General features: G+C 71.4%; 36 protein-coding genes and 3 pseudogenes. 22 read left to right on the top strand and 17 right to left on the bottom strand.

The window, feature by feature from the left end:
• From E1J50_RS11675 to E1J50_RS11690, 4 genes and pseudogenes are all read right to left on the bottom strand, one after another.
• Positions 1-872 (bottom strand): annotated as a pseudogene (locus E1J50_RS11675) (hypothetical protein); the annotation flags it as partial.
• Between the two features lie 194 nt (positions 873-1,066).
• Positions 1,067-1,780, bottom strand: a complete 714-nt coding sequence (locus tag E1J50_RS11680) for a uroporphyrinogen-III synthase (protein WP_132253725.1) — start codon at positions 1,778-1,780, stop codon at positions 1,067-1,069.
• A gap of 6 nt (positions 1,781-1,786) precedes the next feature.
• Entirely contained in the window at positions 1,787-2,671 is an 885-nt protein-coding gene (locus E1J50_RS11685) for an aldose 1-epimerase family protein (protein ID WP_132253727.1), read from the bottom strand.
• A gap of 82 nt (positions 2,672-2,753) precedes the next feature.
• Entirely contained in the window at positions 2,754-3,074 is a 321-nt protein-coding gene (locus tag E1J50_RS11690; RefSeq protein ID WP_245516539.1) for a hypothetical protein, read from the bottom strand.
• A 138-nt stretch (positions 3,075-3,212) separates the two neighbouring features.
• Between E1J50_RS11690 and E1J50_RS11695 the strand changes: the two genes are divergently transcribed.
• From E1J50_RS11695 to E1J50_RS11720, 6 genes are all read left to right on the top strand, one after another.
• Entirely contained in the window at positions 3,213-3,593 is a 381-nt protein-coding gene (locus tag E1J50_RS11695) for a hypothetical protein (protein ID WP_132253729.1), read from the top strand.
• 133 nt (positions 3,594-3,726) lie between these two features.
• Positions 3,727-5,112, top strand: coding sequence for an efflux RND transporter periplasmic adaptor subunit (locus E1J50_RS11700; protein ID WP_132253731.1), 1,386 nt, complete (start codon positions 3,727-3,729; stop codon positions 5,110-5,112).
• Between the two features lie 11 nt (positions 5,113-5,123).
• Positions 5,124-8,345, top strand: coding sequence for an efflux RND transporter permease subunit (locus E1J50_RS11705; protein ID WP_132253733.1), 3,222 nt, complete (start codon positions 5,124-5,126; stop codon positions 8,343-8,345).
• Positions 8,346-8,397: 52 nt separating this feature from the next.
• Positions 8,398-8,610: a dodecin gene (locus E1J50_RS11710; protein ID WP_132253735.1), complete on the top strand. Its 213-nt coding sequence runs from the start codon at positions 8,398-8,400 to the stop codon at positions 8,608-8,610.
• 293 nt (positions 8,611-8,903) lie between these two features.
• Positions 8,904-10,589 (top strand): methyl-accepting chemotaxis protein, encoded by a 1,686-nt coding sequence (locus tag E1J50_RS11715; RefSeq protein WP_132253737.1) that lies wholly within the window; start codon positions 8,904-8,906, stop codon positions 10,587-10,589.
• Between the two features lie 260 nt (positions 10,590-10,849).
• Complete coding sequence (locus tag E1J50_RS11720) at positions 10,850-11,068, top strand: hypothetical protein (RefSeq protein WP_132253740.1); 219 nt, start codon at positions 10,850-10,852, stop codon at positions 11,066-11,068.
• A gap of 9 nt (positions 11,069-11,077) precedes the next feature.
• Here the strand turns inward: E1J50_RS11720 and E1J50_RS11725 are convergent, their stop codons facing one another.
• Positions 11,078-12,025, bottom strand: coding sequence for an alginate O-acetyltransferase AlgX-related protein (locus tag E1J50_RS11725; RefSeq protein ID WP_132253742.1), 948 nt, complete (start codon positions 12,023-12,025; stop codon positions 11,078-11,080).
• A 95-nt stretch (positions 12,026-12,120) separates the two neighbouring features.
• Here E1J50_RS11725 and E1J50_RS11730 point away from each other — a divergent pair, with 95 nt between their 5' ends.
• The 5 genes from E1J50_RS11730 to E1J50_RS11750 all read left to right on the top strand — a co-directional run bounded on the left by E1J50_RS11730 (position 12,121) and on the right by E1J50_RS11750 (position 17,764).
• Positions 12,121-13,215: an SPL family radical SAM protein gene (locus E1J50_RS11730; RefSeq protein WP_132253744.1), complete on the top strand. Its 1,095-nt coding sequence runs from the start codon at positions 12,121-12,123 to the stop codon at positions 13,213-13,215.
• 64 nt (positions 13,216-13,279) lie between these two features.
• Positions 13,280-13,810 (top strand): 2'-5' RNA ligase family protein, encoded by a 531-nt coding sequence (locus E1J50_RS11735; protein ID WP_132253747.1) that lies wholly within the window; start codon positions 13,280-13,282, stop codon positions 13,808-13,810.
• Between the two features lie 82 nt (positions 13,811-13,892).
• Positions 13,893-14,603, top strand: a complete 711-nt coding sequence (locus E1J50_RS11740; RefSeq protein ID WP_132253796.1) for a phosphatase PAP2 family protein — start codon at positions 13,893-13,895, stop codon at positions 14,601-14,603.
• 123 nt (positions 14,604-14,726) lie between these two features.
• Complete coding sequence (locus tag E1J50_RS11745) at positions 14,727-16,046, top strand: Gfo/Idh/MocA family protein (RefSeq protein ID WP_132253749.1); 1,320 nt, start codon at positions 14,727-14,729, stop codon at positions 16,044-16,046.
• A gap of 95 nt (positions 16,047-16,141) precedes the next feature.
• Positions 16,142-17,764, top strand: a complete 1,623-nt coding sequence (locus E1J50_RS11750) for an ABC-F family ATP-binding cassette domain-containing protein (protein ID WP_132253751.1) — start codon at positions 16,142-16,144, stop codon at positions 17,762-17,764.
• A gap of 36 nt (positions 17,765-17,800) precedes the next feature.
• Here the strand turns inward: E1J50_RS11750 and E1J50_RS11755 are convergent, their stop codons facing one another.
• Entirely contained in the window at positions 17,801-18,790 is a 990-nt protein-coding gene (locus E1J50_RS11755) for a GlxA family transcriptional regulator (RefSeq protein WP_132253753.1), read from the bottom strand.
• Between the two features lie 56 nt (positions 18,791-18,846).
• Here E1J50_RS11755 and E1J50_RS11760 point away from each other — a divergent pair, with 56 nt between their 5' ends.
• On the top strand, positions 18,847-19,566 hold the full coding sequence (locus E1J50_RS11760) for a DJ-1/PfpI family protein (protein WP_132253756.1): 720 nt from the start codon (positions 18,847-18,849) through the stop codon (positions 19,564-19,566).
• 25 nt (positions 19,567-19,591) lie between these two features.
• On the opposite strand, the gene E1J50_RS11765 is transcribed toward E1J50_RS11760, so the two are convergent.
• The 3 genes from E1J50_RS11765 to E1J50_RS11775 form a co-directional block, all read right to left on the bottom strand.
• Positions 19,592-20,992 carry a sensor histidine kinase gene (locus E1J50_RS11765; RefSeq protein WP_132253758.1) on the bottom strand — a complete coding sequence of 467 codons (1,401 nt, stop codon included), beginning with the start codon at positions 20,990-20,992 and terminating at the stop codon, positions 19,592-19,594.
• Positions 20,993-21,086: 94 nt separating this feature from the next.
• Positions 21,087-21,500 carry a response regulator gene (locus E1J50_RS11770; protein WP_165937841.1) on the bottom strand — a complete coding sequence of 138 codons (414 nt, stop codon included), beginning with the start codon at positions 21,498-21,500 and terminating at the stop codon, positions 21,087-21,089.
• 250 nt (positions 21,501-21,750) lie between these two features.
• Complete coding sequence (locus E1J50_RS11775) at positions 21,751-23,157, bottom strand: TAXI family TRAP transporter solute-binding subunit (protein WP_207919191.1); 1,407 nt, start codon at positions 23,155-23,157, stop codon at positions 21,751-21,753.
• Between the two features lie 152 nt (positions 23,158-23,309).
• Here E1J50_RS11775 and E1J50_RS11780 point away from each other — a divergent pair, with 152 nt between their 5' ends.
• The 6 genes from E1J50_RS11780 (at position 23,310) to E1J50_RS28055 (ending at position 28,250) form a co-directional block, all read left to right on the top strand.
• Positions 23,310-23,864 carry a RecX family transcriptional regulator gene (locus E1J50_RS11780; RefSeq protein ID WP_132253765.1) on the top strand — a complete coding sequence of 185 codons (555 nt, stop codon included), beginning with the start codon at positions 23,310-23,312 and terminating at the stop codon, positions 23,862-23,864.
• A 108-nt stretch (positions 23,865-23,972) separates the two neighbouring features.
• The gene (locus E1J50_RS11785) at positions 23,973-24,404 is read left to right on the top strand and encodes an OsmC family protein (protein WP_132253767.1); all 432 of its coding nucleotides are present in this window, start codon (positions 23,973-23,975) and stop codon (positions 24,402-24,404) included.
• A 208-nt stretch (positions 24,405-24,612) separates the two neighbouring features.
• Complete coding sequence (locus E1J50_RS11790; RefSeq protein WP_132253769.1) at positions 24,613-25,824, top strand: putative DNA modification/repair radical SAM protein; 1,212 nt, start codon at positions 24,613-24,615, stop codon at positions 25,822-25,824.
• Between the two features lie 97 nt (positions 25,825-25,921).
• Positions 25,922-27,370, top strand: coding sequence for a UdgX family uracil-DNA binding protein (locus E1J50_RS11795; RefSeq protein WP_245516543.1), 1,449 nt, complete (start codon positions 25,922-25,924; stop codon positions 27,368-27,370).
• 48 nt (positions 27,371-27,418) lie between these two features.
• On the top strand, positions 27,419-27,715 hold the full coding sequence (locus E1J50_RS11800; RefSeq protein WP_132253773.1) for a nucleotidyltransferase family protein: 297 nt from the start codon (positions 27,419-27,421) through the stop codon (positions 27,713-27,715).
• Positions 27,705-28,250 carry a DUF2283 domain-containing protein gene (locus tag E1J50_RS28055; RefSeq protein WP_245516540.1) on the top strand — a complete coding sequence of 182 codons (546 nt, stop codon included), beginning with the start codon at positions 27,705-27,707 and terminating at the stop codon, positions 28,248-28,250. Before E1J50_RS11800 ends, E1J50_RS28055 begins: the two co-directional genes overlap by 11 nt.
• A gap of 19 nt (positions 28,251-28,269) precedes the next feature.
• Here E1J50_RS28055 and E1J50_RS11815 read toward each other — a convergent pair whose 3' ends face one another.
• Positions 28,270-30,093 carry a monovalent cation:proton antiporter-2 (CPA2) family protein gene (locus E1J50_RS11815; RefSeq protein WP_132253775.1) on the bottom strand — a complete coding sequence of 608 codons (1,824 nt, stop codon included), beginning with the start codon at positions 30,091-30,093 and terminating at the stop codon, positions 28,270-28,272.
• Between the two features lie 376 nt (positions 30,094-30,469).
• On the opposite strand from E1J50_RS11815, the gene E1J50_RS11820 reads away from it, so the two are divergent.
• Both E1J50_RS11820 and polA read left to right on the top strand, forming a co-directional pair.
• Positions 30,470-31,630, top strand: coding sequence for a YihY/virulence factor BrkB family protein (locus tag E1J50_RS11820; RefSeq protein ID WP_132253777.1), 1,161 nt, complete (start codon positions 30,470-30,472; stop codon positions 31,628-31,630).
• A 71-nt stretch (positions 31,631-31,701) separates the two neighbouring features.
• The gene (polA, locus tag E1J50_RS11825; RefSeq protein ID WP_132253779.1) at positions 31,702-34,812 is read left to right on the top strand and encodes a DNA polymerase I; all 3,111 of its coding nucleotides are present in this window, start codon (positions 31,702-31,704) and stop codon (positions 34,810-34,812) included.
• Between the two features lie 108 nt (positions 34,813-34,920).
• On the opposite strand, the gene E1J50_RS11830 is transcribed toward polA, so the two are convergent.
• Positions 34,921-37,014, bottom strand: a complete 2,094-nt coding sequence (locus tag E1J50_RS11830; protein ID WP_132253781.1) for a methyl-accepting chemotaxis protein — start codon at positions 37,012-37,014, stop codon at positions 34,921-34,923.
• 249 nt (positions 37,015-37,263) lie between these two features.
• Here E1J50_RS11830 and E1J50_RS11835 point away from each other — a divergent pair.
• Positions 37,264-37,611 (top strand): annotated as a pseudogene (locus E1J50_RS11835) (DNA polymerase); the annotation flags it as partial.
• A 274-nt stretch (positions 37,612-37,885) separates the two neighbouring features.
• Here E1J50_RS11835 and E1J50_RS11840 read toward each other — a convergent pair.
• The 6 genes and pseudogenes from E1J50_RS11840 to E1J50_RS28060 form a co-directional block, all read right to left on the bottom strand.
• Positions 37,886-38,170 carry a DUF6894 family protein gene (locus E1J50_RS11840; RefSeq protein WP_132253785.1) on the bottom strand — a complete coding sequence of 95 codons (285 nt, stop codon included), beginning with the start codon at positions 38,168-38,170 and terminating at the stop codon, positions 37,886-37,888.
• A gap of 117 nt (positions 38,171-38,287) precedes the next feature.
• Positions 38,288-39,274: a glycosyl hydrolase family 18 protein gene (locus tag E1J50_RS11845; protein WP_132253787.1), complete on the bottom strand. Its 987-nt coding sequence runs from the start codon at positions 39,272-39,274 to the stop codon at positions 38,288-38,290.
• Positions 39,271-40,626, bottom strand: a complete 1,356-nt coding sequence (locus tag E1J50_RS11850) for a polysaccharide biosynthesis/export family protein (RefSeq protein WP_132253789.1) — start codon at positions 40,624-40,626, stop codon at positions 39,271-39,273. The genes E1J50_RS11845 and E1J50_RS11850 overlap by 4 nt, the downstream gene beginning before the upstream one ends.
• A gap of 25 nt (positions 40,627-40,651) precedes the next feature.
• Entirely contained in the window at positions 40,652-44,023 is a 3,372-nt protein-coding gene (locus E1J50_RS11855) for a polysaccharide deacetylase family protein (protein ID WP_132253791.1), read from the bottom strand.
• Positions 44,024-44,747: 724 nt separating this feature from the next.
• Positions 44,748-44,969 carry a site-specific integrase gene (locus E1J50_RS27810; RefSeq protein WP_245516542.1) on the bottom strand — a complete coding sequence of 74 codons (222 nt, stop codon included), beginning with the start codon at positions 44,967-44,969 and terminating at the stop codon, positions 44,748-44,750.
• A gap of 795 nt (positions 44,970-45,764) precedes the next feature.
• Positions 45,765-46,049, bottom strand: a pseudogene (locus E1J50_RS28060) (IS481 family transposase); the annotation flags it as partial.
• A gap of 476 nt (positions 46,050-46,525) precedes the next feature.
• Here E1J50_RS28060 and E1J50_RS28330 point away from each other — a divergent pair.
• A partial coding sequence (locus tag E1J50_RS28330; protein WP_281024560.1) for a Calx-beta domain-containing protein occupies positions 46,526-48,853 on the top strand: 2,328 nt, incomplete at its 3' end.

Below are 48,853 nucleotides of genomic sequence, written 5' to 3' on the forward strand. Positions count from 1 at the left end.
GGGCCGGACGCGGGCCTGTCGGGGGCGGGCTTCGCGGCGGCGGCCGCGCCGGCTCCCGCCGCGGCGGCGCCCGGGGCGGGCTTGGCGGGCTCCGGATCGGGCACGCGCTTCGCCTTCAGGTCGAGGATCGGCCCGTCCGTGACCTTCTCGCCGGGCTTTCCGCCCGGCGGGGTGCTGCCCGCGAAGCCCGAGCGCGGCGGCTCGGCCTTGTTGGGCTCGGTCTTGTTGGGTTCGGTTTTGCCGGGTTCGAGCTTGCCGGCTTCGAGCTTGCCGGGCTCGGGTTTGACGGCGTCCGGCTTCGCGGGGCCGGGGATCGGCGCCCCGGCCATCGCCGCGCCGGCCGCCGTCGCGCCGGCCTTGGCGGGCTCGGATCTGCCGGGCTCGGATCTGCCGGGCTCGGTCTTGCCGGGCTCAATCCTGCCGGGCTCGAGCTTGCCCGCTTCCGCCTTCGCCGGCTCGGCCTTGCCGGGTTCCGGCTTCGACGCGGCCGGGGAGGCGGCCGTGCCCGGGCCGGCCGCGGCGGGCTTCGCCGGCTCGGTGCCGGGCGTTGCCGGCTTCGCGCCCGGAATGACGGGGCCGGAGCGGGTCGGGTCGGGCGTCCCGGCGGCGGGCTTCGGGGCATCGCCAGGCCGGCCTGCGGGGAGGGGGCCCGTGCCCGAGGCCTTGGCGGGCTCGAATTTCGACGCGCCGGGCTTCGGCGCGTCCGCCTTCACGGCGGGGCCGCTGCCGGGCTTGCCCGGCTCGGGGGCGCCGCCCCTGGCGGCATCCCTGAGACCGTCCTTGGGGCCATCCTTGGCACCTTGCGCGGATCCCGGGTTCGGTCCCGAAGACCCGGTGCCGGGACGGTTGGCGTCGCTCGAGGGTGGTTTCACGGCCCTTCTTCTCCCTTCTCGACGGTCCGCGCCGCCCCGGGCAACGAGGCAGCGGACGCAGGCGCGCCGCCGCTCGGACCGGGACGGGCATGACGGTGCGCCGCGCCGCTGCGGCCCTCTTCCCGGGGCCGCGATATCGGTCCCTCCTAGCACCGCGAGCCTCGCCGGGGCGAGACCCGTTGCCGGGACGGACGTCAGAACCTGTCCGCGAGCCCGGCGAGGAGGTCCTCCTCCCGGGGTCGCATGGCGACGAAATGGGCCGCGATCCCCCGCGCTTCCAGGGGCGCGGCCACGTCGTCCGACAGGCAGTAATGCCTGAGCCTGCCGAAAGCTCCGCCGTGACCGGCGGCTGCCGCCCGTTCGTACGCCACCTCCGCGCTGCGCCGCGAGTAGTGGAGGGCCGCGTCGAGCCGCCCGGCGGCGAGGGCCTGCGCCGCCGCCTCGGGCAGCCCCGCCACGGCTTCCGCGGCGTAGGCGACGAGGAGTGCGACCTCGTAGCCCGCGGCTGCGAGCGAGGCGGCGGGCTCGGCCTTGCGGTCCTCCCCGGCCGCGAGGAGGAGGCGGCAGCCCGGGGCGAACCGTGCGCGGACCCGGCCGGCCAGCGCCGCGCCGTCCCCTTCCGCCTCCTCGACCGGCCCGAGCCCGGCCGCGCGCGCCGCCTCCGCCGTGCGCGCGCCGACCGCCAGGACGGGGATGGCGCGCAGGCCCTCCATGCCGGGCGTGCGACCCAGCGCCTCGGCTCCGTTCGCACTCGTGAGCAGGATCGCGTCCGGCCGGCCGGGCGGCAGCGGCGCGCCGGTCGGCCGAACCGCGAGGACGGGCGCCACCAGGGGCTCGTGCCCGAGTTCCGCGAGGCGGCGGCCCGTGCGCGAGGCCCCGGGCTCGGGGCGCGACACCCAGATCCGCATCGGCGCTCAGCTCAAACCTTCGAGATCGAGGCGCACGGCGTGGCGCGCGCTCGCGCCCGGCGGCAGGCTGCGCTGGGAATCGCGCTCCGCAAGGGTGCCCGCGAAGCCCGCCCAATCGGCGTGCCCTGTCCAGCATTCGAGGGAGAGGAAGGGGGCGGTCGGCTTCGTCCAGACCGCGAGATGCGGGAAATCCTCCACCGCCATGCGGATCGCCGCGCCCTCCGGCCCGGCGAAGCGGAGCCAGCGGCTCCGCGCGTTGCGAAACACCAGGGCCTCGGTGAAGAGCGCCGGGTCGAGGGGCAGGAGGCGCCCGTCGAGGGGCACCTCGCGCTCCTCGCGCACGAGCAGGCCGCCCGCGCCCACCTCCGGCACGCGCGGCGTCTCCGCCGCCTCGAATTCCACCGCGTAGCCGCCGCCCGCCGCGCGGGTGCCGCCGGCGAAGGGCCAGGGGAAGGCCGGGTGGAAGCCGACCGCGTAGGGCAGCGCCGTCCCGCCGGGATTCCCGACCGTGACCGTGAAGTCGAGCCCCGCCGGCCGGATCCGGGCCGTGATGTCGAGGCGGAAGGCGAAGGGGTAATGCGCCCGGGTCTCGTCCCCATCCGTCAGGCGCAGCGTCACGGAATCGTCGCGGCGTTCGACGACGGCGAAGGTCAGGTCGCGGGCGAAGCCGTGCTGCGCCATCGGATAGGTGTTTCCCCCCGCCCGGATGAGCCCGCCCGCGGAGGCGCCGACCACGGGGAAGAGCCAGGGTGCGTGCCGGTTCCAGTGCTCGGGATCGCCGCTCCACAGGTATTCGCGGCCGCCGGCCCGCCAGGAGACGGGCTCCGCGCCCGTCAGGGCGATGCGCGCCGTGCTGCCGTCCGAGGCGCGGAGTTCGACGACGTCGCTCATGTCTCACACCCCGTTCCGGCCCGTCCCGCGGGCAGGACAGGTCTCGCAGGGGCGGGACGCGGGCACAAGCGCGGCGCCCCGCTCAGTCGAGCTGCCGCAAGCTGTCGAGATCGACCGGGCCGCCCTCGGCCTCGAGGCGGAGGCGGCCCGCCTCCTGCTGCGAGACGCCGCCGATCCGGTGCTCACCGCTGTCGTAGGTGGCGATGCGCCCGTCCCGCTCGACGAGGAGGCGCCTTGCCTCGGGGAAGACGGCGTAGCGCATCCCGTCCTGGCTGCCGCTGGAGGCGGGCGCGCCGAGATCCTGCGGCCACCACGCCCCGCCGCCGGAGGCGGGATTCATCGGCTCCAAGGGTTTCATCGGCTCCAAGGGCTTCATGGGTTCGAGCGGCTTCATCGGTTCCATCGGGTCCATCATCCGGCTCCTGGCTGTCCGGATGAGACGCGGAGCGCGGCGCTTGGTTGCCGCGTCTTCGCGTGCGCTTCCCGCGAGGCCGGGTCCTGCGCTAGGAAGGGCACGGATCAGCAGGAATCGGCAGAGCCCGTGAGGCCGGCACCCACGCGCACCCCCTCGGCAGGCGCCCGCGTCGCGGTCGGCGCCCGCTGGCGGCTGGCGCGCTGCCTCCTCGCCCTGCTGGCGATCCTCGCGCTGGCCGTGCCGGCCTCCGAGGGCCGCGCCGAGGCCGGCGCCCATCACGCGCTCGCCGAGCATCTCAGCCTCGACCTGGCGGAGCCGGGCTCCGACGCGCATCCCGACGGGGCGCTCGCCCATCATTGCGCCCATTGCGCCTGCCATCAGGCCGTGACGGCATCGCCGGCCGAGCCCGCCTCGTGCGCCGCCGCGGCCGAGATCCGCTTCCCCGCCCGCGCCGAGACCGGCCCCGCCCGGCCCGCATCCCCGCCCCGCCGGCCGCCCCGCGCCTGAATCCCGAGGCGGCCCGGTCGCCGCCAACGACGCGCGCGGGAAAAGCCCAGCGGCGTCGCCGATGCCTGTCCGCGCCCCGCGGTGATCCGCCGGGCCCTGCCGCGCCACGCGGCGTCACGGGATTGTCACAGCCATGTTTCGCATTCTCGCGGTTCCGGCCGCCCTCGCCGCGGGCGTCGCGGCGGGCCTTGCCGCGCCCGCCTTCTCGCCCGCGCTCCGAAGCGCGGCGGAGCCCCTCCTCGCGCGCCTGGCTGCCGCCACGGTCGCCGAGCGGCAGGCCGGGCACGATCACGGGGACCGGGATCACGCCGGTCACGATCATCCCGGTCGCGACCATGCCGATCACGACCATGCCGATCACGACCCTGCCGGCCACGATCACGCGGCTGGGCGGGAGGAGGGTGTCGTGACCCTGAGCGCGTCGCAGATCGAGGCCGCCGGCATCCGCGTGGTGGCGGCCCGTCCCGGCACCCTCGCGCGCAGCCTCGCCGTGCCAGGCATCGTCGTGCCCGACGGGGAGCGCGTGGCGCGGGTCGCCGCCAAGGTGATCGGCACGGTGGCCGAATTGCGCAAGCGCCTCGGCGAGTCCGTCGAGGCGGGCGAGGTCGTGGCCGTGCTCGACAGCCGCGAGGTGGCGGAGGCGAAGAACGACTACATCGCCGCCCTCGTCGGGCAGGACCTGCAGGAAACCCTGTTCGAGCGCGACCACGCCCTCTGGGACAAGAAGATCTCGGCCGAGCAGCAATTCCTGCGCGCCCGCACCGGCCTCGTCGAGGCCCGGCTCAAGGTCGATCTCGCCCGCCAGAAGCTCTCGGCCCTCGGCGTGCCCGAGTCCGAGGTCGCCGCGCTCGCCGACAACCCGGTCGCGGCGAAGCCCGGGCCGGGCGAGGACGAGCACACGGTGGGCCTGCGGCGTGCGCCCCGCCTCGGCCTGCAGCGCTACGAATTGCGCGCGCCGATCGGCGGTCAGGTCATCGAGCGCCGGGTCGATCTCGGCGCGCCGGTCAACGACGAGGGCCAGGAGAAGGAGATCTACACGATCGCCGATCTCTCCCGCGTCTGGGTCGAGCTCGCGGTGCCGGTGGCCGATCTCGGCGGCATCCGGCCCGGGCAGGCGGTTTCGCTGATGCGCGGGGACGAGCCCGCTACCCCGGGCCGCATCGTCTTCGTGAGCCCGATCCTCGATCGCGAGACCCGCGCCGCCAAGGTCGTCGCCTCGGTGGAGAACCCGGATCTGGCCTGGCGCCCGGGCGCCTTCGCCAGCGTGCGCATCGCGCTCCCGGGCGAGCCGGCCCCGATCCTCGTGCCGAAGGCGGCGTTGCAGACCGTCGAGGGCGAGACGGTGGTGTTCGTCGCCCGCGCCGGGGGCTTCGCGAAGCGCCCCGTCACGCTCGGGCGCGGGGACGGGCAGGCTGTCGCCCTGGTGTCGGGCGTGGCGGAGGGCGAGGAGGTCGCCGCCGAGAACAGCTTCGTGCTGAAGGCCGAGCTCGGCAAGGCCGAGGCCGAGCACGGCCACTGAGGAGGCGCGCCATGATCGACCGCATCGTCGCGGGCGCCATCGCCCATCGCTGGCTCGTGCTGCTCGCTTCCCTGGGGCTCGCCGCCCTCGGTCTCGCCGCGGCCGCGAGGCTTCCCATCGACGCCGTGCCCGACATCACCAACAACCAGGTGCAGGTGAACGCGCTGGCGCCCCAGCTCTCGCCCGCCGACATCGAGGCGCAGATCACCTACCCGCTGGAGACGGCGCTCGCCGGTATCCGGGGATTGGAGGTCACCCGCTCGCTCTCGCGCAACGGCTTTGCCCAGGTCACCGCGATCTTCAGCGAGGCGACGGACGTCTACTTCGCCCGCCAGCAGGTGAGCGAGCGCCTCGCCGAGGCCAAGGAGCGGATGCCGCCGGGCACCGAGCTGCGCCTCGGGCCGATCGCGACGGGCCTCGGCGAGGTGACGATGTGGAGCCTCGCCTTCGCCCTCCCGCACCGGACGGCCGAGCCCGGCCGGCCCGGCTTCCGGGCGGATGGCAGCTACCTGACGCCGGAGGGCGAGGTGCTGGCGCCGGGCTTCCAGCAGGCCGCCTATCTCCGCACGGTCCAGGACTGGATCGTGGCGCCCCAGCTCCGCACCGTGCCGGGCGTCGCCGGGATCGATTCCATCGGCGGCTACCGCAAGGAATACCGGGTCGAGCCGGACCCGGCCAAGCTGGTGGGCCTCGGCCTCTCCTTCGCCGACCTCGCGGCGGCGATCTCGGGCAACAACCAGAACCGGGGCGCGGCGACGATCGAGCGCAACGGCGAGGGCCTCGTGGTGCGCGCGAACGGGCGCGTCGAGAGCCCGGAGGAGATCGGCCGCATCGTCGTGGCGACCCGCAACGGCGTGCCCGTGCGCGTCTCGGACGTGGCGCGGGTCGGGATCGGGCGGGAGATCCGCACCGGCTCGGCGAGCGCCGACGGGGCGGAGGCCGTGATCGGCACCGCGCTCATGCGCATCGGCGAGAACAGCCGCACCGTGGCGGCCGCCGTCGACGCGCGGCTCGAGGAGATCGCCCGCACCCTGCCGCCCGGAGTCGCACTGCGCACGGTGCTCGACCGCTCCGTGCTCGTCGACGCCACCATCCGCACCGTGGCGACGAACCTCGCCGAGGGCGCGCTCCTCGTGGTGGCGGTGCTGTTCCTGCTGCTCGGCAACGTCCGGGCGGCCCTGATCGCGGCGCTCGTGATCCCGATCGCCATGCTGATGACCGTCATCGGCATGGTCGAGACCCGGGTCAGCGCCAACCTGATGAGCCTCGGCGCCCTCGATTTCGGCCTCATCGTCGACGGTGCCGTGATCATCACCGAGAACGCGCTACGCCGCCTCGCCGAGGCGCAGCGCGCGCTCGGGCGCCCCTTGCGCGAGGCGGAGCGCGTCGAGGCCGTGCGGCTCTCCGCAGAGGAGATGATCCGCCCGACCGTCTACGGGCAGGCGATCATCATCCTCGTCTACGTGCCGCTCCTCACCTTCACGGGGGTCGAGGGGAAGATGTTCGCGCCGATGGCCCTGACGGTGATCCTCGCCCTCGTCTCGGCCTTCGCCCTCTCCCTCACCTTCGTGCCGGCGCTGATCGCGATCCTGATCCGGGGGCCGGTCGCGGAGGGCGAGAACCGGCCCGTGCGGGTGCTTGCGGCCCTCTACCGGCCGCTCCTCGGGGCGGCCCTGCGCCGTCCCGTCCCGGTGGTCGCGGCGGCCGGGCTCCTCGTCGCCGGCAGCCTCGTCCTGGCCGGTCGGCTGGGCCAGGAATTCATGCCCCAGCTCGACGAGGGCAACATCGCGCTCCACGCGATGCGCATCCCCTCCACCGCCCTCGGCCAGTCCCAGGCCATGCAGATCGGCGTCGAGAGGGCGGTCTCCGGCCAGCCCGAGGTCGCCTTCGTCTTCTCGAAGACGGGCACCGCCGAGATCGCCTCCGACCCGATGCCGCCCAACGTCTCGGACACCTTCGTGATGCTGAAGCCCCGCGCCGAGTGGCCTGACCCGAGCCTGCCGAAGGCGGAGCTCGTCGCCCGGATCGAGACGGCGGTCGAGGCCCTGCCCGGCAACGCCTACGAGTTCACGCAGCCGATCCAGATGCGCTTCAACGAGCTTCTGGCCGGCACCCGCGGCGACCTCGCCGTGAAGGTGTTCGGCGAGCGCTTCGAGGCGATGCTGCCGGTGGCGAACCGCGTCGCGGCCGCGCTGCGCGCCACGCGCGGCGCCGAGGACGTGAAGGTCGAGCAGGCGGTCGGGCTGCCGGTGCTCGACATCCGGATCGACAAGGGGGAGATCGCGCGGCTCGGCCTCAGCCACCGGGCGGTGCAGGACGTGATCGGGGCGGCGATCGGCGGCCACGAGGCCGGCACGCTGTTCGAGGGGGACCGGCGCTTCCCCATCGTGGTGCGCCTCGCCGAGGATCCGCGCGCCGACCTCGACGTGCTGAAGGCGCTGCCCGTGCCGCTGCCGCGGGGGGAGCGCGCGGCCACGGTGCCCCTGCGCCAGGTCGCGGATTTCGCGGTGACGGAGGGGCCGAACCAGATCTCCCGCGAGAACGGCAAGCGGCGGGTCGTCGTCACGGCGAACGTGCGCGGGCGCGACATCGCCTCCGTCGTGGCCGAGGCGCAGGCGCGCGTCGCGGGCGTGGCGCTGCCGGCCGGGTCCTGGATCGCCTGGGGCGGCCAGTTCGAGAACCTCGCGGGCGTGCGCCAGCGGCTCGCGCTCGTCGTGCCCGCCTGCTTCGTCCTGATCCTCGTCTTCCTCTACGGGGCGCTGGGATCGTTCCGCGACGCGATCCTCGTGTTCAGCGCCGTGCCGCTCGCGCTGACGGGCGGCCTCGCGGCGCTCTGGCTCCGGGGCATGCCGCTCTCGGTGCCGGCGGCGGTGGGCTTCATCGCGCTCTCGGGAATCGCGGTGCTGAACGGCCTCGTGATGCTCACCCGCGTGCGCCAGGAGCGGGAGGCGGGCCTCCCGCTCGCGGCCGCGATCCGCGAGGGCGCGCTCGCGCGGCTGCGGCCCGTGGTGATGACCGCCCTCGTGGCCTCCCTCGGCTTCCTGCCGATGGCGCTCGCGACGGGCACGGGGGCCGAGGTGCAGCGCCCGCTCGCCACCGTCGTCGTCGGCGGCCTGATCAGCGCCACGCTGCTCACCCTCCTCGTGCTGCCGGCCCTGTACCGGCTGTTCGGGGCGGCCGACCGGGCCGAGGCGCCCGCCTGGGTCGCCGGGGCGGAGGAGGGGCGGGCTTGAGCCGGCCCGGCTTCGGGCACACATTGCCCGCTCCCCGCAGGAGGAGGCTCGGATGTCGGAGCACGTCTACAAGGTGGTCGAACTCGTCGGCTCCTCGACGGTATCGATCGAGGACGCGATCCAGGGCGCCATCGAGCGCGCGAGCCGGACGGTGCGGAACCTCCGCTGGTTCGAGGTGCTCGAGACGCGCGGCCAAGTCGCCGACGGCAAGGTCCAGCACTATCAGGTGACGCTGAAGGTCGGCTTCACCATGGAGGACGCCTGAGCGCGGCGGCCGCTACGGACGTCTCCAGGGAGCGGAATGGGGCGGTTAGCCCGCTGGCGCGGCCAGGCTCCCTGCCTCGGGATGTGCCGGGCCTGAACGAGGCGGGTCGCGGTCGCGCGGATCGCCCATGAAGATCCGCGCGCCTTGATCTTGCGCGGTGTCGCGGAATGGTCCGGCGCCCGGCATCGTTGCTCGCGCAACCTTCAATTGCAAAATCGTTCCAAGATTAACTCTCGCTTATCAGTCCTCGTCGCATTCAAAATACGTCTCTTGAGAATGCGCGGTCCTCCCCTATGCGTCTGTCCTTGAAAGTCGTCCTGATCGGCTCCATCGGCCTGCTCGGCTTGGCCGCGGCCGGGCAGGGCGCCGTCAACGTCGCCAAGCTCTCCTCGATCCGGCAGGACGTGCACGAGGTCGCGGTCAACTGGCTGCCCTCGGTCACCGCGATCCAGGAGATCAGCACGGGGACCCGCGAGATCCGCGTGAAGATCTACCGCTACGTCGTGGCCTCCGAGACGCCGCAGGCGCTCGCCGAGAACGGCAAGGCCCTCGACGACAGCCACCGCAGCCTCGACGCCCTGCGGCGCACCTACGAGCCGCTGATCTCCTCGCCCGAGGAGCGCGCGTTCTACGACGCGTTCCAGGCGAGCTGGAAGCGCTACATCGATCAGGAGACCCAGGCGCGCGGCCTGATGGATGCCGGCCGCAAGGCGGAGGCGCTCGCCCTGGTGACGAGTTCCGAGATGGCCCGCCTCAACAAGGACGCGATGCAGGCGCTCGCCCGCAGCGTTGATCTCAACAAGAAGGGCGCGGCCGAGAACAGCGCCGCCGCCGTTCAGGCGATCGGCTCGGCGACGGTCGCGGCCTACGTGGCGACGGCCCTGTCCCTCGTCGTCGGCCTCGCCGCGGCCCTGTTCAGCCTGCTCGGCATCGCCCGGCCGATCGAGCGGATGACGGCGGCGATGAGCCGTCTGGCGGGGGGCGACGCCGCCGCCGAGGTTCCGGCCAAGGGGCGGCGCGACGAGATCGGCGACATGGCCGCGGCCGTGCAGGTCTTCAAGGACAACCTGATCCGCACACGGCAGCTCGAGGAGGAGACGGCGCTCGCCCGCGCCGGCGCCGAGGCGCAGCGCAAGGCGGCGATGCGGGAGATGGCGGACGGCTTCGAGCGCGCGGTGAGCGGCATCGTCGGCACCGTGACCGCCGCCGCGACCGAGTTGCAGGCCACCGCCCAGACCATGACGGCGACCGCCTCGGAGACCGCGGGCCAGTCGGGCACCGTGGCGGTCGCCGCCGAGGAGGCCGCCTCCAACGTCAACACCGTCGCGGCGGCGGCGGAGGAACTCGGCTCCTCGGTCTCCGAGATCGGCCGGCAGGTCTCGGGCTCGGCCCATCTCGCCCAGCTCGCCGCCAGCGAGGCGGGCCAGACGAGCGCCCTGGTGCAGGAACTCAGCGCGGCCGCCACCCGCATCGGCGACGTCGTGGCGATGATCTCGACGATCGCGGGCCAGACCAACCTGCTCGCGCTCAACGCGACGATCGAGGCGGCGCGCGCCGGCGAGGCGGGCCGGGGCTTCGCGGTCGTGGCGGCCGAGGTGAAGGAGCTCGCCAACCAGACCGCGCGGGCGACCGAGGAGATCTCGGGCCAGATCGCCCGCATCCAGGGCTCGACCGGCCAGGCGGTCTCGGCCATCGGCGGCATCGCGGGCCGGATCCAGGAGATCAGCGCGGTCGCCACCACCATCGCGGCGGCGGTCGAGGAGCAGGGCGCGGCGACGCAGGAGATCGTGCGCAACATCACCCAGGCCGCCACGGGCACGGGGGAGGTCACGGCGAACATCGCGGGCGTCGCCCAGGCCGCCGAGGAGACGGGCGCGGCGGCGACCCAGGTGCTCGGCGCGGCCTCCGACCTGTCGCGGCAGTCGGAGCACCTCAACGCCGAGGTCTCGCGCGTCCTCGCCACCGTCAGGGCCGCCTGATCCGGGCGCGGTGCGGCGCGGAAGCCACAACCTGAAGTGTATTCAGGCCGCGCGCAGGACTTTCCGGCCCGGCGCCTTGTGCCGGCCGGCGCGCGGCTTAGCCTCAGCCTCGCCCGCCCGTAGCTTCCGGCGGGCAACCTCCATCTCGGGCGCGTCGGAAACGACGCTCCCTTTTTTTGTCTCGTGCGTTGCTGGAAGCCCGGGGCGGAACGTCGTCCGCGCCGGGGGCTGGATCGTTCCTTGCAGGGTGCGCCGTCACGATGTCGATCTCGCTGGCCATGCCGATCACCGAAGCCGCGCTCTTCACCGCGGGCTGCGCCGTCATCCACGCCCAGCGCGGTCGCGCGGAGCAGGTGACGGTGGCGCTGGCCTGCCTCGTGGTGCTGCTCGCCTTCGCGCTGGGCATCGCCAGCCTGCCGGAGGGCCTGCTGCGCGAGCAGGCCCCAATCGCCTTCAACCCGGATTCCGCGCTCGACTGAGCCCCGCCTTCAGGCCGCCCGCGCCCGCGCGGCGGGGCCGGCCCAGCGGGCCGGGACGCCGCGCCGCCGGCCCGCGGCCACGTCGAAATCGTCCTTCGGCAGCCGGGCGAGGAAGCGCTCGGCCAGCTCGACGACGAGGGCGTCCGGCCGCACGCGCTCGATGTATTCCCAGTCGAGATGGGCGGACCAGACGAAGTGCACCTCCGCGAAGCTCTCGGCCAGCAGCCCCGTGAGCAGGATCGGGGCGAAATGCGCGAAGGAATCGCCGAACAGGACCAGCCGGCGCGGGTCGATGCCGGGACCGGCGTTCCGGTAGATCACGTGCGCGCCCGTGTGCGGCGCCTCCGCACGCCCGGCCGCCTCGTGGGCCTCGACGAGGGCGTTCGCGTAGCGTCGCACCGCGTGGCGCTGCAGGTCCCAGTGCGTTGCGGTCTCGCGGGGCGCGCCCGGCAGCTTGCCGCCGAGGTCGCGCACGAGGTCGAGGTCGAAGCGGGGGCGCTCGCCGATATCGGCGGGCGGAACGGCGCCGAGCGCCCGCATCACTTCGCGGTAGGCGAGCAGGCAGCCGTCGACCGTCCAGTGGGTGTCGGTCCGCTGGTAGAGGGGCACCGGGCCGTCGCGAGCGGCGCGGAAGGGCGTCAGCAGGTCGACATAGCCGGGAAGCCCCATCAGCCGCCGGGCGAGGAGGCGCGTCGACGCCCGGCCCGGATCGTAGGCGAGGTCGCGGGTCATGTTGTCGTAGACCGAGAGCTTGGCGGGCACGATCGCGTGGACGCAGCGGATGCCGAGCCCGGCCGCCCGCGCGGTGCGCGCCTCGATCAGGCGGGCCCAGCGGCGCAGGTGCCACCAGCGCAGCAGCCCCCCGCCGTACTGGTCGAGGGCGCGGTTGCTGCCGCCGGTGAGGAAGAGCCAGCCGTCCCGCCCGACATGGACGGTATCCCGAGATTTGCGGAGCATGGCGCGTCTGTAGCCGAGGGGCGCCAGCGGCGATACCGCCCGGGACCCGGGCTGCCTCCTCCGCGTTGCCGGGCATGGAGAGCCTCGACCTTCGGATGCCCGACGCGCCGGCGCCTCGCCCGGCGGCGCGCCCCGCCCGCCTCTGGCGCCCGCGCCGCGTCCTCGTCACCCCGGCGGCCCTGGACCACGCCCACGGGCGCGCGATGCTGGCCCGCCTCGAAGGGCAGGGGCTTCCCGTCGAGCGGCTCCCCGCGAACCGGCTCACGGGCCTGCGGGGGGCGGACCCGCGCCGGGCCTACGCGGAGGCCAAGGCGACGCTCGCCCTCGTCGTGGCGCCGCCGACCAAGCTGAGGCTCCAGCCGATCCCGCCCTCGGCCGACTGGCGCTTCGACCTCGCCGAGGGCTGCCCGGCGCATTGCCAGTACTGCTATCTCGCGGGCTCGCTCTCCGGGCCGCCGGTGACGCGGGTCTACGCCAATCTCGACGCGATCCTGGGAAACCTCGCCTCCTACGCCGGGCACGGCGCGGTCACCTCGGCCTCGGAGGCGCGCGCGGGGGAGGGGACCACCTTCGAGGCCTCCTGCTACACCGACCCCCTCGGGATCGAGCACCTGACGGGCTCGCTCGGCGCCGCGATCCGGCATTTCGGCGCCTGGGACGCGCCGGTGCAGCTGCGCGTCACCACGAAGTTCGCCGCGGTCGAGCCCCTGCTCGGGCTGCCCCACAACAGGCGCACGCGCCTGCGCTTCTCGGTCAACGCCGCGAAGGCCGCCCGCTACGAGGGCGGCACCGCCCCTCTGCCCGAGCGCCTCGCCGCGATGGGCGCGGCGGCGCGGGTGGGATACCCGGTCGGGCTCACCATCGCACCGATCCTCGCCTTCGAGGGCTGGCGCGAGGGCTACGCCGCGCTGATCGCGGACGCCGCCCGCGCGCTCGCGGGCGTGCCCGACCTCGACCTGACGGCCGAGCTCATCACGCACCGCTTCACGCCGGGCTCGAAGGCGGTGCTGGAGGGCTGGTATCCGGGCTCGGACCTGCCGATGGAGGAGGCCGCGCGCAGCCGCAAGCTCACCAAGTTCGGGGGCGTGAAATACGTCTTCCCGCGCGACCTGATGGCGGAGATGCGCGGCACGCTGACGGCCCTCCTGGCGCGGGACCTGCCGGCGGCACGGGTCCTGTACTGGACGTGAGGGATGCGCGCCGGATCGCGCAGCCTGCCCTGGACCTGCCGCCCGCCCGCGCCATTTCGGGCCGATGCACCGCCCCGGCGACCCCTCCGACCCGCTGATCCTGACGCTCGAACTCGACGCGGAGACCTTCGCGCGGTTCGATGGCCTGCGGCGGCGCCACTTCCCGGAGCGGCTGAACCACATCCCGGCCCACGTCACCCTGTTCCACCACCTGCCGGGTCCGGAGGAGCGCGGCGTGACCGAGACGGTCGCGGCCCTCGTGCGCACGGTGGCGCCGCCCGAGGTCGCGGTGACGGGTCTGCGCTTCCTCGGCCGCGGCGTCGCCTTCAACCTCGAATCGGAGGCGCTGTCGGGCCTCCGGGCGCGCCTCGCCCGCGCCTTCGAGGGGCACCTCACCGCGCAGGACCGGCAGGGCTTCCGCCCGCACGTCACCGTTCAGAACAAGGTGGAGCCGGAGGTCGCCCGCGCGCTCCAGGCCGGGCTGGAACAGGATTTCCGCCCATTCCGTTTCACCGCTCCGGGGCTCATCCTGTGGCGCTATCTCGGCGGTCCCTGGGAGGAGCGCGCCCGGTTCGCGTTCGGAGCCTTCTCGTGAGCCTGCCCGCAACCCCCTCTCGGAAGGCAAGCCGGTGAAGGCGCTCCACTCCGCCCGCGGGAATCCGCTCTTCGGCCGGGCGATGGGGGTGTGGCTGCGGCTTCGCCTCAACGAGGTCGGGCCGCTCGCCGCCCTGCTCACCCTCAGCCTCCTCGGCTTCGGCTTCTTCGCGCTCGCCGACGCGGTGGGCGAGGGATCGACCGCGGCCCTCGACCGCCGGATCCTGCTGGCGCTGCGCAACCCGGCCGACCTCGCCGACCCGGTCGGCCCGCGCTGGCTCGAGGAGACGATGCGCGACATCACCGGGCTCGGCAGCGTCTTCACCATCGTCTTCGTCACGGCGGCCGTCGCCGCCTACCTCGCGCTCGCGGGCAAGCAGCGCCTCGCCGCCTTCGTGGTGGCGGCGGTGGGCGGGGGCGAGATCGTCTCGACGGTGCTGAAGCTGTTCTACCACCGGCCGCGGCCGGACCTCGTGCCGCACGGCATGGAGGTGTTCACCGCGAGCTTCCCGAGCGGGCACGCCATGATGTCGGCGATCGCCTACCTCACGCTCGCCACGCTGCTCGCCCGGGTCGATCCGCACCGGCGCGTCAAGGCGCTGGTTCTCGCGCTCGGCATCTTCATCACCCTCTGCGTCGGGATCAGCCGGGTCTATCTCGGCGTGCACTGGCCAAGCGACGTCCTGGCCGGCTGGTGCGTCGGCGCGGCCTGGGCGGCCCTGTGCTGGTTCGTCGCGCTGCAGCTCCAGCGCCGGGGCGAGGTCGAGGCGCCGGACCCGCCCCCGCCGGCCTGAAGCCTCGGAACACTCCCTCCGAAGCCCGCGTTCGCACCGTTGAGTGGCCGCCGATCCGGCCGGGCCGCTCCCGGCCCCCGATCGCACCCGGCCTCACGACCCCCTTCGAGCACGCGAGAGCCCATGGCGGAAGACGATCTCCATCTGTCCCGGCGCAACCTCCTGCGGGCGGGCGGCGCGACGCTGACCGGCGCGGCGCTCGCCATGGCGGGCCCGGCCTCGGCGGCGCAGAACCCGCCGGGCGGGCCGGCCGTGCCGGCCGATACGGGGGCCGTCCAGGGCAGCCGGATCGTCTTCCCGAATTGGCGCGGCCCCGGCGACCGGACGCCGCCGCCCCCGCCCGCGCCGATGCCGCTGGAGAAGCGCGTCGGCTTCTGCCTCGTCGGCCTCGGGCGCCTCAGCCTGGAAGAGCTGCTGCCGGCCTTCGCGGAGAGCAAGAAGGCCCGGATCGTCGCGCTGATGTCGGGCTCGCCCGACAAGGCCAAACTCGTCGCGCAGCAATACGGGGTCGCGCCGGACGCGGTCTACGGATACGGCGACTGGGACAGGCTGAAGCAGAACGCCGCGGTGCAGGCGGTCTACATCGTCACGCCGAACGCGGTCCATCGCGACCAGGTGATCGCGGCGGCCGGGGCGGGCAAGCACGTGCTCTGCGAGAAGCCGATGGCGGCGAACTCCGCCGAGGCTCGCGACATGATCGCCGCCTGCGAGCGGGCGAACGTGCGGCTGATGATCGCCTATCGCTGCCAGTACGAGCCCTACAACCGCGAGGTGGCGCGCCTCGTCCGCTCCGGCGCCTACGGCCGGCCGCGGCTGATCCAGGCGTTCAACGGCCAGACCACGGGCCTGCCCGAGCAATGGCGCCTCAAGAAGGCGCTGGCGGGCGGGGGCGCGCTGCCCGACATCGGCATCTACTGCCTCAACCCGGCGCGCGCCGTCCTCGGCGAGGAGCCGGTCTCGGTGCAGGCGCAGATCTTCTCGCCGCCCGAGGATCCGAAATTCGCCGAGGTCGAGGAGACGGTGAGCTTCACCCTCCGCTTCCCCTCGGGCACGATCGCGCAATGCCTGACGAGCTACGGCGTCCACGAGGCGCGGCGCATGAGCGTGCACACGCAGGCCGCCGACATCGCGCTCGAGAACGCCTTCGCCTACGAGGGCCAGCGCCTGATCGTCTCCCACAAGGACGGCCCGCAGGAATCGCGCGACAACCGCGTGCTGGCGCAGAAGAACCAGTTCGCCCTGGAGATCGACCACTTCGCCCGCTGCGTGCTGGAGAACCGCCGCCCGCGCACGCCCGGCGAGGAGGGGCTGCAGGACCACGTGCTGATGGAGGCGATCTACGAATCCGCCCGCACGGGTGCGCCCGTCACGGTCGGGCCGCCCCCGGGCGCGGGCGGCGGCCTCGACGTGACCCGCGGGCCGGAACTCGACGAGGCGGGCTGAGCCCCGCGGCCGGGCGGCCCCTTTCGCCCGCGCCGCCCATGCCGTAAGGGGCCGGGGATCCACCCCCCGACAGCTCCCGGACCCCTTCGGCACGCATGATACGCCTCGAGAAGATCGGCAAGCAGAACGGCCGGCAACTCGTCTTCGTCGAGGCGTCCGCCGCCCTGCAGAAGGGCGAGAAGGTCGGGCTCGTCGGCCCGAACGGCGCCGGCAAGACGACCCTGTTCCGGATGATCACGGGCCAGGAGGAGCCCGACGAGGGCCAGGTCCTGGCCGAGCGCGGCATCACGATCGGCTATTTCAGCCAGGATGTCGGCGAGATGTCGGGACGCAGCGTCGTCTCGGAGGTGATGGCGGGCGCAGGGCCCGTCAGCGTCGTCGCGGCGGAGCTGAAGGAGATCGAATCGGCGCTGGCCGATCCCGACCGGATGGACGAGATGGAGGCCCTCGTCGAGCGCTACGGCGAGGTGCAGGCCCGCTTCGAGGAGCTCGACGGCTACGCCCTCGAAGGCCGCGCCTACGAGGTGCTCGCCGGCCTCAGCTTCAGCCAGGAGATGATGGACGGCGATGTCGGGCGCCTCTCGGGCGGCTGGAAGATGCGCGTCGCGCTCGCCCGCATCCTCCTGATGCGGCCTGACGTGATGCTGCTCGACGAGCCGAGCAACCACCTCGACCTGGAGAGCCTGATCTGGCTCGAATCCTTCCTCAAGGGTTACGACGGCGCCCTGCTGATGACCTCGCACGACCGCGAGTTCATGAACCGGATCGTCACCAAGATCGTCGAGATCGACGGCGGCGCGCTCACCACCTATTCGGGCGACTACGCCTTCTACGAGCAGCAGCGGGCGCTCAACGAATCGCAGCAGCAGGCGCAGTTCGAGCGCCAGCAGGCGATGCTCGCCAAGGAGATCAAGTTCATCGAGCGCTTCAAGGCCCGGGCGAGCCACGCCGCTCAGGTCCAGAGCCGGGTGAAGAAGCTCGACAAGATCGAGCGCGTCGAGCCGCCCAAGCGCCGGCAGACGGTGCTGTTCGACTTCCCGCCCGCGCCCCGCTCGGGCGACGACGTGGTCAGCCTGAAGAACGTGCACAAGCGCTACGGCAGCCGCAGCATCTATGCCGGCCTCGACTTCGCGGTGCGGCGCAGGGAGCGCTGGTGCGTGATGGGCATCAACGGCGCCGGCAAGTCCACCCTGCTCAAGCTCGTCACCGGCACGGCGCAGCCCGACGACGGCACGGTGGCGCTCGGCGGCAGCGTGAAGCTCGGCTACTTCGCGCAGCACGCCATGGACCTCCTCGACGGCGAGCGCACGGTGTTCCAGTCCCTGGAGGACGCCTTCCCCCAGGCGGGGCAGGGCTCGCTGCGGGCGCTGGCCGGCTGCTTCGGCTTCTCGGGCGACGACGTGGAGAAGCGCTGCCGGGTGCTCTCGGGCGGCGAGAAGGCCCGGCTGGTGATGGCCTTGATGCTGTTCGACCCGCCGAACTTCCTCGTCCTCGACGAGCCCACCAACCACCTCGACATGGCGACGAAGGAGATGCTGATCACGGCGCTCTCGGGCTACGAGGGCACCATGCTGTTCGTCTCCCACGACCGGCACTTCCTGTCCGCGCTCTCGAACCGGGTGCTCGAACTGACGCCCGAGGGCATCCACCAGTACGGCGGCGGCTACACCGAGTACGTGGCCCGCACCGGCCAGGAGGCGCCGGGCCTGCGGAGCTGAGGCCCCGGCGCGCCGCGGCTCAGGGCACGCCGCCGCTCAGGGCGCCCCGCCGGAGAACCGGGCGCGGTAATCCTGGGGGCTGACGCCGAGGCGGCGCAGGAACGCGCGCCGCAGCGTCTCCTCCGAGCCGAAGCCGCAGCGGGCCGCGACCTGCTTGACCGGCAGGCGGGTGTCGGTGAGGAGCCGGCGCGCCGCCTCGATGCGCAAGTCCTCCACCGCCTCGGCGGGGCTGCGCCCGGTGGCGCTCTGGTAGTGGCGGCCGAAGCTGCGCAGGCTCATCCCGGCCCGCGCCGCGAGCCGGGGCACCGACAGGTCGGCGGCGAGGTTGTCGGCCATGAAGGCGTGGAGCGGCCCGAAGCGGTCGTCGGCCGCCTGGAGGTCGAGGGCCGCCGAGAACTGGGCCTGCCCGCCCGGCCGCTTCAGGAAGACGACGAGGTGGCGGGCCACCGCCAGGGCCGCGGCGCGTCCGAGATCGGCCTCGACCAGGGCGAGGGCGAGGTCGATCCCCGCCGTCACGCCGGCCGAGGTCCAGACGGAGCCGTCGCGCACGAAGATCGGGTCGGCCTCGACCCGCACCGCGGGGTAGCGCGACGCGAGGCGCGCGCAGCAGCCCCAATGCGTCACCGCCCGGCGCCCGTCGAGCAGGCCGGCCTCCGCCAGCAGGAAGGCGCCGGTGCAGACGGACACGACGCGCTCGGCCGAGGCGGCGCGCCGCACCACCCAGTCCCGCAGCGGGGCCCGCTCGGCGGCCGCGAAGATCCCGGTCCCGCCCGGGATCAGCAGTGTCCCGAGCGGCGTCCCCGGGTCCGGCAGCGGGTCGGTCGCGAGGCTGATCCCGGCCGAGGCCGCGACCGGGCCTGCGCCCTCGGAGACGAGCCGCGTCGCGTAGGCCTCCGTCCCCGTCAGCTCGTTGGCGCTGGCGAAGACCTGCAGCGGCCCCGCCGCGTCGAGGACCTGCAGGTCCGCGAAGGCGAGGACCTCGACGCTGTGCCGGGGCTTTGGCCGAAAGCGAGGGGGGATTGGCATCTCGGCCGCAGCATCGCCCGCTAGTCTCCGGTCGTCCATCCCTGAGCTCGAGCCCCATGAACGACGCGACACCCTCCCCGAACCCCGAGACCCGTCCGCCGCTGGAGATCGGCTTCCTGCTCTTTCCCGGAATCCAGCAGCTCGACCTGACCGGCCCCTACGAGATCTTCGCCACGCTGCCCGGCACCCGGATCCATCTCGTGGCGGCGCAGCACGGCCCCGTCCGGAGCGTCACCGGCCTCCCCCTGATGCCGACCGCGACCTTCGCCGAATGCCCGCCCCTCGACGTGGTCTGCGTGCCCGGCGGCCTCGGCATGCTGGCGCTCCTCGAGGACGAGGCGACGCTCGCCTTCCTCCGCCGGCAGGCGGCGGGCGCGCGCTTCGTCACGGCGGTCTGCACGGGCGCGCTGGTGCTGGGGGCAGCCGGGCTCCTGCGCGGGCGGCGGGCCACGACCCATTGGGCGCTCCACGACGCGCTGGCCGCCTTCGGGGCGATTCCCGTGGCGGAGCGGGTGGTGCGGGACGGGAGCGTCGTCACCGGCGGCGGCGTCACGGCCGGGATCGATTTCGCGCTCACGCTGGCGGCCGAGCTCGCCGACCCGGTCGACGCCGAGGCGGTGGGCCTGCTCCTCGAATACGCTCCCGCCCCGCCCTTCGCCTCGGGCCGGCCGGAGACGGCCTCGCCCGAGATCCTCGCCCGCTGCGCGGCGTGGATGGAGGCGGACCGGGCGGAGGCGGAGGCGCGCATCGCCGCGGCGGCGCGGCGGGCGGCCTGAGGCGGCGGATCGTCCGGGCGGCCCCTCAGCTCGCCTGCAGCGCCGCGAGCGGCGCCTTGAGGGCGAGCGTCACCCCCGTCTCGGGATAGCCGAGATGCACCTCCGCGCCGATCCCGTCGGCGAGGCTGCGCTCGATCAGGCGGGAGCCGAAGCCGCGCCGGCTCGGCGTCTTCACGGGCGGCCCGCCGACCTCCTGCCAGCGGAAATTCAGGCGTGGCTCGCCGGAATCCGCCTCCTGCCCCCAGGTCACCGCGACGTGCCCCTCCGGCGTCGAGAGGGCGCCGTACTTCGCGGCATTGGTGCCGAGCTCGTGCAGGACGAGGGCGACCGAGAGGGCGGATTTCGGCCCGAGCGTCATGTCCGGCCCCGAGATCCGGAAGCGCTCGGCGTCGCCGTGCCCGTGCAGGCGCGCCGTGCCCTCCACGAGGGTGCGCAGGCTCGCCTCGGTCCAGCTGCCCTGGAGCAGGAGGTCGTGCGCCTGGGCGAGCGCGAGGAGCCGCGCCGTGACGGCCTCCCGGGCCTCCGGCAGGGTGGCGTCCCCGCGCAGGGTCTGCAGGCAGATGGCCTGGACCAGGGTCAGGGTATTCTTCACCCGGTGGGCGAGTTCCTGCATCAGCAGGCGCTGGCGCTCCTCGGCGAGCTTGCGCTCGGTGATGTCGACCGAGGCGCCGGCGAAGCGGGCGGGCTTCCCGTCGGCATCCGGCACGAGGCGCCCGCGGGCGAGGATCCAGCGGACGCTGCCGTCCGGCTGGAGGATGCGGTACTCGCAGGAGAACTCGTCGCCCTGCGCGAAGGTCCGGTCGAGGGCCGCCTGGAAGGCGGGCATGTCGGCGGGGTGGAAATTGCGGATGTACTCGGAGAGCGGCGCGCCGCGGGCCGCGCGCTCGGGATCGACCGTGTAGATGCGGGCGAAGTTCCCGTCGGCGTAGACGAGGTCGTCGACGAGGTCCCAGTCCCAGGTGCCGATCATGCCGGCGGCTCCGAGGGCGAGGCTCAGGCGCTCCTGGCTCGCGGCGAGGCGCTCCTCGGCCTTCGCCTTCTCCCGGCGCAGCCGTTCCTGGGCGAGCGCGGCCTCGATCGCCTCCGCCAGAAGCTCCCGGAAATGGCCGGCCACGTCCTTCAGCACGTAGTCGGCGGCGCCGGCCTTGAGGGCGGAGACGGCGATCCGCAGGTCGTCCGAGCCGGTGACGTAGATCACCGGCGGCGGGCTCGGCAGGGCCCGGATGCGCGCCAGGATGTCGAGGCCGGTCTCGCCGGGCAGGTGATGGTCGAGGGCGATGGCGTCGATGCCGCCCTCCGCGACGCGGGCGAGCCCGGCGGCGCCGTCGGCCGCATGCTCGACGACGATGTCGCGCGACCGCAGCGCCCGCGCCACGAGGCGGACGAGGCCCGAATCGTCGTCGATGTAGAGGATGCGCAGGGCCACCGCGGGTCACGAACTCCATCGGCAGACCGGACGGCCGGGCAAGCGCGACGCCGATTCATCGCACGCCATTGAAGCCGCAAAAGGGCAACGCGGATCAGGGAGTCTCGGGCACCTGCATGACCGAGAAGAACAGTCCGAGCTGGCGGATCGCGTTGGCGAAACCTTCATAGTTCACGGGCTTCGTCACGTAGACATTGCAGCCCAGATCGTAGCAGCGCTGGATCTCGCGCTGGTCGTCGGTGGTGGTCAGCACCACGACGGGCGAGCGGCGCAGGTGCTCGTTGCCCTTCACCTTGGCCAGGATGTCGATCCCGGTCATGTCCGGCAGGTTGAGGTCGAGCAGGATCAGCAGGGAGCGCCCGGCCTGGACCCGCCCCGAGCCGTCCGGCCCGAGGAGGTAGGCGAGCGCCGAGGTGCCGTCGCGGAAGCCCGTGATCTCGTTGTTGACGCCGGCGCGGCGGATGTTGCGCTCGATCAGGCGGGCATGCCCCTCGTCGTCCTCCACCATGATGATGTGGACGGGGTTCACGCCGGATTCCCTGGCGTCCAGGGCGGGCGGGTCTCGGTCATGCATGGGATTCCGCGGTCGGGACCGGCCTCCTGTATCAGGATCGGGAAGCGGAGCAAATGCGGGGCGCGGCGCCCCCTCTCCCGTTCGGGAGGGGCGAGGGCTGCAGGGTCTTCCGGAGAGGCCGCACAAGCTCACGTCGCCCGCCGACAGGGACTCGACCTCTCCCGGAGGCGAGAGCCGGGGCGGCCTACTCCGCCGCCGGCATGTTCAGCGAGAGCAGCCGCGCCGTGCGCGCCCGGGCGCCGGAGCGCGTCTCGGCCTCGGCCGTGCCGAGCTGGCGGCGGGCGTCGCCGATCGCGGCGTGGACCGCGTCGACGGCGAGGATGAGCGCGCTCACCGTCCGGTTGTCGATCGTGCGCTCGCGGGCATAGCGCACCACGTCGGCCACGAGCTCGTCCGTCTCGATCGCGATGGCGTCGAGCTCCGCCGCGCCCGTCGCGGCCCGCACCTCCCGCAGGATGTCGAGGAGCCGGTCGAGCACCACGTCGATGCGCTCCCGGCGCTTGCGGGCGAGCCGCTGGCCGAGCCACGCGATCCCGGAGCCGATCGTGCCGCCGAAGAAGGCGAACAGGTAGATGTAGTCCTCGTAGCGGTCGAGGAAGGTCTGCTGCTCGCGCTCGAAATAGTCGACCGCGCCCGGGTGGTTCGGAAGCCGGGCGGAGGTCGCCGCGACCGTCGTGTCGAAGTCGGGCGCCTTCATCAGCTTGGCGATCGGCGCCGAGGCCGCGAGTTTCGAGCGCCACTCGAACAGGTGCTGGGTGGCCGAGGCCACGGCGACGCGGCTGACCGCGCCGCGCGCCATCAGCCGGTAGGAGGCGCCCACCGTCTTCACCTCTTCGTCCGGGCGCTTCGGCCGGCCGCCGAAGGTGCCGGCGGGGATCGTGACCGCCTGCAATTCGGGGAAGCGCGTCAGGATCGCCTCGCCGTCCGGCACCGAGACGAGGTCGATCTTGCGGTCGGGCGTGCCGAGCTCGACCGCCCGTACCGTCTGGCCCGCGACCTTCGAGGCCGGGTTGGCGATGACGGCGACCGCGTCGACCCGCTTCTCGGCGATGGCCGCGGTGACCTCGGAGGGCTTCAGCTGCACGAGGGCGACCCGGCCCGGGTTCAGCTCGGGCTCGGCATTCTCGACGCTCGCGGTGGCGAGGTCGTAGAAGGCGAGCAGGTTCGTCAGGAAGGGCAGGTCGGCGTTGTGGCGCACCACGATGCCGAGGCGCTTGCGGGCGAGATCGGGGAAGCTGTCGATCTCGCTGGCCTCGGGGGCGGCGATGACGAGGGCCTCGTCGTGCAGGATCGCGAGGGTCAGCCCGTTCTCGGGCATGTGGACGTCGGGCCGCACCACGGCGAGGTCGGCGCGGCCCCCCTGGAGCGCGGCGGCGCTGTCGCGCACGTCGTCGTAGGGGATGATCTTGAGGCGCACGTCCTCGCGGCCGCGGGCCAGCGCGTTGGCGTAGGCCTCCATCAGGGCGGCCTCGGCGCCGTCGCGGGGGCCGACGGCGACGGTGAGGGTGGTGGGGCGCGACAGGTAGACGACGGCCGCCGCGGTGGCGGCGAGCCCGAGGGCGAGCAGGACGAGGAGCCACTCGCGTCTCACGAGGAGCGCGGGCAGCGCGGGCCGCTTCCCTCTGCGTTTCGTGCTTTCCATGACCCAGTCATGAATCGTAATCCTGTCCGAAAGGTGAAGAACCGGTGACTCCGCCAAACGTTGCGCCGCCGCGAAATCGTGAAGCAAGGCCCGCGCCGCCCGTGACGGCGGCCTGGCTCGAGCGGGCGGCCCTCCACTATCTCGAGCGCTACAGCGCCTCGACCGAGATGCTGCGGCGGACCCTGCGGCGGCGGGTCGAGAAGCGGACCCGCGCCCGCGGCGAGGAGGCCGGCGCCTTCGCTCCCCTCGTGGAGGAGACCGTGGCGCGGGCCGTCCGCGCGGGCCTCGTGGACGATGCCCGCTTCACCGCGGCCCGGCTCGCCACGCTCCGCCGCCGCGGCGCCTCGGCGCGGGGCGCGGCCGCCAAGCTCGCGGCCAAGGGCGTCCCCCGCGACACGATCGAGGCGGCGATGGAGGCCGAGCGCGAGGCGGCGCCCGAGGGCGAGCCCGCCCTGGCCGAGGAGGCCGCCGCCCTGGCCTACGCCAAGCGCCGCCGCCTCGGACCCTTCCGCCGGCCGGATGCGCGGGCCGCCAACCGCGACCGGGACCTCGCCGCGCTCGCCCGGGCGGGCTTCCCCTACGATCTCGCCCGCCGCACCGTGGACGCGGAGGGCGAGGCCGGCAGGGATGACGAGGGCGCGGGCGGGTTCGGCTGAGCCCACCCCGCGCCGCTGGATTTCGCGCGAGGCCGCTCCACCTCGGGATGGCATCCGGGCCATGCCCGCGCATCCCGCGCGGGGCGCCCGCCACGACAGGACATCCCGATGATCAATCGCAAGGCGCACGCCGTCTGGCAGGGCAATGGCAAGGAGGGGAAGGGCCGCATCACGACCGGGTCGGGCGTGCTCTCGGACCAGCCCTACGGCTTCAACACCCGCTTCGAGGACAAGCCCGGCACCAACCCCGAGGAGCTGATCGCGGCCGCCCATGCGGGCTGCTTCACGATGGCGCTCGCCTTCCAGCTCCAGGAGGCGGGCCTCGCCGCCACCGAGATGACGACGGAATCGGTCGTGACGCTGGAGAAGGACGGCGCCGGCTTCAAGGTGACGAAGTCCGCCCTCACGCTCACCGCCACGATCCCCGGCATCGACCAGGCGAAGTTCGAGGAGCTCGCCCACGCCGCCGAGACGGGCTGCCCGATCTCGAAGGTGCTCAACGCCGAGATCACGCTGAACGCCACGCTGAAGCAGGGCTGAGGCACCCCGCCTCTCTCCTTCGAGAGGTCGCGTCTGCGCCAGCCGGCCGGGTGAGGGGGTCAGGTCCGTCCGGGGATGTCGCACCCCTCACCCCAACCCTCTCCCGAACGGGAGAGGGGGCCCGCGTGTGGCGGGGTGCGGCGCCACGGCGCGGGACGGTGCCGCCCCGCTCCTTGAACAAACCGCGAACGAGCGGCATCTTGTCCCCATGGACGAGACGCTTGCCAAGAAGCTGCGCATCCTGGCCGATGCCGCGAAGTACGATGCCTCCTGCGCCTCGTCGGGAGCGCCGAAGCGGGTCGCGGGCAAGGACGGGCTCGGCTCGACGACGGGCGCCGGCATCTGCCACGCCTACACGCCGGACGGGCGCTGCATCTCGCTCCTGAAGATCCTGCTGACGAATTACTGCCTGTTCGACTGCGCCTATTGCGTCAACCGCCGCTCGTCCAACGTGAGGCGGGCGAAGTTCACGGTCGACGAGGTCGTGACGCTCACGGTCGAGTTCTACAAGCGCAACTACATCGAAGGCTTGTTCCTCTCCTCGGGCATCATTAAGTCGCCCGACCACACGATGGAACTCCTGACCCGCGTCGCGAAGACGCTCCGCCGCGAGCACGGCTTCCGCGGCTACATCCACCTGAAGTCGATTCCCGAGGCGAGCCCCTGGCTGATCGAGGAGGCGGGCCTCTACGCCGACCGCCTCTCGATCAACCTCGAACTGCCGACCGAGGCGAGCCTGGAGCGCCTCGCCCCGGAGAAGGACGGCGCCTCGATCCAGGGGGCGATGGAGCAGATCGGCAGCCGCATCGCGGAGGCCAAGGCCGAGCGCCGCCGCTTCTCGCCGGCCGGCCAGTCGACGCAGGTGATCGTGGGCGCGGACGCGACCTCCGACGAGGCCCTGATCCGCAAGAGCGCGCATCTCTACGGCACGTTCGGCCTGAAGCGGGTCTATTACTCGGCCTTCAGCCCGATCCCCGACGGCTCGACCATCCTGCCGCTCAAGGCCCCCCCGCTCCAGCGCGAGCACCGGCTCTACCAGGCGGACTGGCTGATCCGGTACTACGAATTCAGCCCCGACGACGTGGCCGACGCGACCGAGGATGGCATGTTCGCCCTCGACGTCGACCCGAAGCTCGCCTGGGCGCTGAAGAACCGCCATCGCTTCCCCGTCGACGTGAACCGGGCCGACCGGGAGATGTTGCTGCGGGTCCCCGGCCTCGGGGCGCGCGCGGTGGACAAGATCCTCAAGGCCCGCCGCCACACGAGCCTGCGCCTCGACGACGTCGCCCGCCTCACCTCGGGGCTCAAGCGGGCGCGGCCCTTCCTGATCGCGGCCGATTACCGCCCGACCGCGCTGACCGACCGCCTCGACCTGCGCGCGCGCCTCGCCGAGCCGGCGGCGCAGCTGAGCCTGTTCTGAGATGCGGGGCCAGGAACCGCGCCGGAACCCCTCTCCCGTCCGGGAGAGGGCAGGGGTGAGGGACACCGGTGCATCCGGAGAACTCGCTCCCCTCACCCTGTCCCTCTCGGAACGAGAGGTCACCCGCGCCGTCTCGTTGCGCCCCGGCGCCGACCTCGAGGGCTTTCGCGCGGCCGTGCGCGCGCTCGTCGCCGAGGGCGTGCCGCCGGAGCGCGTGGTCTGGTCCGCCGCGGCGGACTCGGCCTGCCTGTTCGGGGCGGAGGCGCCCGCGGCCTCGGACGCGCCGGTCGCGCTGCCGCGGGCGGCCGCCGCGCTCGTGCCGATGGTGGTGCCCCACCGCGACCCCGAGCGCTACGCGCTGCTCTACGCCCTGATCTGGCGCATCCGCGCGGGCGAGCGCGATCTCCTCGAGATCGCCAGCGATCCCCTGGTTCACCGGCTCAACGGGATGCGCAAGGCGATCCAGCGCGACCTTCACAAGATGCACGCCTTCCTGCGCTTCCGGCGGGTGCCGGAGGCCGGAACCGAGCGCTTCGTCGCCTGGTTCGAGCCGGAGCACCACATCCTGGAGGCCGCCGCGCCCTTCTTCGTGGACCGGTTCCGCTCGCTCGCCTGGACGATCCTCACGCCGGAGGGCTCGGCCCGGTGGGACGGGGAGGCGCTCCGCTTCGGCCCGCCGGGCCGGCGCGAGGACGTGCCGCCGGGCGACGGGTTCGAGGCGGGCTGGCGGGATTACTACGAGAGCACGTTCAACCCGGCCCGCACGAACCTGCGCGCCATGCGGGCGGAGATGCCGAAGAAATACTGGCACAACATGCCCGAGACCGCCGCGATCCCGGCGCTGATCCGCCAGGCCTCGTCCCGCACCGCCGCGATGATCGAGAGGGAGCCGCAGATGCCCACGAAGCGCCAGCCCGCCCGCGCGCTCGCCGCGATGGCGGATCAGGATCCCGCCTCGCTCGACGCGCTGAACGGTATCATCCGCCGCTCGGAGCCGCTGGTGCCGGGCGCGACGCAGGCCGTGCTGGGGGAAGGGCCGGTCGGCGCGGCGATCGCCTTCGTCGGCGAGCAGCCGGGCGACCAGGAGGACCGCCAGGGCCGCCCCTTCGTCGGCCCGGCGGGCCAACTCCTCTCCCGGGCAATGGCGGAGGCGGGGATCGACCGGTCGGCCTGCTATCTCACGAATGCGGTCAAGCACTTCAAGTTCGAGGAGCGCGGCAAGCGTCGCATCCACCAGAAGCCGACGGCGGGCGAGGTCAGCCACTATCGCTGGTGGCTCGACCGCGAACTCGACTTCGTCGCCCCCAAGCTTGTCGTGGCGCTGGGCGCGACCGCGGTCCTGGCGCTGACCGGCAAGGCGATCCCGATCACCCGGGCGCGCGGCCCCTTCCGCTTCGAGCGCCTCGACAACCGCTTCCAGGGCTTCATCACGGTCCACCCCTCCTACCTGCTGCGCCTGCCGGACGAGGCGAAGCAGGAGGCCTACGAGACCTTCGTCGGCGACCTGCGTCGGGTCGAGGCGCTGGGGCGGGAACTGGCGGGGTGAGGGCGCCCGGCTGTTGCGGAGCGCGACGATCCGGCTAGGCTCCCGACCATGGACCGTGCCGCCGCCATCGACATCCTGCGATCCCACGAGGGGGAATTGCGCCGCCTCGGCATTCGGCATGCCGGGCTGTTCGGCTCGACCGCGCGCGGCGAATTCGGTCCCGACAGCGACGTCGATGTGCTGATCGAGATCGACGAGAGCACCGTCCGTGACGTCTACGACTATGTCGGCGTGGTGCAGTTCATCGAAGACCTGTTCCCGAGGCCGGTCGATGTCGCGAACAGGGCGTGCCTGAAGGACCATGTCCGGCCGGACGCCCTGCGCGACCTGATCGATGCCTTCTGAGCGCGAGCGCCGCGCGCTTCTCGGCATCCTCGAGAACGCGGAGGCCGCCCTCGAATTTACGAAGGACCTGTCCTTCGCCACCTTCGAGACGGACCGTCGTACCCTGTACGCCGTCGTGCGGTGCCTGGAGATCATCTCCGAGACGAGCCGTCGTGTCGGTCCGGACGTTCGCGGGCGACATCCGCAGATCCCCTGGCGTCAGATCGCCGATGCGGGGAACGTCTATCGCCACCGGTACGACAACGTATCCGCATCGCTCGTCCGGGGAACGGCCGAGGAGTGCATGACGGAAATCATCGCGGTCTGCCGAACCGAATTGGCCGGAGGAGGATCAGACGTGAAGACACGCTACGACCCCGAGGCTGACGCCCTCTATCTTCGCCTCGCGGACGATCGCATCGTCGAGAGCGAGGAGGTGCGGGCCGGAATCGTCCTCGATTACGACGCGCAGGGTCGGCTCGTCGGCATCGAGATCCTCGATGCGTCCGAGCACATCGCCGCCGGGGCGGATCTGGCCGCGCTCGCCGCCGCCTGAGCGGGCCGCAGGGCGCCCCTCACGCCTCCGCCGCGTCCGCCTCCTTGTGCGGGCGCAGTTCCGGCGCCACCGGGCCGGCCTCGATCTCGGCCTCCGGCTCGGCCCGGCTCTGCTGGCGGCTCGAATCCACGAAGAGGCGGGCTTCGCCCTCCTTCACGCCGAGGCTGCGCAGGGCGTAGAGCGTCATGCCGAGGGCGAGTTCGCGCTCGCCCATCAGGACGAGGCCGACCTTCTGCTCCTCCAGGCGGCGCCGCTCGGCGTCGCTGTGGGTGCGGATCAGCGTGTCGATGCGCGGGTTGGCGCCCCGCGCGATCTCCACCAGCCGGCGGGTATTGTGCGATTCCGGCGTCGCGAGCACGAGGAGATGCGCGCTGCCGATGTCGGCGGCCTCCAGGATGCCGGGCGCGGTGGCGTCGCCGAACACGGCGTCGATCCCCTGCTCGCGCAGTTCGAGCACCCGGCGCCGGTCGCGGTCCACCACCACGTAGGGCAAATCCCAGGTCTGGAGCGCCTTGCCGATGCTGCTGCCGACGCGCCCGTAGCCGATCACCACCGCGTGGCCGCGCCGCGGCGCCGTCTCGACCGCCATGGCGACCTCGCCCGCGCCCCTGCGCTCGAACCGGGCGGCCAGCTCCGGCCGGTCGGCGAGCCGGCGCTCGATCCGCGCGACGAGGGCGAAGAAGAGCGGGTTCAGGGTGATCGAGAGGAGCGCGCCGCCGAGGATGAGGTCGCGCCCTTCCGTCGGCAGGAGCTTCAGCGACAGGCCGAGGCTGACGAGGATGAAGGAGAACTCGCCGATCTGCGCGAGGCTCGCCGCGATGGTCAGCGCCGTGCCGACCGGGTGCCGGAAGGCCAGCACGATCGCCACCGCCGCGAGCGACTTGCCGAGGAGGATGACGCCGAGGACGGCGAGCACCGAGAGCGGCTCCCGGATCAGGATGCCGGGGTCGAACAGCATGCCGACCGAGACGAAGAACAGGACCGCGAAGGCGTCCTGCAGGGGCAGCGAATCGGCCGCCGCCTGATGGCTGAGGTCGGATTCGGCGAGCACCATCCCGGCGAAGAAGGCGCCCAGCGCGAAGGAGACGCCGAACAGTTCCGCCGAGCCGAAGGCGATGCCGAGCGCGAGCGCCAGCACGGCCAGGGTGAAGAGCTCCCGCGAGCCCGTCCGGGCCGCCTGGTCGAGGAGCCAGGGCACGAAGCGGCGCCCGCCGATCAGCATCAGGCTCGCGAAGATTGCGACCTTGGCGAGCGTCAGACCGAGGGTGAGCCAGAGATTGCCGCCCCCGCCGTGATGGCCGCCGCCCTCGCTGCCGCCGAGGGAGGGCGCCAGGGCGGGCAGGAGCACGAGGGCCAGCACCATCGCCAGATCCTCGACGATGAGCCAGCCCACCGCGATCCGGCCCTTGTCGCTGTCGAGGAGGGCGCGCTCCTCGAGCGCGCGCAGAAGCACCACGGTGCTCGCCACCGACAGGGCGAGGCCGAAGACGAGGCCGGCCCCGAGGCTCCAGCCCCAGGCCAGGGCGAGGCCGCCGCCCATCGCGGTCGCCACCGCGATCTGCACCACGGCGCCCGGCAGCGCGATGCTGCGCACCGCCATGAGGTCCTTGATCGAGAAGTGCAGCCCGACGCCGAACATGAGGAGGATCACGCCGATCTCGGCGAGCTGGCCCGCGAGCTCGCTGTTGCCGACGAAGCCCGGCGTGTAGGGGCCGACGAGGACGCCCGCCAGCAGGTAGCCCACGAGCGGGGGCAGCTTGAGGCGCTGCGCGACCATTCCGCAGACGAAGGCGAGCACGAGGCCTAGGGCGATGATGGCGATCAGCTCGGTCGCGTGCGGCACGGGCGTTGGGTCTCCTGTGGCGATCGCCGGGCGGGGAGCCCGGGACGCTGCGGCTGAGCGGGGATGGCACGTCCTAGCCGAGCTTGGCGCCGAAATCCGTGCCGCAGGGCACTCGACGTGCCGAACCGCACGGACATCCGACGTCGGACAAGCCCGTCGCATCCCGGAATGGGGTCTCGACGGGACAACGCCCCGGAGCGGTCTCGTTTCGGCCGGTCGGCGAACGATCTCGCGGCCGCTGGCGGATGACGCGACCAGATTTCACCGGCCTGCGGCCAAGGTCTCGCTGTGGATGCCGAACACGATTGCGTGAAACCGCGCCGCAGGATGTCCGTTGTTGCGCTGGATCACGCGTCAGATCGAGGACGGGCAGACGATGGTTACGCGAAACGACGCGGTGACGGGCACCGACAACCTCGAGCGCCGGAACTCGACCGTGTGGACGGTGGCGCTCGCGACCGCGCTGCTCGGCCTCGTCGCCCTGCCGCGCCGCCGCGCGCCCCTCGCACGGGCGGCGGGAAACGGCCCGGCGGAGGCGCCGCGCGAGCCGTCCGATTCCCATGAGGGCCAGGACGCGCACCGCGTCGCCGCGACCGAGACGAGTCGCGGCCGGGACGCCACCACGCCCTCCGAGATCCCGGCGAGCGGCTGGAAGGATATCGGCCTGCGGGTCTTCCACGACATCAGCGAGAACCGCCTCGTCTCGGTCGCGGCGGGCGTCACCTTCTACGTGCTGCTGGCGATCTTCCCGGCGGTCGCCGCCCTCGTCTCCTGCTACGGGCTGGTGGCCGATGTCTCGACCATCAACCAGCACCTCGCGAGCCTGCAGGGCGTGATGCCGCAAGGCGCCCTCGACATCGTCGGCGAGCAGGTGAAGCGCATCGCCGAGAAGGGCGACACCACGCTCGGCCTCACCTTCTTCACCGGCCTCCTGCTCTCGATCTGGAGCGCCAACGGCGGCATGAAGGCGGTCTTCGACGCGCTCAACATCGTCTACGAGGAGCGGGAGAAGCGCAATTTCCTCTGGCTCAACCTGCGCTCGCTGACCTTCACGGCGGGGGCGCTGCTGTTCATCGTCTTCGCCCTCGTCGGCATCGTGGTGCTGCCGGTCGTGTTCAACACGATCGGGCTCTCCTCCGACGCGTGGTACCTCGCGCTCCTGCGCTGGCCCGTGCTGCTCTTCGGCGTCCTGCTCGGCCTCGCGCTGCTCTACCGCTACGGCCCGAGCCGCGACGCGCCGCGCTGGCGCTGGGTCACCTGGGGCTCGGCGATTGCCGCCGTGCTCTGGCTCGTCGCCTCGGTCGGCTTCTCGTACTACGTGTCGAATTTCGGCAAGTACAACGAGACCTACGGGTCTCTCGGCGCCGCGATCGGCTTCATGACCTGGATCTGGATCTCGACGATCATCGTGCTGGTCGGGGCCGAGATCAACGCCGAGATGGAGCACCAGACCGCCAAGGACACCACGGTCGGCCGGCCCCAGCCCCTCGGCACGCGGCAGGCGCGGATGGCCGATACGGTGGGGGCCGCGACCTGAGCGGCGTAGCCTTCGGGCGGGCGGCCCTTTAGACAGGAGGCCGCCTCCTTGTCCGTCCGCCCGCAGAGACCATGACCGACACCAGCCCCCCCGTCGGCCCCGGCGATCAGGTTCTCCTGGTCGACGGCTCCTCCTTCATCTTCCGCGCCTATTTCCAGTCGATAAATCAGCCGGAGCGCTACAATTTCCGGCCCTCGGACGGGCTGCCGACCGGGGCCGTGCGGCTGTTCTGCGCCAAGATCGCCCAGTTCGTGCAGGAGGGGGCGGCGGGCGTCTGCCCGACCCATCTCGGCATCGTCTTCGACAAGTCGGAGGGCTCGTTCCGCAAGGAGATGTTCCCCGACTACAAGGGCCACCGCCCCGACGCGCCGGACGACCTCAAGCGCCAGATGCCGCTGATGCGCGAGGCCGTGCGCGCCTTCGGCCTGCACGCGGTCGAGCTGGAGCGCTACGAGGCGGACGACCTCATCGCCACCTATTCCCGGCAGGCGGAGGCGCGGGGCGCCGGCGTCATCATCGTCTCCTCCGACAAGGACCTGATGCAGCTCGTGGGGCCGCTGGTGCGGTTCTACGATTTCGAATCGGGCGCCAAGGGCAAGCCGGGCTACCGGCCCGAGCGCAACCTCGACGTCGAGGCCATCATCGCCAAGTGGGAGGGGCTGCAGCCGGGCCAGATCGGCGACGCGCTGGCGCTGATCGGCGACACCTCGGACAACGTGCCGGGCGTGCCGGGCATCGGCCTCAAGACGGCCGCCGCGCTGATCAAGGAATTCGGCAGCCTGGAGGCGCTGCTGGAGCGCGCGGGCGAGATCAAGCAGCCGAAGCGCCGGGAGACGCTGCTCGCCAACGTCGATCAGGCCCGCCTCTCGCGACAGCTCGTGGCGCTGATGGAGGACGTGCCGGTCCCCGTCCCCCTCGACGATCTGCGGCTGCCCAAGCCCGACCCCGAGAGGCTCGTCGGCTTCCTCAAGGCGATGGAGTTCAACACCCTGACGCGGCGCATCGCCCAGATGCTCCACGTCGACCCCGAGGCGGTGAAGCCGGACCCGAGCCTCCTGCCCGGCGGCGCCCCTCACGCCTACGCCAACGCGAATGGCGGCAGCGACGCGCTGCCCTTCTTCGGCGACGTGCCGCCCGACCCCGAGGCCGCGGCCGGCGGCCTCGACCGGCCGGAGGGGGCAGGCCCCCCCGAGGTCGACCCCTTCGCCGATCTCGGCCTGCCGGATGCCGCGCCGAAGCCCCGCGCGGCGGCCGAGCCCGGCCCCTCGAACCTCGTCGCGTCCCGCGCCGCGGAGGCCGTGAAGCCCTTCGACACGGCGTCCTACGAGACGATCCTGTCGCTGGAGCAGCTCGACGCCTGGATCGCCGAGGCGGAGGAGGCGGGCGTCCTCGCGGTCGACACCGAGACCGACGACCTCGACGCCAACCGCGCGGGCCTCGTCGGCGTCTCGCTCGCCACCGCGCCGGGGCGCGCCGCCTACATCCCGCTCGCCCACCGCAAGGACGCCAAGGCCGGCGATCTCTTCGGCGACGGCGCGGCGGCCGGCGGCGACGGCCTGCTCCCCGAGCAGATCGCCCTCGACGCGGCGCTGGAGCGCCTGAAGCCGCTCCTCGAGAACCCGGGCGTGCTCAAGGTCGGCCAGAACCTGAAATACGATTGGCTGGTCCTGTCCCGCTACGGCATCGAGGTCGCGCCCTTCGACGACACGATGCTGATCTCCTACGTGCTCGATGCCGGCAAGGGCGGCCACGGCATGGACGAGCTCGCCCGCCGCCATCTCGGCCACCAGCCCATCACCTTCTCGGACGTGGCGGGCACGGGCCGGGCCAAGGTCACCTTCGACAAGGTGCCGCTGGACAAGGCCACCGCCTACGCCGCCGAGGACGCGGACGTGACGCTGCGGCTCTGGCGGATGATGAAGCCCCGCCTCGTCGCCGAGCGCCGCGTCGCCGTCTACGAGACGCTGGAGCGCCCGCTGCTCCCCGTCGTCGCCCGCATGGAGCGCCAGGGCATCCGGGTCGACCGCAACATGCTGAGCCGGTTGTCGGGCGACTTCGCCCAGATCCTGGCGCGGCTCGAGGAGGAGATCCAGGAGGACGCAGGCGAGAAATTCTCGGTCTCCTCGCCCAAGCAGATCGGCGACATCCTGTTCGGCAAGATGGGCCTGCCCGGCGCCAAGAAGACACCGTCCGGCCAGTGGGCCACGCCCGCGACGCTGTTGGAGGAGCTCGCGCAGGCAGGCCACGAGCTGCCGAAGAAAATCCTCGAATACCGCCAGCTCTCGAAGCTGAAATCGACCTACACGGATTCGCTGCAGGAGCACGCCGACCGGCGGACCGACCGGGTCCACACCTCGTTCTCGCTCGCCGCCACCACCACGGGCCGGCTCTCCTCCTCCGACCCGAACCTGCAGAACATCCCGATCCGGACAGAAGAGGGCCGCCGCATCCGCCGCGCCTTCGTGGCGGCCGAGGGCAACAAGCTGATCTCGGCCGATTACAGCCAGATCGAGTTGCGGCTCCTGGCCCACATCGCCGACATCCCGCAATTGCGCCAAGCCTTCGCGGACGGCATCGACATCCACGCGGCCACCGCCTCCGCGATGTTCGGCGTGCCGCTCGCCGAGATGACGCCGGACCTGCGGCGCCGGGCCAAGACCATCAATTTCGGCATCATCTACGGCATCTCGGCCTTCGGCCTCGCCGACCGGCTCGGCATCCCGCAGCAGGAGGCCTCGGCCTTCATCAAGCAGTATTTCGAGCGCTTCCCCGGCATCCGCGCCTATATCGACGACACCAAGCGCTTCTGCCGGGACAAGGGCTACGTCACGACCCTGTTCGGCCGCGTCTGCCACTACCCGCAGATCCGCTCGAACAACCCGCAGGAGCGGGCGAGCGTCGAGCGCCAGGCGATCAACGCCCCGATCCAGGGCACGGCGGCCGACATCATCCGCCGCGCCATGACGCGGATGGAAGGCGCGCTGGCGGCCGAGAAGCTCAATGTGCGCATGCTCCTGCAGGTGCACGACGAGCTCGTCTTCGAGGCGCCGGAGGACGAGGTGGAGCGGGCGCTGCCCGTGATCTCACGGGTGATGGAAGAGGCCCCGCACCCCGGCATCACGCTGCGGGTGCCGCTGGCGGTGGAGGCGCGGGCCGCCGGGAACTGGGAAGAGGCGCATTGAGGGAAGGGGCCGCGCTCCGGCGGGGCCCGCGTTCGGAAGGTGGCGTGTAGCCCGCAGGCGCGCTGCGGTCGGGAATCGGGACGGCCGGACCGTCCGGCCGTCGCGGCCCTAGGCGGCCTGGATGCCGGCGAGGAACGTTCCGACCTCCCGGTCGAGAACGGTCGACCGCCCGGCCAGCGCGCCCGCCGCGTCGAGGACCTGACCGGCCGCCGATCCGGTCTGCGTCGCCGCCTCGCGCACGGTGACGATCGTGCGCGACACCGCGTCGGCGCCCTGCGCCGCCTTCGCGACCGTTCGCGCGATCTCCTGGGTCGCCGCCTGCTGCTCCGCGGCCGCGGCCGCGACCGTGCCCGCGATCCGGTAGACCTCCTCGATCGTCTGGCCGATCCCGCGGATCGCGTCCGCCGTGTGGCTCGTCGCGGTCTGGATCTGGGTGATCTGGCCCGTGATCTCCTCGGTCGCCCGCGCGGTCTGGGTGGCGAGGTCCTTCACCTCGGCGGCGACCACCGCGAAGCCGCGCCCCGCCTCGCCGGCGCGGGCCGCCTCGATCGTCGCGTTGAGCGCGAGCAGGTTCGTCTGGCCCGCGATGCCGCTGATGAGGGCCGCGACGTCGCCGATCTTCTGGGCTCCGTGGACCAGCGTCTGCACTGTCTCGTTGGTGCGCTGCGCATCCTCGAGCGCCTTGCCGGCGATGGCCGAGGATTGCGCGATCTGCGCGCCGATCGCGCTCGCGGAGACCGCGAGCTCCTCCGCGGCGGCCGCCACCGTCTGGACGTTTGCGGCCGTCTCCTCGGCCGCCACGGCGACATGGTCCGAGTGCCGGTTCGTGCGCTCGGCCGTGGCCGTCATCATCGTCGCGGTCGTCTCCAGTTCGGACGCGGACCGCGCCAGACCCTGCACCAGGCCGCCGACCTCGCTCTCGAAGCGTCCGACGAGCTCGGCCATCGTCCGGGCCCGCAGCGCCGACGTGCCGGCCTGCGACGCGGTGAGCGCGGCTTGGTGCGCCCGCTCGACGAGGGCGTCGCGGAACAGCGTCAGGGCCTTGGCGATCGCGCCGATCTCGTCCCGCCGCTCCGTACCCGGGATCGCGACGGCCGTGTCGCCGGCCGAGAGCGCGTGGATCGTCGCGGTCAGGCGCGAGAGCGGCGTGACGACCCCACGCAGCGCGACGAGCGCGGCACCGGCCGCGGCGGCCAGCGCGAGGAGCAGGACGCCGAGCTGCGAGACGAGCGTCCAGAGGGCGTCCTGGCGAAGGCTCTCCGCCCGCACCTCGCTGGCGCGGCTCGCCGCGAACATCACCTGCAGGAGCGTGCCGAGCTGCGGGGTCGTGGTCTCGACCCATTGCGCCGTCTGGATCGGGTACGAGCCGGCCTCGCCGCCGGCCGCCCGCATCTGGTCGGCGAGCGTCCGGAACCCTCCGAAATAGGCGTCCTTGGCGCCGGTCAGCGCCTGCCGGATGGCCGGGTGGGTCTGCGCATCCGCCGTCAGGTTCTCGAGCTGTTGCCAGAGCAGGTCGACCCGGGCGCGGATGGAGGCGTTCTCCGCGACGCGCTCCGGGGGGAGGGGGGCGCCGGACGTGATGGCGGAGGCGATGTTCGAGCGTTCGAGGCCCGCGACGTCGCGCATGCGCCAGCCGAGTTCCTTGATCGTCGCGAGGCGTGCCAGGGTGGGATCGCCCGCGGCGGCGTCGTGGAGGGCGGCGAACCAGACCTTCAGGGCGGCATTGACCGAGGCCGTGATGCTGGGGACGAAGGTCTTGCGCAGGGTCTCGTCGCGCTGCTCCCGCGGCACGCCGAGCGCGGCATCCGCCTGGCGGCGCGCCGCGTTCGCCGCCTGGAGCGCCGCCTTGAGGTTGCCGACCAGCTGCGCCTTGTCGGGGAAATCGAACTGCTCGAGGGCGGCGAGCCCCACGTCGAAATTCTGCTCCACCGCCAGGCGCCGCCGCTTGATCTCGTTCAGCACCTCGGGGCCCGCCGGGCCGGCCGCCTGCAGCCCGTTGTTGGTGGCGAGACGCTCCATGAGCACCTCGAAGAGGCCGGCCGCGAACTTGGTCGCCCCGCCGTCGAACGCCTGAATCGTCTGCGCCGCGCGCGCCTCGCGCCAAGCTTCCAGCGAGGAGCGGCTCTCGGCGAAGAGCAGCAGGCCCGAGAGGCCCGCGATCGGGGCGAGCAGGGCGACCTTGATCGAGCGAGTGTGACGCATGACGGCGCGGTCCGCCCCTGATCTTGCTGTGATCGTGTTCAGGGTGATGGATAGATGATCCTCGTTAAAGAAGGGTGAAACGCGGTGTCATATCTGGATGAGTGGGCCGATCTTGCAGACGATGATGCCCAGATCGTCGGTACATCTACTTATGGTCGCAATAAACCGGGCCTTTCGGCTCGGGCGGCACCTTTGGGTTGCTTGCGCCGAGCGCGTTCATCCAGCGTCCCGGGCGTCGCCGCTCGCGCGATGTCGGGCGCTCAGCCTCGATTCCGCGGAGCGTCCCGCCCGACGCCGAAGGGCGTGGCCGATGCGTGGCCGCTGAGGCCCTGGTCCTGGCAGGATCCTCCGACGCGACAGGCCGGCGCGGGACGAGATCGGCCTCTGATCCGCAGAAACCGCCCGAACGACCGGCAGGAGAGGCGAAGCGTCGAGCGTCAGGCGATCAACGCCCCGATTCAGGGCAATGCGGCCGACATCCTCCGCCGCGCCATGACGCGGATGGAGGGCGCGCTCGCGGCCGAGAAGCTCACCGTGCGCCTGCTCCTGCCGGCGCACGATGCGCTCGTCTTCGAGGCCCCGGAGGACGAGGTGGAGCGAGCGAGGTGTTCCGGGACCGTGATGTCGTGCTGAGGTGCCTGGTTCGGGTGGGGAGCCGTCATCGGAATGCCGTCCGAGAGTCGACATTCGGCTAAGCCGTTGGTTCGGCTGAGACCAGCAGCGACTTTGGCATGCTCCCGAGCCTCATTCCTGCGCGGTTGGTCGGCGAGGTTCGACAATGACCTTGCTGCGCCCGCAGACGACGTTTGCGGCCGAGCGGTCCACAGGCCCATGCCACCGCCGTCTCGCGGCCCGCCCTGTCCCCCTACGGTCAGATGTCGCCCAGCAGCAGGAGCCACCCGGCGCAGATCCCGCCAAGATAGCTCGCGGCGAGATAGGCCATGATCTCGATGCGCCGGATCAGCGTCCCGCAGGTATCCCGGATCAGCAGGGTCCAGGCGCCGTCGAAATCCCCGACCTCGCCGGTGTCGCGAAGCTCGTGGAGCGCCTCTTCCGCGGCGGCGACCGCCATCTCGAGGCTCGCCGCCTCGATGCCCCTGTTGTCGAGGATCACCGTCTCCCCGCTCACCAGATCGAAATAGAAGCGCTCGACCATCTGCGGCACCTCCTCGGCCCAGTCCGTCGTCCTAGCCGATGGCCCGGTGGGCTGCCTCGCAGGCGAGACTGAGGCGCAGGACCCGTTCCGCGCCTCCGGGCAGGCTCGATCCCCGACCTAGTCCTTCATCGCGACGGCCTGGATGAGGGCTGTGATGAGGTCGTCGGGGCCCGGCCGCTCCGGGCCCGGATCGGACGGCGCCTCCTTGCCGATCGCCCAGACCATCGCCCCGTTCGCGCCCTTCCGCATGGCGGACCGGACGGTCTCGACGGCCTTCGGCACGGTGTAGACGTGGCCCCCCCAGGCTTCCGGCGGCGACGTGAACCCGATCAGGATCGGGCCCTCGAAGCGGCTCCGGTAGGCCGCGTAGGCGTCGAGCGGCCGGTAGGTCGGCCCGGCGTCGTAGGCCATGATGCTGAGGCCGTCGAGGAGCGCCCGCCGGCCCGGGTCGCGCAGGAGCGGCAGGAACGCCCCATAGGTCGGGCCCCCGATCGGGCGCGCCTCGCTCCAGGCGCCCTCCCCGTAGGCGCCCGTGTTCGTCGCCGTGAGCCACAGCGCGATCGGGCGCGGCAGGGCGGCGCGGGCGGCCTCGACGACATCGAGGAGCAGCGTATCGCTGTCGCACGACATCTGGCCCGAGCGCTGCCGGCACTTGGGATCGGCCGGCTCGAAGTCGAGATCGACACCGTCGAGCCCGAAATCCTCGACGACGCGGCGGATCGTGCGCGCATCGAAGCCGCGCCAGTTCGCGTATTCCTCGCCGCCGACCGAGACCAGGATCCGGATACCGGGGCTTCGTGCCCGCAGCGCCTCGATCGACGCCTTCAGGACCGGCCCCGGATAGGGCACCTGCAGCCCGGTGCCGGTGAGATCGAGGTTGCCGGAATAGGTCGCATCCGGGCGCATGAACGCGAGGAAAACCTCGGTCACGCCGGCCGGGACCCCGGCCAGCCGGTCGTCGAGACCTGAGGCCGATCCCGCCTCCGCAGCCCAGCTGGCGTAGTAGGCGCCGAGATGGACCGGCCGCCCCGTGGGTGCTGCGGCCGCCGCCCCGGCGGTCATCACCAGGGCGGCCAAGAGGGCGCTGACGGCCAGGAGCCTCATTGCGAGGCGACTCGCGCGGCCTGGGCGGGCGTGATCTGCAGCACGTCGCCGGGCTCCAGAACCGAGTCCTCCTGCGCCGGGCGCCGCTTCATGCCCCACTGCGTCCGGTGCAGGATCGTGAGCGTCATCTCCTTCCGGCTCGCGGCCTGGCTCTCCAGGATGCCCGGAAGCTGGGCGAGCGCGGTGCTGACGGCGGCCCGCGTCAGCTCCTCCTCGTCGATGATGCTCTGCAGCTCCCGGATCTCGCGCTCGCGGTCGACCTCGCCCTCGACCGTGATCCGGAGCCGGTCGTGCAGGAGATCGGAGATGCGGTGCTCGGTCTGGGCGATCACGGCCTTGGCGTCCTGGAACCGCTCCTTGGCGTCGCCGAGTTCGGTGAGGCTCGTGTAGAAGGTCGCGTCCGTCGTGGCCCCCCGCTCACGAAGCTTGCTGAGGTGATCCACGCGCAGGTTGCGATCGCCGATGTTCGATTCGACCTGCGCCAGCTTGTTCCGCTGGATCGTCAGCTCCGCCACATACGATTGGATGGCGGCCTCGATAGCGGCCTCCTGCTTCTTGCGCTTCGACCGTTCCACCTGACGGAAGGTGTCGGCCTCGGTCAGGCGTGACTTGGCGGAAGGGGGGCCGACGAGTTCGAACAGGCGCTTCGTCGCGGGCTTCGACCCGTCGCGCTCAGCCACGAGGACCGCGGCCCGCGCGAGGGATCGGGTCAGCCGCTCGCTCGACTTGAGCAGGCGCTCCTTCTCCCGCGCCGTGTCGAGGAGGCGCCACTGGTCCTGCGGCGCCGTCTCGACCGCGCCGGCGAGCGCCAGCGCGTGCAGCACGCTCATGCCCGGAATGTATTTGTAGGGGCCGGGCTTGGCGACCGGCCCCAGAACGTAGACCGGTTCCCGTTCCGCGAGCTGGATCCCGACCCGCACCGAGCCGTTGAGCTTGCCGCTGAGCGCGCTCGACAGCGCGTGATCGAGATCCTGGAACGACGTGCCGGCGACCGCGACAGAGCCCACCAGGGGCACGTAGATGTTGCCGTCTTCCTGGACGATGTACTCACCCGACAGTTCGGGCCGCTCGATCGCCGAGGCGACGATGTCCCGCCGCTCCTCGCCGTCCCGCGCCTCGGGCTGCAGATGCTCGAAGACGGTGATCTTGAGCTTGTCGCCGATGGCGTAAGCGGCGGGGCGATTGATCTCCACGCTGGTCAGCCGCTCGACCTTCGGTGGTTGGGCCAGAACCTGGGCTTCCGCGAGATCCTCGGCCCTGACCGTCGAGGCGAGGCCCAGGACCGCGGTGCACAGAGCCATCCGCAGAACCCGCTTCGCGGGCACCTCCAGGGGCAGGTTTCTCTCCGTCATTGCTCCACTCCCTTCTGCACTGGTGTCATTGGCTTCGGGCCGGCGCGACCGGCAGGTCGACGCTCCCGGTCCGGACGAGCTTGCCCCAGCCGACGAAGGTTCCCCGAAGGGCCGTCAGCAGGGTTCGGATGGCAGTGGCGTAGAGAAGCTGGCGGTAGCAGAACCGCTGCAGGACGAGGAGCGGCAGCAGGCGCCACTCCGTCGACTGCCCGTGCAGGAGCAGGGCGGCGGTCCCGGCGAGGCAGTCGAAGATCTGGAAGATCAGCCAGTAGGCCGCGAGCAGCTCGAGCGTCTCGTGCCCGTGGCCCCTGGATCCCGTCGCGAGGATGTCGACGACGCTGGTGATCACCGTGAAGACGAGGATCAGATCCATCAGCGGCGCGAGCAGGGTGAACAGGAACTGGAACAGGAGGACGTTCGGGACGAGGATGAAGGAGATCCCGCACGGCCTCCGCAGGCTCGCGCCGGCGTGTTTGTAGGCGACCTGCAGGGTGCCGAACATCCAGCGGAAGCGCTGCTTGAGGAAGGCGCCGAGCCGTTCGGGCGCCTCGGTGAGGGCGCGGGCCCGGGGCTCGCACACGACCTTCCAGCCCGCGAGCTCCAGGGAGATCGTGAGGTCGGCATCTTCTGCCAGCGTGTCGGAGGAGTAGCCTCCGACTGAAAGCAGGGCCTCCCGCCGCCACGCGCCGATCGCACCGGGGACGACGCCGATGGCGTTGATGAGCTCGAAGGCCCGGCGGTCGAGATTCTGGCTCAGGGTGTATTCGAGCGCCTGGAAGCGAGTGATGAGCGTCTTCCGGTTGCCCACCGAGACGGTCCCGGCGACGGCGCCGATCGCCGGGTCCGCGAAGTGGAGCGCCAAGTGCTCGATCGCGTCGGGCAGCAGCACCGTGTCGCCGTCGATGGCGACGATGATCTCGGCCGATGTCTTCTGGAGACCGAAATTGAGCGCCGCGGCCTTCCCCCCGTTCGCCTTGGTGTGGATCTGGACCGCGGGGTTCCCGGCATAGGCCATGCGCACCACCGACGCGGTCCCGTCCGTCGATCCGTCGTCGATGACGAGGATCTCGATTCGCTCCGCGATGGTGGAGGCGAGGAGCGTCTGGATCGTCTTCAGGATCACGATCTCCTCGTTGTAGGCCGGCACCAGGACGGCGATCCCCCGCGGCTGCCAGTCCCCTGCCGCGACCCGGTGGCCGCCCCGGAGACGGTGGGCGGTGGCGCCGATGATGATCAGCGTCAGTCGGAAGATCGCGAGCACGGAGGTCGTGATGGCGATGATCGGGAGGGCATCGCCGGACCATGACGCCGCTTGCGACCCGGCGCGCCAAGCTTCGGTGCTCAGGAACTCCGTGAAGCTCGGCGCCCGCGTCGGCGGCATCACGGCGTCGCGCGGCTTGCCGACGAGTTCGTGCGTGGTAACGAACCGGAAGCCTTTCGCGTGAAGCTGGTCGATGATCTCGGGCAGCGCGTCGATGGTCAGCTGCCGGTTGCCGCCGGAATCGTGCATGAGCACGATCTGGCCTCGGCCACTCGCGACGGTGCCCACGACGTGATCGACGACGTGGCTCTTGCGGACGCCTGAGAAGGAGGCGGCCGCCCAGTCGAAGGAATCCGCATCGAGCGACCCGATCTGGTAGCCGAGCTCGGTCGCGACCTCGACGAGGAGCGGCGATCTGTCGAGGAAGGAGAGGCTCGTATACGCCTCCGGCGGTCTGAACAGCGTCGTGCGGATCCCCGTCTGCGCCTCGATGACGCGCTGAGCCATGTTCAGCTCGACGGCGATGCGCTCCCGCCCGCTATCCATGAGGCGCGCGTGCGAGAACGTGTGGTTCCCGATATCGTGCCCCTCGTCGTAGATCCGCTGCAGCAGCCCCGGCACCTGCACGGCGTTGCGGCCGACGATGTAGAAGGTCGCCTTCGCGCCCTTCTCGCGGAGGATGTCCAGGATCCTCGCGGTGTAGTTGGGGTCCGGTCCATCGTCGAAGGTCAGTGCGACCATGTCCTTCGCGACCGGGGACCACGTCGCCACGCGCGCCTGCCTGGGTGCCTCCGAGATCGACTGTCCGACGATCAGGCCGATGCGCTCGTTGTAGGCGAAGCTGCGCTTGCCCGGCCCGCCCGGAGTTGCGGAGACCAGGGCCGCGTTCAGGGTGCCGAAATAGTCCCCGCCCGGCTGCAGCGTCTCGAGTGCGGCGAGCGCCTGCGCGTCGGGGAGCCTCGTTCGGCCCAGCATCGACCAGATCCCCGAATCCTCGTAGCCGAGCGCCCAGAGGGCGACGCCCGCCGGCCTGTAGGCCAGGGCTGCGCGGAGATGGTTGAAGCCGGTGACCGCATCGAGCAGCCAGACTTCGTGCGGCCGCCCCTTGTCGTCGCGATAGCGGAACGTGGCGTTGAGCGAGCGCTGGTCGAAGGTGAGGGGCGTGCCGCCGTTCTGCATCAGCATCCAGGCCGCGGGCACGGAGACCGGCTTCATCCGGCCGAGCGGCCCCCAGTCGAACGCGGCCGAGCCGATGCTGACGATGACCTTGGCCGGGTCCACGCGCGCGAACAGGCCGGCGAGCTGCGCCTCGATCCAGCCCTGGGGCGCGACCGGGGCCGGGCGGCCGTGCTGGACGTTGTCGTGCGTCGTCACGAGCACGGAGTCCGCGACCCGGGCGAGATCGCCGATGCGGGTTGCCCCATCCGTCAGGCTCGCCATGACGATCAGCTTCCGCTGCCGCTCGGCCAAGCGCTCCCGAAGGTCGCGGACGAAGTGCAGGATGACGCGCTCGTTGAAGGGGGTCCCGTCCGGAACCTGCAGCGTGATCCCGGGGAAGCCGTTCTCCTCCAGATAGGCGATGATCTCGGTGATGATCTTGCTGCGCGCGGCGCCGAGCGCGAAGGCAAGGTTCGTCTCGTGCTTGGTCAGGCTGCTGTTGATGATCGGGTAGATCTGCAGCCGCGGCGCGTTCGCCTTGAGCCACTGCGCGACCTCGCCGCTGTCGCCGTCGACCTGGATGCGGATGCGCCCGTCCTCCTGCCGCAACTCCAGCCAGTCCGGCAGCACGCCGTCGAGCTCGGCGGCGCGCTGCTTGAGAGCGTCGACCGCGTTGGCGTTCCCGGAAAGGTAGGCCAGGCGCAGGGCCTGCGCCGCCGACGCCGGAACTTGGCGGTTCGATGTCGGATTGATCGGGTCTGTCACGACGACGCGGCGCGCGACGACCGCCTGCTCAGGTGCCGCCGTCTCGGACGGCGCCGGGGCGGGCACCGGCAGGTGCGGCGCGACCAGCATTCCGTAGACGAGGGCCAGCAATCCGAGCGCTGCGAGACATGAGATCAGCAGCAGCGTGCCGTTGGTGAGGCGAGCGCGGCGGCCGCTCTCGCTGTAGAAAACAGGGCGTGCCTCCGGCCGCATGCGAAATCTCTAAGCCTTTGTTGCTCCCAAACAGCGTTCGACCGCGACATTCTCCGGAACGGCGACCTAGCCTCGGCGCAACAGATGTTAAAAGGCAGAATGTTGCAAGGCTTCGAAGTTAAATCTTTTGGTGTAGATGGACGCGCAGAGGTACTATTCTAAAATATCTTCGAGAGGTTTGACAAGTATCTGAAGTATTACGTGTAGTGCGCCGCATCATACAGATCTGGGTCGACAGTCCGCCTACCCGCCAAAGCGCCTCCGCATACCGAAAGTGGCGCAAGATGCTGAACCTAGCCTCGATCACCGTCTGTGCTTCCGAGTGCGACCGCTCCGACGCTGATCGCTCCGGCATTTCGAGACGATGATCCGGCTCGACCTGCCGACATTGGATGAGATCCATTCGGCCGCTTCCCCTGCTCTTGATCGAGCGACGAGCCCGGTTCCCCGTTGATTTCACAGTTTGATCGCTGCCCTGTCCGCAGCGCGCCTGTCGCTCGCTCTCGGCTGCGGCGCTTCTGAACACACGCGCCGCTTTACGGCTTCTGCCGGAGCGGCTTTTGGAATTCACCTGCACACCATCGCTGAAATGAAGCCGATGCCGGTGCGGTCGCGCTCCTCCGCCGCTCCCAAGCCCGCCATCTTCCATCCTGTTTGGAGGCCGCAGACCTACGGTCTTACCCGGAAGAGCTACGCAGGATCACCTTGGGGCAACCCCGCTGTCCTAGAGAAACCCGCTGCTCGATTGATCTTTGCAAGCGTTCGCCCGGCGAATGTAGCCGAGCACCGTCCGCGGAGCGCGGTGTCCCGACTGATCCATGATCCGGGCGAGATCCGCTCCCCGCTCGGCCGCTGTCGTGATGTAGCCGGCCCGCAGGCTGCGGGCCCCGAAGGTCGGGGCGTCGAGGCCGGCAGCGGTCGCACACGTCTTCACGATGTCGGCCATGGCCTGCGTCGTGACGCGTGGGGGCGGCTTGACGGTGTTGAGCGCGCTACAGTGCGAACCCGCTGTGAATGCGCCGCGGACTTCTCCCGAGCGCGAGATGGGACGGAACACGGGCCCGTCCCTCATGCCGGCCGCTTCCAGCCACTCGCGGAGGAGCGCCACCGGCCGGATCAACCTGCCGTGCGGTATCGCCGTCGCGACACCCCTGCCTGCCTCGGCGTACCGCCCCAGACTCGTACGGCTCAGACCGAACGGGAATCTTGCGTATGCACTTCGCCTCGCGGTCGTCTCCTACGGGCTCCGCTTCGGGGCCGCCGGGGCTTCGAGCGGCCAGCCGCCTGTCTCCGTCCGCATCTGAACGGGGAAGTAAGGGCAGAAGAACGTCGTTTTGGTCTTGCTCGCGATATCCTGTCCAGCATTCGGGAAGTACGGGCTGAACGCGACACTCCGATCGCCGGACGTGTGTGAGTTCGTTATCGGACTGAAGATCGGATGTTTCATGGACATGCCTTTGATCAACCGTACCAGGGCGAGACTATACACGTACGGTCTGCAGTCCGCCACAAGGACACAGTAATCACGAATGGCTAGTCCGGATAGTTCGAACCGCGCCGGCGCGGCCCACCCCCGTCGCGGGGCCTCAGAAGATCGTAACGACTGTTGGATCCGCCACCTGCCGGTAGAGGGCCGCATCATGGGCCGCAGCGCACGTGAGAAGTCTGATGCCCTGTAGCGGTTGGCCTCCGCCTCCAGATTTGCAAAGGCGAGCTTCCAGGTTCTGTCGTGGCGACGAAGAGGTAGAACTTGCCCTCTTCTATAGAGGCAGCCGTCCAAGCGGCAGCCATGTGAGCCGCCGGAAGGCGACGATGAGCGCCTCCTCCTCCGGCGTCAGGACATTCGAGCGGGGCTCCTCGGCCCTATGGCCGCGTCCGCCCTTGTCCGTCGGGCTCGCCATGTCTGCATCGTCGCCGGGCTGACGCCGTAGCGCCTGGGGGCGGCCCTCACACGCTCTTGACGGAGCTGTCGTGCGCGACGGACCGCCTCCGTCATGCGGGCGCTGCCGTGGAGAACCTGGCCGATCGCGCATCCCTCGCAGCCTCCTCAGCCCCGACTCGGGGCGACGAACCCTGCCTCATCCGGCGCGGTCCCTCAGGCGAATCGATGGGCATAGGCCCGCCGATCTTGCCGCAGGCGGTCTCGCGATTCGGGCTCACACGGCCGCCGGATCGTGACGGGGGAACGGGCCACAAAGGTACAGTTGTTGGCGGGTGTCATCATTTTGGTGGATGCCGACACCTAGTCAACAGCGGGTAATCCCAAATTTCCTGTCCCGGTGATGTTCGCTGCATCGAGTGATGAAATCCCTTGCGTGTTTCAGCTTCATTGTCCGTTCTCGGGCTCTGGACTTCGGGCGGATCGAGAGGGTGCCATCACGATCTGGATAGACGCTCCGCTCTACTCCGGAATTGTTGTTCTGTTTTCGTCCGGTCGAAGGGATTATGAACTCACCTCAGAGCGTCCGCCTGAGGCTCTTGTCGACCAACCGAGGGCCGGACATGGCGACGATCACTGGAACGAATTCGGCAGATGTGCTGGTCGGAAGCGGAGCCGGAACGGGCAACGATCTTCTGAAAGGCCTGAAAGGCGCGGACACCTATCAGTTCGGGGTCGGGAGCGGCACCGACATCGTCAGTGAGGAAGGCGGTGACGCCTCGCAGAGCATCATCGACCGCCTGTACTTCACCGGCCGAAAAGCAGTGCAGATGCTGTTCTTTCGGTCCGGTTCTGATCTCGTCATCGACGCGGGCGGCGGCGATACTGTCACCGTGCAGGGACAGTACGATTCGACGAGCACGGTGAAACGCGTAGAACAACTGAAAGACACGGGCGCATTCGAATATTCGCTCACGGCCGGTCTCGTAGGCAGCGCGGCAACCGACATCCTGGTCGGAACGGATGGCGACAACACGATGACGGGCGCCGGCGGGGACGACATCCTGTTCGGCGGCGTTGGAAACGACTCCTTGTCGGGCGGAGCAGATGACGACCTTCTTGCCGGCGGCCTGGGCAACGACAGGCTCGACGGCGGTGCCGGCATCGACACGGCCACCTATGCGGACATCAAGACAGGGGGAGTGACCGTCAGCCTCGCCCTAACCACGGCTCAGAACACGGGCGCTGGCGGGATAGACACCCTGGTCAATATCGAGAACCTGACCGGGAGCTCCGGCGACGACAAGCTGAGCGGCAATGCCGGGAACAACATTCTGGACGGCGGTGCAGGCAACGATGTTCTCGAAGGCGGTGCGGGCAACGACATCCTGAACGGCGGTGACGGCAACGACACGGCGTCTTACGCCAGTGCCACCACGGCGGTGAATGTGAGCCTGGCGATCACGGCCGCGCAAAACACGGGTGGGGCTGGCAGTGACACCCTGACCAGCATCGAGAACCTGATCGGCGGCGCCGGCAACGACACCCTCACCGGTAATGGGGGGGCAAACACGCTCACAGGCGGTGGCGGCAACGACATCCTGATCGGCGGGGCCGGAAACGATACCGCTGACGGCGGCGCCGGCGACGACACCTATCGCTACCTCGCGGCAGCGTTCGGCAGCGACGTGGGGGCCGGCCAGTCGGACACGATTGTCGCCACATCGGGCGATCACATCGACTTTTCGGCTGGCATGGAAGCCCTTCTGCGCCTGAACGGCTCAACGCTCGCAGCTCTCACGACCAACACGGCCGTCGGCCCCTCCTTCTCCGCGTCCTCGAACATCCAGTTCAAGGACGGCCGCCTGCAGATCGACGTCAACGGTGATCAGACCTTTACGGCCGGCCAGGACTTCGACATCGCCCTCCCAGGCGTGACGGCGGTGACCTACAATGCCGCGACGGACCAGTTCGATTTCGGGACCGGTCCCGCGGCTCCCCCGAGCTACACCATCGCGGTTGCACCAGCTTCGGTGGGCGAAGGCACTGGCACCAAGATCACCTACACAGTGAACCGCACCGGCGATCTGAGCCAGGCTGGATCGGTGGCGATCGACTTCTCTGGCAGCACCGCGACCAACAGCGACTATACGGTGGCTAATCTGCCCAGTAGTGGGGTGCTGAACTTCATCCCTGGGGCGAGCAGCGCCAGCTTCACGGTCACCCCGGTGCAGGACAACCTGGTCGAGTCGAACGAGACCGTCATTGCGAAGCTTGGTACGATCACCGGCGGCGGCACGCCGGGGGCGACGAGCTCCGCCACGGCCACGATCGTCGATGACGATGCCCTGGCTCCCCCGAGCTACACCATCGCGGTTGCACCAGCTTCGGTGGGCGAAGGCACTGGCACCAAGATCACCTACACAGTGAACCGCACCGGCGATCTGAGCCAGGCTGGATCGGTGGCGATCGACTTCTCTGGCAGCACCGCGACCAACAGCGACTATACGGTGGCTAATCTGCCCAGTAGTGGGGTGCTGAACTTCATCCCTGGGGCGAGCAGCGCCAGCTTCACGGTCACCCCGGTGCAGGACAACCTGGTCGAGTCGAACGAGACCGTCATTGCGAAGCTTGGTACGATCACCGGCGGCGGCACGCCGGGGGCGACGAGCTCCGCCACGGCCACGATCGTCGATGACGATGCCCTGGCTCCCCCGAGCTACACCATCGCGGTTGCACCAGCTTCGGTGGGCGAAGGCACTGGCACCAAGATCACCTACACAGTGAACCGCACCGGCGATCTGAGCCAGGCTGGATCGGTGGCGATCGACTTCTCTGGCAGCACCGCGACCAACAGCGACTATACGGTGGCTAATCTGCCCAGTAGTGGGGTGCTGAACTTCATCCCTGGGGCGAGCAGCGCCAGCTTCACGGTCACCCCGGTGCAGGAC

The organism is Methylobacterium segetis (assembly GCF_004348265.1).
Lineage (GTDB): Bacteria > Pseudomonadota > Alphaproteobacteria > Rhizobiales > Beijerinckiaceae > Methylobacterium > Methylobacterium segetis.

Excerpts from the sequence above, each read along its gene's own strand:
- E1J50_RS11680 (WP_132253725.1), bottom strand. The coding sequence starts at position 1,780 with ATGCGGATCTGGGTGTCGCGCCCCGAGCCCGGGGCCTCGCGCACGGGC.
- E1J50_RS11685 (WP_132253727.1), bottom strand. The coding sequence starts at position 2,671 with ATGAGCGACGTCGTCGAACTCCGCGCCTCGGACGGCAGCACGGCGCGC.
- E1J50_RS11690 (WP_245516539.1), bottom strand. The coding sequence starts at position 3,074 with ATGGAACCGATGAAGCCGCTCGAACCCATGAAGCCCTTGGAGCCGATG.
- E1J50_RS11700 (WP_132253731.1), top strand. The coding sequence starts at position 3,727 with ATGTTTCGCATTCTCGCGGTTCCGGCCGCCCTCGCCGCGGGCGTCGCG.
- E1J50_RS11705 (WP_132253733.1), top strand. The coding sequence starts at position 5,124 with ATGATCGACCGCATCGTCGCGGGCGCCATCGCCCATCGCTGGCTCGTG.
- E1J50_RS11710 (WP_132253735.1), top strand. The coding sequence starts at position 8,398 with ATGTCGGAGCACGTCTACAAGGTGGTCGAACTCGTCGGCTCCTCGACG.
- E1J50_RS11715 (WP_132253737.1), top strand. The coding sequence starts at position 8,904 with ATGCGTCTGTCCTTGAAAGTCGTCCTGATCGGCTCCATCGGCCTGCTC.
- E1J50_RS11720 (WP_132253740.1), top strand. The coding sequence starts at position 10,850 with ATGTCGATCTCGCTGGCCATGCCGATCACCGAAGCCGCGCTCTTCACC.
- E1J50_RS11725 (WP_132253742.1), bottom strand. The coding sequence starts at position 12,025 with ATGCTCCGCAAATCTCGGGATACCGTCCATGTCGGGCGGGACGGCTGG.
- E1J50_RS11730 (WP_132253744.1), top strand. The coding sequence starts at position 12,121 with ATGCCCGACGCGCCGGCGCCTCGCCCGGCGGCGCGCCCCGCCCGCCTC.
- E1J50_RS11735 (WP_132253747.1), top strand. The coding sequence starts at position 13,280 with ATGCACCGCCCCGGCGACCCCTCCGACCCGCTGATCCTGACGCTCGAA.
- E1J50_RS11740 (WP_132253796.1), top strand. The coding sequence starts at position 13,893 with ATGGGGGTGTGGCTGCGGCTTCGCCTCAACGAGGTCGGGCCGCTCGCC.
- E1J50_RS11745 (WP_132253749.1), top strand. The coding sequence starts at position 14,727 with ATGGCGGAAGACGATCTCCATCTGTCCCGGCGCAACCTCCTGCGGGCG.
- E1J50_RS11750 (WP_132253751.1), top strand. The coding sequence starts at position 16,142 with ATGATACGCCTCGAGAAGATCGGCAAGCAGAACGGCCGGCAACTCGTC.
- E1J50_RS11755 (WP_132253753.1), bottom strand. The coding sequence starts at position 18,790 with ATGCCAATCCCCCCTCGCTTTCGGCCAAAGCCCCGGCACAGCGTCGAG.
- E1J50_RS11760 (WP_132253756.1), top strand. The coding sequence starts at position 18,847 with ATGAACGACGCGACACCCTCCCCGAACCCCGAGACCCGTCCGCCGCTG.
- E1J50_RS11770 (WP_165937841.1), bottom strand. The coding sequence starts at position 21,500 with ATGGTGGAGGACGACGAGGGGCATGCCCGCCTGATCGAGCGCAACATC.
- E1J50_RS11785 (WP_132253767.1), top strand. The coding sequence starts at position 23,973 with ATGATCAATCGCAAGGCGCACGCCGTCTGGCAGGGCAATGGCAAGGAG.
- E1J50_RS11790 (WP_132253769.1), top strand. The coding sequence starts at position 24,613 with ATGGACGAGACGCTTGCCAAGAAGCTGCGCATCCTGGCCGATGCCGCG.
- E1J50_RS11800 (WP_132253773.1), top strand. The coding sequence starts at position 27,419 with ATGGACCGTGCCGCCGCCATCGACATCCTGCGATCCCACGAGGGGGAA.
- E1J50_RS28055 (WP_245516540.1), top strand. The coding sequence starts at position 27,705 with ATGCCTTCTGAGCGCGAGCGCCGCGCGCTTCTCGGCATCCTCGAGAAC.
- E1J50_RS11820 (WP_132253777.1), top strand. The coding sequence starts at position 30,470 with ATGGTTACGCGAAACGACGCGGTGACGGGCACCGACAACCTCGAGCGC.
- polA (WP_132253779.1), top strand. The coding sequence starts at position 31,702 with ATGACCGACACCAGCCCCCCCGTCGGCCCCGGCGATCAGGTTCTCCTG.
- E1J50_RS11830 (WP_132253781.1), bottom strand. The coding sequence starts at position 37,014 with ATGCGTCACACTCGCTCGATCAAGGTCGCCCTGCTCGCCCCGATCGCG.
- E1J50_RS11840 (WP_132253785.1), bottom strand. The coding sequence starts at position 38,170 with ATGGTCGAGCGCTTCTATTTCGATCTGGTGAGCGGGGAGACGGTGATC.
- E1J50_RS11845 (WP_132253787.1), bottom strand. The coding sequence starts at position 39,274 with ATGAGGCTCCTGGCCGTCAGCGCCCTCTTGGCCGCCCTGGTGATGACC.
- E1J50_RS11850 (WP_132253789.1), bottom strand. The coding sequence starts at position 40,626 with ATGACGGAGAGAAACCTGCCCCTGGAGGTGCCCGCGAAGCGGGTTCTG.
- E1J50_RS11855 (WP_132253791.1), bottom strand. The coding sequence starts at position 44,023 with ATGCGGCCGGAGGCACGCCCTGTTTTCTACAGCGAGAGCGGCCGCCGC.
- E1J50_RS27810 (WP_245516542.1), bottom strand. The coding sequence starts at position 44,969 with ATGGCCGACATCGTGAAGACGTGTGCGACCGCTGCCGGCCTCGACGCC.